The sequence below is a fragment of the Rhizobium sp. CF142 genome (genome assembly GCF_000281145.1).
Lineage (GTDB): Bacteria > Pseudomonadota > Alphaproteobacteria > Rhizobiales > Rhizobiaceae > Rhizobium.
Genome location: NZ_AJWE01000061.1, coordinates 1 through 57,671 on the forward strand (window position 1 = coordinate 1; position 57,671 = coordinate 57,671).

Genomic DNA, 57,671 nt, shown 5'->3' on the forward strand with positions numbered 1-57,671 from the left:
GGCAGGCACGGTGGCCGCCATATTGGTGTGGATGCCAAGAAGGCCGGCAGGCTCCTGCACCGCCATCAACTCGGTCACGGCATTGCCCCAGTCGCCGCCCTGGGCGACATATTTCGTATAGCCGAGGCGCTGCATCAGTACGGCCCAGGCCTTGGCGATGCGCGGCGGGTTCCAGCCAGCCTCCTTCGGCTTGCCCGAGAAGCCGTAGCCCGGCAGCGAGGGAATGACGACATGGAAGGCATCGGCCTCGGTGCCGCCATAAGCAGTCGGGTCGGTCAGCGGCTTGATGATCTTCAGCTGCTCGATGATCGAGCCTGGCCAGCCATGGGTGATGATGATGGGAAGTGCGTCGTCGTGCTTGGACTTCACATGGATGAAATGGATGTCGAGGCCGTCGATCTCGGTGATGAACTGCGGGAAGGAATTGAGCCGGGCTTCCACCTTGCGCCAGTCATGGGCGCGCCAATATTTGGCGACCTTCTGGATGGTGTCGAGCCGCACACCCTGCGTATCGTCGGATACCGTCTCGCGGTCCGGCCAGCGGGTGGCGACGACGCGCCGGTGCAGGTCCTTCAGTTGCTCGTCCTTGAACTTGACGTGGAACGGGCGGATCGCATCGGGATCAGCGGCTGCCGCGAGCGCCGACGGCATCAGCGCCATCGTTCCGGTCGCTGCAAGTCCAAGCGTTGCTGCCTCCAGAAGCATACGGCGGTCCTGATCGATTTCTTCCCTGTCGGTAGGCATGGCGATCTCCTCAGTTCGCAATGTTTCAACTGCACCGCAGCGCCGGCAGGAACTTGCGAGAGAAGGCCGCGCACGGCCCGTCAGGGCCTGTGAGGCGCTGTCAGCTCCCGCAAGCCGCAATCGGTCATCCACTGAATGGGATCGAATGATTGCAGGCATACCAGGGGCCGCAAAAGCCTGTCTCCTCCCAAATCCTCACCCCGGCACCCTGCCCCGGCACGCCCAGGCGACCGAGGCAAACGACCGCGGCCCGTCCGGCTCTCCAGCCTCATAGGCATCCCTCACCGCGATATCGACCCTCGTACGCGTATACGCATCCAGTCCGGCTACATACTTGCCGAGAGGGCCTTCGCCTGATGCAATCGGGTCCCAGTAGTCGGCAAACGAGCCGTAATCCATGCGGATCGTGAGCGAGGTCTCCTCCACATCGGCAAGGCCGCTGCTGATAAAGCTCGCCTTCATCTCCCCGGGCTGCGTCATCGGCTGGAAAGAATAGCGATGGCGCATCGCCCGCGAATTCGCGTCGATCATGGCAACCGTATCCCACATCATGCGCATGCCCGACATGCCGCCATAATGATCCCAGACGGCGGCGGCAACGACACCGCCCGGGCGCACGACGCGCCGCATCTCGGCCACCGCCCTGCCGGCCTCCGGCACGAAATGCAGCATGAGCATCGAGATCGCCCGGTCGAAGCTGCTATCCTCGAACGGCAGCGCGCAGGCATCCGCTTCTCGAATGCTGATGCGGGGATCGGTATTGCGCCGGTTCGCGGCCTCCACGAAGACGGGCGAAAAATCGATGGCCGAGATCGCCTTCAGGTCGGGATTTTCCGCCAGCGTGAAGGTGAGGCTTCCCGTGCCGCAGCCGACATCGAGAATGCTCTCCCCATCCGCAAGCCCGGCAAAATCGATGAGCCCGGGCGCGAGCCTTCTGCTCCAGCGCCCCATCAGTTGCTCGTAACCATCGGCGCTTTCGACATTGAAACTCGACGGCATCGCAGTCTCCCTCAAAACGGGATAATGTCCACTTCGACATTAGGACTGCGCGAGCCAGGCCGCAAGTAAATCGGCTCTCTTTGTTTCATGCAATCGCCCATACAAAATCGCGGTGCAAGTTTGCCGAAGTCGCTACTCAGTTTTGGGCGCTCGCTTTGCCAGGAAACTCAATATTTTCCCGGAAATTCTTCCAGTTGCCACCCGTAACGGAAGTCCATTTACCCAGATGACATCAGGAACGTCAGTTTACGCCCTATAATCGAGGGCGATATTCTAACTCACACTGGCGAGCAGGCGTCCGAATGCGGCGTCGAAATCCTCCAGGCTGAAATTCTGCGGGTCGTCATGCCCGTCGCTCAGACCTTGATCGATTGCCGCATGAAATGCTGGAACGAGGCCGGTTTGGGCGCGCATGCTCGCCATGAGGTAAAGGAGCGCGAGCCGGTCGTACTGGGCCACCGAGAAACCGGGCGTTGGCGCGTTGCCATCAGGCTGGCTCGGGTGCTTCCGGCGCGGCTGCACATTCTCGATATGCAGGAACATGCCGCGCGACAAAGTGCCGATCTGCTGTTCCAGCTTGGTTGCGCGCCAAGGCACGCCAAAATCATGACCGACATAGATCTCGCCCCGGCGGTTGAGGAATATGTGCGCCTTGGCGTTCGACGGGCTCTTGAAGCCGTCGAGCCGATTGACCTGGTTGCTCGTATCGATGTCGGCGGGAAACTGCGCCACGTTCCCGAAATTCGGCGAACTCGTATCGTGAATGACGAAGTAGCGCGCCATCGGTGCCTGCGGATTGTTCGTGTTGCCGCGGGACAAGGGCGCGTCGAGACTGCCTCCCAGCCCGGCCTCGGTCAGTCCCTGGCCGGAAATTGCCTGTCGCAGCTTCGGCTTGGAGACGGTAACCGGCTGGCCGATGAAGCCGGCGAGATTGGACGGCAGCTGCGCGGGTGTGGCGTCGACATTTCCCAGTATTTTCACCTTGCGCAGCAGACAGGATGCCTGTTCGCCAGGGGTTCCCGCAAAGGCCATGGTCTCTGTGTTGAACTTGCATTTTCCAAAGGTCGCCGCGCTGAGCTGGCCGGTCGCACCGGCAAGTATCAGAATGCTCAATGGCAAAAGGTAACGCATCGCAAACTCCTCTCCTGCTTGCGTGGAAACATCACGGGCACATTGCGCCGCCCGTCAGGTTGAGCTTCTCCTTGGCAAAGGCGCACAATTTCGAGATGGCGTTCTCCGGCTTCAGACTGGTGTCCCGGCTGCCTGGGTAGACGATGAAGATCACGTCATGGCCGAGCCCGAAATTCTTGTAGGGATAAACATGTCCCGGTCCGACGCAGGCCGTCCCATCGCTGTTCCACTTCTTGCAACGGCTCTCGCCGATTGCCTCGAAGACCCTGCTCGATCCCTCGCCGAGCCGCATGAAAGGACCACCATCAGCGATCAGAACCGGCGTCCACCGGTCCTTGTAGACGACGACGCCCATATCGCCGAGCCGCAGCCCGGTCTTCTCAGCGAACATCCGGCCCATTTCACCGCTCTTGGCGCCGGTTATCTTGGAAAGGCCGGCCGTCGGCATCACGATGAAGGGAATGCGGTCCGGATCGATCTGTGCGGACTGCGCGGAAGGATTGGAGGACCCGGGCCACTTGTACGAGGTTTCCTTCAGATCGGTCGCACCGGGCAGACCGTTCCATGCCGCCCAGGATCCGTCGACGTCGAGCGCCATCTTGCTGCGCCAGTAGATCGCTCCGTCCTTGAGGCGTAGCAACGCCTTCACATTGCTGGGGTCGCGACTGCACAGATAGTACTGTTTCGATTCCGCGACACCAGGAAGCCTCAGGTTGAAACCGAGAAACTTGTCCTTCCTGCTCTGTCCGGCCGCGCCGTCGCAACCGACGAACTCTCCCCGGTAAGACTCGTCCAGCGGCGTTGCCGCGGAGAATTCGACGGCTTTGAGGGTGTCGGCCGAACTCGCCGGCGGTTCGGCGGCGCGAACGTGATTGGCGAGCAACGCGACGCCAAGCGTCACTAAAACGCGGGATAGTTGAAGCATGTAGAGAGACATGGTCTGCGGCTCCTCTGCTCGGCTTCGGTGCAACGTGAGCGACCCAAGTGACTATTCCATTTAATCTTGGATTGTGCAATATTAACGACAATAAAAACTACATTGTCTCCTCAGGTTGAAAGTATTTCCTCCAAAGATCTCGCAAGGACGGTGAAAATGCAGCGGCTGCTTCTTATGACCTTGAGAAACGTCGGGCTTGCCATTCTGCTCGTTGCGTGCGCCACGCGCGTCGCGCAGGCGGCAGAAACCGACCTGGCGTCGCTGACGGCTGAAATGCAACACCGCTTCGAGACGCGTATCAGCGGCGGCCAGTATATGAGGTCATCTTGCTCGCCGACGACTGATAACGACTGGCCGGGCGTCGAACTCCTGCGCTGCACCTACAGGGAACTGAACACCGAGGCGACGGTGACGCTCGCCTTGCCGAGCGCCGCACAGCTGGCACGCTGGACAGTCTCCGCCTGCCGCGACGCCGCAGCGACCGACATGAGGGCCTGCGCGCGCCACATCGAGAAGCGTATCTGGTCGGCTTCGAATGCCCAGTTTCCGGTGCGCGGCTATGTGATCGAGCCGCAGTCCGTCATCGGTGGGCCGGCGGACAGGGCCTACTGTTTTCTGTTCCGCGACGGCGTGACGGTAAGGACGGCCACGGTGACGTCACGCCCGCCGCAAGGCGGCAAATGCGCTCCGCAAACTGCGGAAAATGATCCGATCACCCGCGCCTTCACCTATGCGCGGATCGCGTCGACCACCCGGGCCGAGCTGGCACTTGCACCCGGCGCCCCGAGCGAGTCCGCTCTGGCCGGTACGGCTTTTCCCGATGCGGTGCGCAAGGAATTCGTCGCCGCATGGACCTCAGACCGCAACCGCCTGATCTCGGGTGCTGCTATCGCCGACAAGGCGAACGGGAAATTCCACTGACCGCGCTTTCCGGTTTTCCATTTAGTTCATCGAGGCGATGGCGGCATTGAGCGCCGTCGCATAGGCCACCCAAACGGCATAGGGCATGAACAAAACCGACGATATCCGGTCCCGCTTCCAAGACAGGCCGATGAAGGCAAGGATCAGCAAAAGCAGCGGGATGATGATCATCAACCCCAGGCTCGGCGATCTGAGGCCGAAGAAAGCCGGCGACCAGGCGAAATTCAGGACGAGCTGGGCGATCCAGCAGGTCATGACGGGTGACCGCCTGCTGCGCGCATAGGTGCGCGCGCCTGCAATGCCGATGAGGATGTAGAGGATCGTCCAGGCCGGGCCGAACAGCCAGTTCGGCGGCGTGAACCAGGGCTTGGCGAGTGACTGGTACCATTCATCCGGCAGATTGATGAGACCGATGAGAAGCCCGCCGCCGAGCGTGAGCAGAATGAAGACGAGATAATGATCGAACCGGTGCAACGGAACCCCCGCGTGAGTGACGATGGAAGTGGCGCCCAGCGGCCTGCCGTCAAGAGCGCGCACCGCAAACGCGCTCGACGCTCATGCTGAAGGCGCTTTCGCACGGCCGCTGATGCTGGCGGCAAGACCGCTACCGCCTCTCATCCGGTCGCATGGCCGGCCGGAGCAACGTACCAAACTCGCATACTAACGCAGGGATTTGTTCACCCTGATCGCGCTGGACATGCCATGAGCGCCTACGCAAGGCCGGTGAGTTAGGCTACAATTCGCCAATCTGCTTCCAGATGCAATGTGAGCAACCCCGGCCAAAGATCGGGGCGCGCAGAAATTTCTCGCCATATCTCGTGCCGACACCACTGCGAATTTCATTCACCAGCGGAGGCGAATATGCCGTCAAACAAGACTTTGCAGGAACTCATCGACTACACGACCGTGCGACCCTATGCCAGCGAACTGTTCGGCATCTACCAGCCGCTGCTCGGCTGGAAGTCGAAGCGGCTGGAACACCGGTTCAACGACGGCTTCAAGCAGGATAAACAGTCGCTGCTGAACCGGCTGAGGACCCAGTTCAACCCGCAGGTCAGCATCAACTACCGCGAGGGCTGCCAGGTCGCCATCATCATGAAGCCTGGCGCGCTGCAGCTCGGAGAGCCGCGTTCCTTCGACAGCATCGTGCTCGAAACGGTGGCCAAGAAGCTGCCACCGCACGAAGAGTACAAGCCGGACCTCTGGCGCGACATCATCACCCGCGACACCATTGAATCGATCTTCAAGCAGGTGGTGATCCCGCAATACAGCGCGCTCTATACCGAGCACTGCCGCAGCAACACGACGCCGGTGCGTCTCGCCATGAAGGCGGACAGGGGCGAAGCGGACAATCAACGGGTGCTCTACATGAAGGCATTCGAGAGCCAGCTGCGCAACGAGTCCTCGCATGCAGGCGCGCTGCTCTACCTGACTGAGCATAATCACCACGCGCAACTCGAACAGATCTTCTACAGCCTGAAGGACAACGCGCTGCAAGTCGCCAACCTCTCCGCTATCCTCGGCGCGCTGCAACTCGTCGACGGTTATCTCAGCATCGACAACCTGAACCCGCAGGACCAGGAGGACATCCGCCGGGTGGCGCTCTCGCCGATCAGCGTCGTGCACCTGTTCCGCCAGTATTTCTTCGAGCTGGATTCCTTTCTCGGCTCGCCGGTCAGTCACGTCTGGATGAGTCCGGGTTCCACCGTCGAGCTGATCGAGGTGCAGACGCGGCGCGTGCTCGTCGAGAAGACCCTGGAGACCTTTTCCGAAACCACCACCAAGACGGAAACCGAAACGACCGAGCAGGACGAAATCAGCGAGGCGGTCAAGGAGGACAACAAGCAGGACATCAAGTTCGGCGCGAGCGTGACCGCGTCATACGCTTCCGTCACGGCCACATCCAGTTTCGACTACGCGACCTCGCAGCAGACCGCACGCGAGGAGTCCCACAAGCGCATGCGCCAACAGACGGAGAAGCTGTCCACCGAGATACGCAAGAACTACAAGACGACGTTCCGCACCGTAACCGAGACGACCGACACGTCCAGCAAGCGTTACCTGCTCACAAACTCGACGCAGGCGCTCATCAATTACGAGCTGCGCCGGAAGATGCGCCAGGTGGCCGTCCAGGTGCAGGACGTCGGCACGTATCTTTGCTGGCAGACCTACGTCGATCGACCCGGTGAATCGCTCGGCATCGCCGACCTAATGCACATCGCCAAGCCGGCGGAACTGGACGGGTTGCACGCGCCGGACGAGATCCCGATGCTGCAACCGTTCAGCGAAGGCAAGATGGTCACGATTCCGTTCATCTCGGTCGAGGACACCGACGCGGACAATGAGGGCGAGGTCTACAAGGACGGCGTCGAGGTCGACGATTCCGAGGTATTCGGCAACCTGGAGAAGATACAGGCCGACTTCCCGATCGAGTGTATCTGCCCGAAGGGCAATTACGTGCTGACCGGCGTCGAGTTCGACGGCCAGGGCAAGCCGGTGGCCGCCTCGCGCAAGGGCGACATCGTCAATGCCGGCGACAAGGCGAAATTCACGCTGCACCTCGACAGCGCAGATTTCCAGGGCCAGAACAGCGTGCAGGTGAAGCTCACGCTCCACTGGACACCGGCAGATGGCGCCAACGACGAAGCGGTCAAGAAGAACAAGGAGAACGTCGAGGCTTTCAAGGCGAAGGAGCAGGCGGAATATCAGAAAGCCTTCGTTCAGAATGCTAAGGACCGCATCAAGCTCACGCACCAGATCAAGCCGCGGCCGAGCGAGGACCTGCGTGAGGAAGAGCGCATCGTCGTCTACCGCAAGCTCATTCAGGACATGCTGATGCACGGCATAACCATGCCTGATGACCGGACCCGGCATGTCGTGGCCGAGCTGATCAACTCAATCTTCGACATCGACAAGATGCTGTACTTCGTCGCGCCCGAGTGGTGGCGGCCAAGGCTTCGCGTGTACACGCAGCAGCTCGGTGAAACCAAGGCGGCGCCGAGCAATTTTCTCACCGCTGTCGCGGCGAGCACGGTGACCAAGGGGATCGCCAAGACGATGTATTCCTTCAGCGCCAGCCAGCAGGCCGCAAAACTCGCCCCCAGCACCATCGGCTGGGGCGGCATCGACGATCCGCGCCGCGACAATTACTACATCACCGAGGATTCCGAGGCCGCGCGGTTCGGCAGCTCGCTCGGCTGGCTGCTGCAGCTTGATGGTGACGACATGCGAAACGCCTTCCTCAACGCGCCCTGGGTCAAGGCGGTGATCCCGATACGTCCGGGAAAGGAGGAAGCGGCAATCAACTGGCTCAAAGGCGTCGAGGGGTTCAACGGCATCGGCGACGCCGACATCTATCAGACCAACAATCCCGACGAGAAGGACATCAACGGCAATCCGCTTGATGGCCAGAAGGTGATCGACGTGATCATGGACCTGGCGAAGAAGATCCGCCGCAAGCATGCCGAGGGTGTCGAGAACGGCCAATATCCGAAGGAGAGCGAGATCGCCGATCCGACGCTGGTCGACGAGGATAATGTGGTGACCTCGACGCCGATCGACCGCGTCTACGAGCACGGCTTCTATCCCCTCAAGGATGGCTTCCGCGCCAATGTCACCGCCAATTACGAAGTATTCGACCAGTGGTTGGAAATCCTGCCGACCGATCAGGTCGTGCCGGTGGAAGTGAAGTACGATCCGAAAACAGGACGGCAGGTGTGACGACACGCTACGTCAACGCGACGAAGGGCAAGACGAGCGGCAAGTTCGACACGGCTCTGACACCGGCGCGCAGCATCGCAGCTGCGCTCAAGGTTGCGGTTGCCGGCGACACGATCGTCATCCAGGACGCCGAGAGCTACAAGGAAGGCGAGCTGGTGATCGACAAGCCGCTCACCCTCGTCAGCAGCTTCCTTGTGGCCAATCCGTCGGCCGATCCGACCGCGGCCGGGTTCGATGCAAAGAAGCTGCCCGAACTCACGATCAAATCGGGCGCGCGCGCCCGTGTCCTGCGCATCACCGGCACGCCTGCGACCCGCGCGAGCGCCGGACCGGTCGTGATCAAGGGGCTGCGCATTCGCGGCGGTCGTTCCCTGCATACGGGCACCGAACCTGCGCAGGGAGCCGGCGGTGGCATCGCGGTCGTCGATATCGACAATGTCACGATCGAGCGCTGCGTCTTCACCGACAATCAGACCGAGACTGCGCCGATCGGCTCCTGGCCCGAAGCCGATCGCAAAGCCTTTCGCGATGCGGTGGTCGATCTGGTGGGCGCGATCTTCACGCCGACGGTCGAGTCCTACATCAATACGCTCATCGACACGGCCAACGTCGCCCTCGCCCTTGCCGGACATCCGAATCTCGCGCCGATAAGCCGTGCCAATATCCTGACGGATATGGGCAAAGCGTTCGATTCGGGGCTCGGACCTGGCCGGCCGAACCACTGGCTGGCCGGACAGGCCTTTGGCGGTGGCGCGGCGGCGGTGTGGGCCAGCCCCACCTTCCGCCGCTGCCTGTTTCGCGGCAACACGGCCGAGGGCCGCGGCGCAGGCATCGCCGTGGTCGGATACGGATGGCCGACGGTCGACACATGCCTGATCGACGGCAACCGTTCGGGGAGCGAGGGACGCCGTGATGGCGGCGGCATCGGCTGCGAGGTGGCGCTGCCGGGCAAGCTCTCGCGCAACCTGTCTGAAGTCGACATGGTGAAGTTCCTGACCTCGAAACTGGGGGCGGTGAAGGCAACTATCGGCTCGCCCCTTGCCTACATCAGTGTGTGGGACATCGTCCGCTACGCCATGTGGCTGGCGAACCCCGTCACGCCGAGCCCACCTGTGCGCGGCATCAAGGCTGTGATTTTGGACCTGATCAATAACCGCAAGAATGAAGCAAAGGGCCACCTGCTCTATTTCCTCAGCAGCTCGGCCTTGAGCCTCAACAAGTGGGACGCATGGAATGCTGACGAGATAGCCCGCGCGCAGACTACAGCGGTCAGCATTTCCGACAGCACGCTGTCGAAGAACTGGTGTGCGGATGACGGCGGCGGGCTCTATGCTTCGGTCCTGTCGCACGTCAACCTCTCCAGGAGCAAGGTGCTGCAGAACACGGCCCACAGCAGCGGCGGCGGCCTGCGCTTCTCCATGGGCTCGGCGGCAAATGTCAGCAGCTGCGAGCTATTGGGCAACACGGCGGAGGTCAACGATCCCAAAGGCAAGCTGATCGCAGGCGGCGGCGGTATGTCGGCGCGCAATGTCGATTTGGTGCTGAAGGACACGCGCATCGGGCCGACCGCGTCGACGATCGGCACGGATTCGAACGTGTGCAGCGATCATGCAGGCGGCGGATTGGCGTTTCAGGCGGACACTGAAGGTGAACTCGCCGGCATCCCGGACCTGTGGACCGTCATCATGGTCGAAGTCTTCGGTGTTCGCGCCGTCAACGTGCTGATCAACGCAGGTTGCACGATCGTCCACAACGGCGCTGGCTATACGTCGCGCCGCGCGGCAATTGGCAGCCCGACGAAATCCAAGGGAGGCGGGGTCTGGTTTTTGCAGGGGGCATTCCCCGACGCGCCGAGGCTGACGCTGAAGATCGATGCCGTGGCGACGGTCGTCAGCGGCAACCTCGCGCAAAACAAGGCGTATCTGTCGAAAGTGCAGCCCGGCACGACCATCGCAACCGCCAACGACGTCTGCATCCAGAACATGATCGCGCGGCAGGAATGGACGGAGGCGAACTATCGTGCGCTGGTGACGGCGGGAGCATTGGATTTCAAGGCATGAGAGTGTCGCAGGTCGGCCCCCTCAGGCATCCTGCCAGTAGCGTTTCGGCGCACGGCCGAAGACGCGTTTGAAGGCATTGCCGAAGGCGCTCTCGGAGGAATAGCCGAGGCTGGCGGCAAGGCCTGCCACCGTCGCTTGCCTGCGGCGCAGTGCCTCGCGGGCGCGGTGCATGCGCCAGCGGGTGACGTAATCGAGGGGCGCAATGCCGACCAGATCGCGGAAACGCTGCGCAAAGGCGGAGCGCGACATGCCGGTGCGGCTTGCGAGCTCGCCCACGGTCCAGCGGTATCCGGGGTCGTTGTGAACAAGGCTGATCGCCTTGCCGATGACGGGATTGCCGAGCGCGCCGATCCAGCCGGCATTTTCAGGCCCGACGCGGGCGACATGGGCGCGCAGCGCCTGCACCAGCAGGATATCGCCCATGCGCCGCGTCATGAGCGTGGAGCCCATCTCGCCGGCCCCGAGCTCGTCGTCAAGGGTCGCGAGTGTGCCACAGAGAACAGCCGCCGCGCGGTCACCTGCCGGTATATGGATGAAGGGCGGCAGCGCATCGAGGAGCAGCTGCGCATTGCCGCCGCCTATGACAAAGCTGCCGCCGATCAGCGCCGTCTCGTCGCCGCCATGCCGGGCAATGTTGGAATGCTCCCAATCGAAGAAGGCGATGCCGTCCTCTGGTTCGCTCTGGAGGTCGTTGGCGATCACATAATCAGGCGCATTGGCAAGCAGAAAGGTGTCGCCGGCCGCAAGTGCAAAGGGCGGCTCGCCGGGCAGGATGATCCAGCATTCACCCCTGATGACGGCGACGAATTTCAGCGCCGACTTCGGCGGAAAGCGGAAGGCCCATTGCCCGCCCACCTCGAAACGCGTGCAGCGGGCGCTCTCGATATCGACGAGCGAAAACATATCGGAGAGTGGATCGATCATGATTTTCGGACGATCTCGACGAAATGACGGAGCTTGCAGCATAGATTCTCCAGCCTGTCGCTGCAATCCTTGAAACAAGCATCAAGGAGAAAGACGATGTCACCGATCAAGGACAAGGTTATCGCGATTACCGGTGCCAGCAGCGGGATCGGCGAAGCGACTGCGCTGCTGCTGGCCGAACGCGGCGCGAAGATCGTGCTCGGCGCAAGGCGTACCGAGAAGCTGGAAGCGTTGGCGCGGCGCATCAAAGGGCACGGCGGCGAAGCGATCTACCGCACCGTCGACGTAAAGAAACGCACCGATCTGGAAGCGCTCGTCGCACTCGCCTGCGACACTTATGGAAAGCTCGACGTGCTGATCAACAATGCCGGCATCGGTCCGATCTCGCCGATGGACGAATTGCGGGTCGAGGATTGGGAGGAGATGATCGACGTCAATATCAAGGGGCCGCTCTATGGCATTGCAGCCGCCCTGCCCGTCTTCCGCCGCCAGGGTTTCGGCCATGTCGTCAACACGCTCTCGACGGCGGGCATCAGCATCAAGCCGACCATGGCGGTCTATGCCGGCACAAAGAATGCCATGCGCACCATTGCCGAGGGCCTGCGGCAGGAGGCCGGCCCGCATTTGCGCGTCACCAGCATTTCGCCGGGCTTCATCAGGACCAATTTCGCAGACTCCCTGACCAGCCCGGCCGTGAAAGCCGGCATCACCAAAAGCATGGAGGAGATGGCGATCACGCCCGACGCGATCGGCCGCGCCATCGCCTTTGCCATCGAGCAGCCTGACGATGTCGATGTCGGCGATATCGTCATCCGTCCGACGGCGCAGGCGTGAGGATACGGTCCAGGCGTGAGGATGGCGCCACTCGCAAGCGCCAACCATATGAGAAGGAGTGCCGTACCCTCCGCATGCTCGGGCCTGTCCCGAGCATCTGCAACGTCACAACGGGGTCGACAGCTCAGATCGTCGGGACAAGCCCGAGGATGACGGAAACTGCGGTCGTCGCGCTACGGAATGTGAAACCTCACGCCTTGTCGAGCACACTCCAGTCAAAGACCTTCGCCCAGTCGGCATAGCTGTGCCAGCCAACATCAGGGAAATCCCGGCGGAGTGCCGCGATATCGGCGGAATAGCCCGTGCGGTCGAACCATTCGAACATCAGCGCCGCATCTTCGCTCTGCTGGCGCATGGCCGCAATCGGCAGCTCCTGGAAACGGATCGGCCGGCCGAGCGCCTCGGTGAGAATCTTCGCCTGCTCCTCGCCGGAGAGCTCGTCGCCGGCAATATCGAAACGTTTGCCGAAGACCTGCTCGCGCCGCTCGGCAAGGGCGGCGACAAAATGGCCGATATCGTCGATGGCGATCTGCTGCAGCTTGCGGGCCGGCGGCATCGCCGCGGCGTAGACGCCCTGCTTCAGGCCGCCTATCGACCAAGGGGCTACGGTATTTTCCATGAAGGCGACGGGCGCGCTGATCGTATAGGGAATGCCGAGCCCGGCCACATGCTGCTCGACCAGATATTTGCTGTCGAAATGCGGAATGCCGGTCTTCCTGTCGGCATCGCCGACCGAGCCGTAGATGAGATGGCCGATACCGGCCTCCCTGGCCGCGTCGGCTGCGGCAATGCCCTGGCGCGTCTCCGCCTCGATGCCGGCCTCATAGCTGTTGCCCATCAGGTACATCGTATCGACGCCCTTGGCCGCCGCAACGACGGAGGCCTTGTCGTCGAGATCGCCGGCGACGACCTCGATACCCGCAGCGGCAAGCCTCTTTGCGCCGTCGCTGTCCGGCCGGCGCGTCAGCCCCTTGACGCGGTGGCCGCGCGAAGCAAGCGCACGGGCAACGGCGCCGCCCTGCTGGCCGGTCGCGCCCGATACGAGAATGGTTCTGGTGTTGCTCATGGTCTCTGCTCCTTGTCGATGGCAGTTGCTGATGGTGCAGATTTAGGATTGTTGCATTAGGTCATAATGGCCTACAAATGCAAAACATCGTCCCATTAAAAGCAACAATGATAGATCTCAACGACATCGTGATCTTCTCCCGCGTCATCGAAACCGGCAGCTTCACCGCAGCCGCCCGGCTGCTCGGCATGCCCAAGACGACTGTCAGTCGCCGGGTTGCAGCCCTCGAACGCGATCTCGGCGTGCGGCTGCTGCAGCGCACGACCCGCAGCCTCGGCATGACGGAGGCCGGGCGGCTCTACTACGAGGAGGCAAGCGAGGCGCTCAGGAAGATCGAAGGCGCCAACAACAGGCTTGCCGAAGCGAAAGCCGAGCCCTCGGGCACCATCCGCATATCGGCTCCCGTCGGCTTTAGCGGCCATTTCCTGCAGGCGGCGACCTTCGAATTCATGGCGACCTACCCGAAAGCGAAGGTCGAGCTGCGGCTGACCGATGAGCGGCTGAACCTCGTCGACAATGGCATCGACCTCGCCTTCCGCACCGGATCGCTGGAGGATTCCACCCTGATTGCCCGCAAGCTCGGCCCCACCTATCGCCTGCTCTGCGCCAGCCCCGCCTATCTCGCCCGCGCCGGCACGCCGTCCGCACCTGATGATCTCGCAGGCCATGACTGCGTCATCGCCGGGCCATCGGCCACCCAGGCGCAATGGGTGCTGGAGGGACCGCATGGGCAGGAAACGGTGTCAGTCTCAGGGCGCTTTGCCGCCAATGAAATGCAGGCGGTCATGGAGGCCGCGATCGCCGGCTACGGCATCGCGCAACTGCCCTATGGGATAGCCTTCGCCTGCATCGCAGACGGCCGGCTGCAGCGCGTGCTCGACGGTTACACGACGGCGTCAGGCGGCCTGCATGTCGTCTATCCCAGCAGCAAACACCTCTCGCCGCTGGTGCGCGCCTTCATCGAACTCGCGGAAAAGCGGCTGCATCAGGCAGACGCACGACACGTTCTGCCTGATGACGTCTAAAGCACCGTGCGTCTATTAGGCCGCAAGGCCTGTCTCATTTGCTTCCCGGGCCTGACAACTGCTCCATCACCTGATCGAGATTGAAGGTCGCCGGCTTCTGACGGATCGGATAGTCCTTGAAGCTTTCCAGCCATTTCGCGACGATCACCTGCGACGGGACGAGCAGGAAGGCACGCGCGAAGAGCCAGGTATCGTATTCGATCGACGTGTCGCCCCGCTCAAAAGGGTCGGCACGCAGGTTGAAGATCTTCGGCACACGCAGATTGGTAAATTCGCGCTGCCACACGCCGAAACCCTCGGCTTCCTGTTCCTTGAATACTACCTTCCAGTCCTGCACCCGAAGGGAGACCAGTTCGCCATCGTCGTTCCAGTAGAGGAATTCCCGGCGCGGCCCCTCGTTCACCTCGCCCCGGAAATAGGGCATCAGGTTATAGCCGTCGAGAAACACCTTGAAGGTCTTGCCGCCGGCCTGGTAGCCCGCTTTGCACTTCGCGACGATATCGGACTCGCCAGCCGCCGCGCAGAAGGTCGGGATCAGGTCGTAATGGGCGAACATGTCATTGTAGACTGTGCCGGGCTTGATGACGCCGGGCCAGCGCATGACCATCGGCACGCGGTAGCCGCCCTCCCAGTTGGTCGCCTTCTCGCCGCGAAACGGCGTGCTGCCGCCATCCGGCCAGGTCATCACCTCTGCGCCGTTATCCGTCGTGTAGACGACGATGGTGTTTTCGGTGACGCCAAGATCGTCGAGCTTCTTGAGGAGCAGGCCGACCATGCCGTCATGCTCCACCATGCCATCAGGATAAAGTCCCTTTCCGGTGACACCTTCGGATGACGCCTTCAGATGCGTATTCACATGCATGCGCGTGGAATTGAAATAGCAGAACCACGGCTTGCCGCTCTTGTTCTGCCGGTCCATGAAATCGAGCGCTGCATCGCAGAATTCCTGGTCCACCGTTTCCATGCGCTTCTTCGTCAGCGCGCCGGTATCCTCGATGCGGCCATCGGCAAAGGAATGGATGACGCCGCGCGGGCCGAAGCGCTTGCGGAATTCCGGGTTCTTCGGATAGTCGGGATTTTCGGGCTCCTCCTCGGCATTGAGGTGATAGAGGTTGCCGAAGAACTCGTCGAAACCGTGGTTGGTCGGCAGGAATTCGTCCTTGTCGCCAAGATGGTTCTTGCCGAACTGGCCGGTATTGTAACCCAGCGATTTCAGAAGTTCGGCAACGCTCGGATCCTCCGGCCGCAGCCCGAGATCGGCGCCCGGCAGGCCGACTTTGGTCAGCCCGGTACGGATCGGCGACTGGCCGGTGATGAAGGCGGCGCGCCCGGCCGTGCAGCTCTGCTCGCCGTACCAGTCGGTAAACAGCGCACCCTCATTGCCGATGCGGTCGATATTCGGCGTCCTGTAGCCCATCATGCCGCGATGATAGATGCTCGGATTGTACCAGCCGATATCGTCGCCCATGATCATGAGGATATTCGGCTTGGCCGCTGCCGCGCCGCTTCCCGCCGTACCGGTCGCGGCCTGCTGCGCCCTTGCGCCGGGTGCAGCCGCCGAAACGGCCAGTGCGGCAAGCGCCAGCGAACTGCCGCCGAGCAGGATATCGCGGCGGCGGACTGAAATTCCCTCATCACTGCTGTCGTGCTTGATTGCGTCTGTGCTGTCTTCGCTCATGGCGGTTCCTCCCTCGCCTGATCCGGCCCATGGGCCGAGACCTGAAGATGCAACTTGCGCTGCAAGGAAAGGCAGATCATGGGCGCCGGGGGAAGTACGTTACGGTAAACGGCGCCCGTAAACGGCTGTTGCCAAACGCGCCGGACTGACGGAAGCTGAGGTCACCAGGAGGTGATTGCGCTGATGGCAACGACGACAGCGATCAGGCATCCGGCAAAAGCCGGCAACGCAGGCATCTGCCGCGGCTGCTGGGACCAGATGCATATGCCGATCCCGATCGGCGGCCCGCTCTCGCTGCCGCTGCGCGCCTTCGGCATCACCAGAAGCAAGATGAACCCCGATATCTGCACGATCTGCGAGCGCTCGTTCCAATATGTGAAGAAGCAGCGCCACATCACCTCGGGCGCCACCATCCTGTTTGCCGATATCAGGGGCTATACGGGCCTGTCGGAACGCATCGGCGCCGTCGAACTCAGCCAGATCGTCAGCCTGTTCCAGACTCGTGCGGCAGAGGCGATCTGGGCAAACGACGGCATCGTCAACAAACAGATGGGCGATGGGCTGATGGCGATCTTCAACTTTCCCATCAAGCGCGAAGACCATGCTGCAGCCGCAATCCGTGCCGGCAGGGATATCCAGCGCTTCTGCGGCGAAGCGCTTGCCGGCATCGATGTCAGCGAGCCGCTCGGCATCGGCGTCGGCATCCATACGGGCGATGTCCAGATCGGCGAGTTCTCAAGCTTCCACAGCGATTTCACGGCGATCGGCGGCGTGGTCAACCAGGCCGCAAGACTGGAATCGCAAGCACAGCCGGGCGAGATCGTGGTCTCGGCCGATGCGGCCCGTCAGGCGCCGGCGCTTACGGTCGGGAGCGAAGTGCGGATGTTATCGCTGAAGGGCTTCGAGCAGCCGGTGGAGGCGCGGGTTTTGCGGGCGGAGTGAGCGCGGATGCCTCCTGGCATGCCCTGCCCGTCTCCCCGGGAACGCGAAACAATGCCTGCCTCCCGCAACAGGACTGCCCGGCCGCACCCGCAAGCGGGGTGGCCGGGCGCCGACGGCGGCTTTGGGTCGCCGCCGGCCCGGATTATGACTGGATCTGTGGTCTTGCGGATTTCGCAAGCGCCGCGCTCAGAACCGCCGCGACGAGGATGTTCGCCGCAAGGGCCAGAAGCCCGGTATAGACGGTGAAACTCGCGCCGCCGATGGTCACCGCGTGCAGCGGCTTCCAGCCCGCGTCCCAAACGAGGTATGTGCCGCCGAAGAAGCCGACGAACCAGCCGGCGAGCAGGCCCGGTGCCCGGAACCAGCCGGTATAGAGGCCGAAGACTAGGGCCGGCAACGTCTGCAGGATCCAGATGCCGCCGAGCAGCTGCAGGTCGAGGGCAAACTGCGTCGGCAGGAAGAGGATGACGAGCAGCGCGCCGACCTTGACGATGAGCGACGTGATCTTTGCGACCTTCGCCTCGCCTGCAGGCGAGACTGCCGGATCGACATAGGCCTTCCAGAAATTGCGGGTGAAGAGGTTGGCCGCACCGATGCTCATCACGGCCGCCGGCACCAGCGCGCCGATGGCGATCGCCGCGAAGGCGAAGCCGGAGAACCAACCCGAGAACAGTGTCTTGAACAGGACCGGCACGACGTCATTGGCGCTGTCGAGCTTCAAGCCGGCCGCATGGCCCATATAGCCGAGCAGCGCCAACAGGCCGAGCAGCAGTGTATAGGCCGGCAGCAGTACCGCATTCTTGCGGATCGTGTTGCCGCTGTTGGAGGCGAAGATGCCGGTCAGCGTATGCGGATACATGAAGGCGGCGAGCGCCGAACCCAGCGCCAGTGTCGCATAGGCGACATACTGGTGGGGGCCGAGAAGCAGGCTTCCCGAGCCCTTGGCCTGGAAGGCGGCGTCAGCGGCATTGAAGACATTGGCGTAGCCGCCGAGCTTCGAGGGGATCAGTGCCACGGCGGCAATCACCACGATATAGATCATGATGTCCTTGACGAAGGCGATCAGCGCCGGTGCGCGCAGGCCGGCGGAATAGGTGTAGAGCGCCAGCACGATGAAGGCGATGGCAAGCGGCAATTCGCCATGCAGGCCGAGCGCCTTCAAGACCGCCGTCATGCCGACGAGCTGCAGGGCGATATAGGGCATGGTGGCGATGACGCCGGTGGCCGCTACGGCAAGTTCCAGCCCGCGTGAACCGTACTGGCCGTGCACGACGTCAGCAGCAGTGACATAACCGAACTCCTTCGCCCGCTTCCAGAGCACCGGCATGACCATGAAGACGAAGGGATAGACGATGATCGTATAGGGCAGCGCGAAGAAACCGTAGGCGCCGACCGTATAGACGAGCGCCGGCACGGCGATGACCGTGTAGGCGGTGTAGAAATCGCCGCCAACGAGGAACCAGGTGATCCAGGTGCCGAACGAGCGGCCGCCGAGACCCCACTCGTCGATATGGGCGAGCGTTTCGGGCTTGCGCCAGCGGGCGGCCACGAAGCCCATGATCGTGACCAGAACGAAGAAGAAGATGAAGACGGAAAGCGCCGCCACGTTGATGTCACTCCCCATCGCGCACGCTCCTGTAGGCGATCCAGATCAGCACTGCGGTGATCGGCACCCAGAGCAGTTGATACCAGTAGAAGAAGGGAAAGCCGAAAATGACCGGCTCGTGGAAGTTATAGAACGGCACCCAAAGGAGGCCGATATAGGGAATGAGCAGCAGCCAAAGCGCCGCCTTCCCGGTCGATTTGTGATTCACGATGATATCCTCTCGTCCTGAGCGCCCGGGCGCCTGCCCGGCCAGACGGAGAAAGATCTTGGGCCGATCCGGCGGCAAAAGCCGCGGCGGGTCGCATGGCTGGCGGATTTTTCTCCCTTGGGCACAGATCCTCCGCTGTGCGCAAGCCCTTGCTAGAACAGGCAGCGCGCGCGCCTCAAGACGCGCGGCGGGGATGTTGGCGCCGGACTACCCACTGGTGGGTAGCTCCGCCAGCGCATCGGGATGCTCCAGCACGAAGCGCACGAGATCAGCGGTCGTGGAGACGCCGAGCTTGCGCTTGAGATGTTTGCGATGCGTTTCGACGGTCGCCTCGCTGATTCCGAGTTCGTCGCCGATCTCGCGATTGCTCTTGCCCGCAGCCACCAGCCATGCCACCTCGTGCTCGCGCCGGGTCAGGCGTTCGCCTGTTGGCAGCGGGCCGGCGTTGAGCAGCAGATCCCTCACGCCGCTGGAAAAATAGGTCTGCCCGCCCGCCACCGTCGCGATCGCCTCCACGACCTCGGACGTTGGCACCTCCTTGAGCACGTAGCCCGCAGCACCGCGCATGATCGAAGACGAAATATACTCGCGGCTGTCGTGCATCGACAGCATGACGATGCGGCTTTCCGGGCTCTCGGCCTTGATCAGCGCTATGGCGTCGATGCCGCTGGTCTTCGGCATGTTGATATCGAGGAGCACGACGCGGGGGCGCAGCGCCCGCACGAGCGGCAGCGCCTCGGCCACGTCGTTCGCGCCGCCAACGACGCTGACGCTATCGTAGGTGTCGAGAACCTTCCTCAGCCCGTCGACCACGACAGGATGGTTGTCGACCAGAAATACGGTGATCGGTGTCATCGTCCGCCCCTTTTATACGGCCGTTTCACGCGGCCATCTCATGCGGCTCTTGTCGCGGCGTCCGCCAGCGCAGCCGATCGCGGCAGCATCACCTGCAGCCTCGTGCCTTCTTCCGTTCCGCCGATAATCACGATCCCGCCGAAATGCGCAACACGCTCGCGGATGTTCTGCAGGCCGAGACCTTCGTTCTGCTTGACGAAGCCGGACGGCAGGCCGAGGCCGTTATCGGCGATCTGCATCCTGGCGCGCCCGTTCTCGCTCCATAGCCTGATTTCCAGCGCCGTGGCCTTCGAATGCCGCTCTACATTGTTCAGCGCCTCCTGGGTGACACGAAAAAGAGCGGTGCGCGCGTCGGGCGAAAGATCGTCCACGAAGGTCTCCATGTCCGTCGTCAGCGCCAGCCCGGTGCGCAGCGAAAATTTCTCCGCAAGGTTCTTGATGGCGGCAGCCAACCCCATATCGTCAAGGACGCGCGGCCGCAGGTCATGCGAGATTTCGCGGATCTCGCGGATCGTGGCATTGAGCCCCCTGACGCTTTCATCAATGGCCTCCTTCAGCTCCTCCGTTTCCGCACGTCGCCCCGCAAGCTCCATCGCGAAGCGCACGCCGAGCATGTCCTGCGAGATGCCGTCGTGCAGCTCCCGCGCCAGCCTGGTCCGCTCGGATTCCTGCGTGTCGATGACGCGCTGCGTCAGCTGCTTCAGCGCCCCGTCGGCCATTCGGCGCTCGTCGAGCGTGAGATAGAGGCAGGTCGAAAAGACGATCACCACCGCCGGTACGGCAAACAGCGCGACGATGATGAAGCTCTGCCGCGTGCGCTCGCGCAGCGCCGCGTTGGCCGCCGAGGTCTGGACCGCGACATCGTCCAGATAGGCGCCCGTGCCCAGCACCCAGCCCCATTTGGGAAGCGCCACAACGTAGGAGATCTTGTCGGCGACGGCGTCGGTGGAGGGTTTCTGCCACTTGTAGCGGTGATAGCCGCCACCGCTTCTGGCGGCGGCGATAAGCTCGCGGATGACCCGGTCGCCGTCAGGGTCCACCAGCGTCATCCAGTTCCGGCCGTTGCGGAACGCCTGCCGGGGATGGACGACGTTGTTGCCCGCGTAGTCGTAAACGAAGAAATATCCGTCCTTGCCGTAGTCGAGCGAATTCAGGATCGCGGCGACGCGCTCCTTGGCGGCGTCGTCATCCACCCCCGCACCATCGTAGGCAGACTGGATGGATGACATGGCCACACCGACGAGATTGGCGATCTCCCCTTCTTTCGAGCGCAGCATCGCTTCCTCGAACGCGGCCGAATTGCTGCGCGCAAGCTTGGCCGACTGCCAGGTGAGCAGCATGGTGACCGCCAGCGTGACCACGATCAGGGGACCGACAGCGAGGACCAGGATTTTCGATCTGAACGTCATTGACACCCTTCCCGTCATTCGACCGGTGGCACAGCGGCCCTTGGTTCTTGTGACGAAGTTTTGCCTCCACCACAAGATCGCCGGCCGGCCGCTCGACATCGGCGCCGGCATCCATACCGGCGATGTCCAGATCGCCGGCGTGGTCAACCAGGCGGCAAAGGTGCAATCGCAGGCGCGGCCGGGCAAAAAACAAAACCGCTTGCATTTAAATCCGAACGTTCGTATTTTTATCCGTGAAAACCGGGAACCCTATCTGTGACGCGAACGCGCAAGATCACCACTGACGATATTCTCGACGCTGCCGAGCGCGTCGTCGTACGATCAGGTGCGGCAGGGCTTTCGATCGATGCCGTCGCCAGGGAGGCGGGCGTCAGCAAGTCGCGCGTGGTCTACGACCATAAGACCAAGAGCGCGCTCTTGGAAGCGCTGGTCGACCGCCGCGTCGGGGCCGATGTCGCCCATATGCAGGAATGCGTGAAGGCGGCTGCCGATACCCCTCACCCGGAGCTTTACGGCCGCATTGCTTCGGCCGACAAGACGCTCGACGATACCGACCGCGCCGTGGCGATGGCGATCAGCGCTTCCATGTCGAGCGAAGAAAATCTTCAGCAGATCATCCGCAGATGGGTGGTCGACGATCTGGCGGCCATGGCCGCCGGGCCGAAACCGCGGGCGGCGCTGATGGCCTATCTGACGCTGACCGGCTTCTACTGTACCGAACTCTTCGATTTCCACCGCTGGAGCGGCCCGGAACGGCAGGAACTGCTCGAGGATATCCGCAAGGTCTACACGACCTTCACCGAGCCTCCACAAACGAAGACTTGAAAAGCTCTAAACGACAATAACTTAAGCAATAACCTAGCAAGCCGCCCGGGGGCGGCCACAAAGGGATACGACCGATGTTGCGCAATACCAGACTGCCGCGCCTGAAGGCGATCATGGCAGCCACAACCCTTCTCGCACTCACCGCCGGGCAGACATTCGCCCAGGAAGGGGGCATGCAGATGCCGCCGGCAGCCGTCGGTGTCGTCGAGATGAAGGCCCATGCTGTGCCTGTGATCAACGAATTGCCGGGCCGCATTGCCGCGACCCGCGTTTCGGAAGTGCGCGCCCGCGTTTCCGGCATCCTGCAGGAGCGCGTTTTCGAACAGGGCACGCTCGTCAAACAGGGCGACGTGCTCTACCGCATCGATCCGCGCCTCTTCCGCGTCCGGGTTGCCTCTGCCGAAGCCACGCTCCAGCGCGCCAACGCGACACAGCAGAATGCCCGCCTGCAGCTGGAGCGCCAGCAGAACCTGAAGGAGCGCAATATCGCGACCGGTATCGATTACGATACCGCCGCTGTTGCCGTGGCCCAGGCCGATGCAGACGTGGCAAGCGCCGAAGCCGGCCTCGATGAAGCCAGGATCAATCTCGATTACACCGAAGTCCGTGCGCCCATTACCGGCATCATCGGCGGCGCGCTGGTGACCGAAGGTGCGCTCGTCACCGCCGACGGCACATCCAATCTGGCACTGATCCAGCAGATCGACCCTGTTTATGCCGACTTCACTCAATCCGCCCAGGATCTCCTGAGCCTCAAGCGGGCGGTGGCCGAAGGCAAGCTGGAGAGTGCCGCACCCGGCGAAGCGCGCGTAGAACTCGTCTTCGACGATGGCAGCCTCTATGCCGAGCCCGGCCGGCTGCTCTTTGCCAGTGCCAATGTCGACCCCAATACCGGCCAGGTGACGCTGCGCGCCGAATTCCCCAACAAGCATGGCGATCTCCTGCCCGGCATGTATGTGCGCGTGCGCATCGAACAGGCCGTGCGCCAGGATGCGTTGACCGTGCCGCAGCGCGCGGTGACCCGCAACGAGGCCGGCCAGGCGCAGGTCTATGTGCTCGCCGAAGGCAACAAGGCGGAGCTTCGCCCCGTCACGCTCGGCCAGGTTCTCGGCTCCGAATGGGTCGTGGAGCAGGGCCTGAAGCCCGGCGAAACCGTGATCGCCGATGGCGTGCAGAAGGTGCAGCCCGGCGCGACCGTTGCGCCTGAACCCTGGAAGCCGGATGCAACGGCGGATGCGGGCGCAAACGCCCCGGCAGCCGCCCCCACGAAGGCTGCGGAGTAAAGTCTCATGGCACAATTCTTCATTCGCAGGCCGATCCTGGCCTGGGTCTTCGCTCTGTTCATTTCGATTGCCGGCATCATCGCGATCCCCTTCCTGCCGGTCTCCCAATACCCGAAGGTCGCCCCGCCGCAGCTTTCGATCTCCACCTCCTATCCGGGCGCTTCCCCGCAGGAAATCTATCAGGGCGTCACCCGCCAGATCGAGGATGAGCTGAACGGCGTCGAAGGCCTGATGTATTTCGAATCGACCTCGGATAATTCCGGCTCGGTCAGCATCAACGCAACCTTCCGCGCCGGCAGCGATATCGACCAGGCCTCTGTCGACGTGCAGAACGCTATCCGCCGCGTCGAGGCCCGCCTGCCCGCCACCGTGCGTTCCCAGGGCATCACCGTCGAGGAGGCAAGCTCCGGCTTCCTGATGTTCATCGCGCTCACGTCTACGGACGGCACGCGCGATGAAGTGGCGCTCGGCGACTACATCACCCGCAACATCATCGGCGAACTGCGCCGCATCGATGGCGTCGGCCGCGCCCAGCTTTTCGCCGCCCAGCGCGCACTGCGCGTCTGGATCGACCCGGACAAGATGGTCGGCCTGAACCTGACCACCGACGATATCAACGCCGCCATCACCGCCCAGAATGCCCAGGTCGCTGCCGGCCAGATCGGCGCCGCGCCGAACCCGGTCACCCAGGACCTGACGGCAACCGTGCTCGTGCAGGGCCAGTTGCAGACACCGCAGCAATTCGGCGAGATCATCCTGCGCGCCAATGCCGATGGCTCGACCGTGCGCCTGAAGGATGTCGCTCGCGTCGAACAGGGTGCCGAATCCTACAATTTCACCAGCCGACTGAACGGCCAGCCGAGTGCGGCAATCGCCATCCAGCTCTCGTCCACCGGTAATGCCGTGGCGGTTTCCAACGCCGTCAACGCGAAGATGAAGGAGCTCTCCCGCTTCTTCCCTTCAGGCATCGAATATTCCGTTCCCTACGATACCAGCCCCTTCGTCTCGGCTTCTATCGAGAAGGTCATCCACACGCTGGTCGAGGCCGTCGCCCTCGTCTTCGTGGTCATGTTCATCTTCCTGCAGAATTTCCGCTACACGGTCATCCCGACGCTCGTGGTGCCGGTGGCGCTGCTTGGAACCTGCGCGGTCATGTATGCGACCGGCTTTTCCATCAACGTCTTGACCATGTTCGCAATGGTGCTGGCGATCGGCATCCTCGTCGATGACGCGATCGTCGTCGTCGAAAATGTCGAGCGCATCATGGCCGAGGAAGGGCTCTCGCCCAAGGCGGCCGCCCAGAAGGCGATGAGCCAGATCACCGGCGCCATCATGGGCATCACGCTGGTTCTCTCCTGCGTCTTCATTCCCATGGCCTTCTTCCCCGGCTCGACCGGTATCATCTACCGCCAGTTCTCGCTGACCATGGTCGTCTCGATCCTGTTCTCGGCCTTCCTGGCGCTGTCGCTGACACCGGCGCTCTGCGCCACATTCCTGAAGCCGATCAAGGGCCATCACGAAAAGCGCGGCATCGGCGGCTGGTTCAACCGCGGTTTCGAGCGCATCACGGCGGGCTATTCGACCACGGTGACAGGCATGGCGCGCCGCGCCGGGCGCATGATGATCGTCTATCTCGCCCTCGTCATCGGCCTCGGCTATCTCTTCATCAACCTGCCGACGGCCTTCGTGCCTGACGAAGACCAGGGCTTCATGATCGTCGATATCCAGGGGCCGCCGGAAGCGAGTGCCAACCGCACGATCGAATCCATCAAGCAGGTGGAAAAGATCTTCCGCACCGAGTCCGCCGTCGAGAATATCGTCGCGATCCAGGGCTTCTCCTTCTCGGGCAACGGCGCCAATGCGGCGCTTGCCTTCGTGACGCTGAAGGACTGGGCGGACCGCGGCCCCGGCAACACCGTGCAGGAAATCGCCAACCGCGTGAACGGCCAGCTCTTTGCCCTGAAGGACGCCACCACCTTCGCGCTCTCGCCGCCGCCGATCGAAGGCTTCGGCGCCACCGGCGGCTTCTCCTTCCGCCTGCAGGACCGCGGCGGCAAGGGCCAGACGGCACTTGTCGAGGCGGCCGGCCAGCTGATGCAGATGGCGGGCAAGAGCCCGGTGCTGACGGGCATGCGCGTCGAAGGCATGCCGGACGCCGCCCAGGTGCTGATGGTGATCGACCGCGAAAAGGCCAACACCTTCGGCATCTCCTTTGCCGATATCAACAACGCCATCACCGCCAATCTCGGCTCGTCCTATATCAACGACTATCCGAATACCGGCCGCATGCAGCGCGTCATCGTCCAGGCGGATGACCGCGCCCGCCTGCAGATCGACGACGTGATGAAGATCAACGTGCGCAATGCGAGCGGCGGCATGGTGCCGCTGTCCTCCTTCGCCATTGCCCAATGGCAGAAGGGCGCGCCGCAGATCGTCGGCTATAACGGCTATCCGACCGTGCGCATCTCCGGCGCCCCGGCGCCCGGCCAATCCTCGGGCGCGGCAATTGCCGAAATGGAGCGTCTGGCCTCCCAGCTGCCCGAAGGCTTCGGCTTCGAATGGTCCGGCCAGTCGGCGGAAGAAATCACCTCCGGCAGCCAGGCACCCTTCCTCTTCGGCCTGTCGATCCTCTTCGTCTTCCTGCTTCTGGCAGGTCTCTACGAAAGCTGGTCGATCCCGCTCTCGGTCATGCTCGTGGTGCCCTTGGGCGTCATCGGTTCGGTCGCGGCGGTGATGTTGCGCGATATGCCCAACGACATCTACTTCAAGGTGGGCCTCATCGCGATCATCGGCCTCTCGGCCAAGAACGCCATCCTGATCGTGGAATTCGCCAAGGATTATTACGCTCAAGGCAAATCCCTCCTGGATTCGGCGATAGAAGCCGCCCGCGTCCGCTTCCGCCCGATCATCATGACCTCCCTCGCCTTCACCCTCGGCGTCGTGCCGCTGGCAATCGCGACCGGCCCGAGTGCCGCCAGCCAGAACGCTATCGGCACCGGCGTCCTCGGCGGCATGATCTCCGCCACCGTGCTCGCCATCTTCTTCGTCCCGGCGTTTTTCGTCTTCGTGCTGAAGCTGATGCGCACGAGGCGGCCGGTGACTGAGGAGAAGACGGCGACACAGGAAACCCCGCCAACCGCATCGGCCATCCACTCCTGACCGCTGCGCGAATGCCTCCCGGGCTTCGAAAGGAGCCCGGGAGTTTTTACTTCTGAGCGTAAGGTGAAGCCAATCAAGGCACTGTACCGCGGCCCCTTTGCCCTGCGGGCATCTCCCTCACAAAGGTGGAGATGGCCAGAGGCACCGGCTTCCTCAAAAGACAGGGGTGGCAAACTGTGCAAGGTCCAGGAGGCAAGCCTGCGCGCTAAGCTTATCCACTCGCGCGATCTTCACCTGTTGACCCAATCCTCAATCACTGGCGCCGCTTCGCCGCGCTTCGGCCTGAAGACGCCTAGGCAGAGCCTAAATACGACGACAATGAACGCGCCAAGCCCAAATACACCGAGAAGAACGCCGAAATAAATCTCCAGCGGAAGATCATGAAGTCCCCAGAAATTCTCCTGAGCCCGACATTTTCCCCCGCTATAATCGCTGGTCAGTCTGCCACAATAGCCCGACGTTATGGGAAAAAGGTAGAAAAGCACGTCAATGACAAGCGGAAATGCAAGGCTAGCCAATAGTCCCTTGATTGGCGCCATGTTCGATACCAACTTTTGAGGTTTCCCTTCCGGCTTCCGAGCAACCCACGATAGCCAGCACAACAGGAAGACGACGCCGGTGCAAACCACTTGCGCTGTCAGCAAAATCGTCATGTGGTCGACTGACGGTCGCCAAAGATGGACGGCGAAGGCCGCAACGCCCGACACTAGACCCACGGCGGAAGCAAATAAGTTAAAGGAAAAGCCTTTACGTGTGACAAAAGAGAAAAACACACCATAAGCCGCAGCCATCGTAAGGCCCAAAGGAACCGGCCCGATCGCCCAGGGCAAGGAAAGATCAATCATCGCGCCCCATTTGTATGCTTCTCAATCGCCAAATAAAAACGACAGCTTGAAGTAAATAAACTCTTGCCTGGAAACTTTAAACCGCTGCCACAGTAAATTGCCCCACAAAACGGGCGCGGCGCCTCTCTTGTCAGTACGTCATCGTCAGCAGTTCAGGAAAATTGTAGTAACGCAACCGCTTGTCGTGGCAGCGGTAGTCGTCCTTTGTGGAGTCGATGATCCTATCATTTTTCAGGGCGATCCCGAGATACGACCAGCCGGGGACAGCTCGCTCCATCGTGCGCACGCAATAGGCATAGATCTTCTCGTTCGGTCTGAGGAGAACCACGCTTGAAATCTCGGCCTTGAGGAAATCCCCCGCCTTGATCCGTCCGCGCAGAATATCAATGTTCATGTGCCGCAATGCGCTCGACGGAGGACGCTGAGAATCCGCAACGGATTGCGGTGCCGGAGTTTTTTGGCAGCCCGCCAGTGTCATTACCGCGGTACAGAGAAGTACGGTCGTCCTCATTCAGCTTAGTCCCCCAAACACGCAATGCACGAAACAGACAATACTTCATGCAAACTTTACGAGAACAATATCCAGAACACACGTCATTGCAACATTCCCCTTGTGTTGAGCCAGATCCGCGATCTCCGAAAGCAGAGGCCCATCTTCGGCTCTGATCCGCGCATCCAGCCTTGCGATCTGCTGGGCGCCGTTGCCGTCGTCAAACCGTTGAAGCGCAGATGTTAGCTGTGCCGAATTCATGGCGAATGTAGCGGCCGGCAACGCAACGACCGCACAGAAAGCGGCCAGGAATTTATAGAGAGACATTCAAAATACCTGCTGATGCATTTTGATATCGGCGCTATCGACTGTCTCCTCGCGCTAAAATTCAGCGGCCGTCGGTCAATCGATCATCGTGGAAAGCTCCAGTCCCTGTCGGTTACTATCCGCATCGACCTGACTTGTGCCGGAGATAGAGAAAAGCACGATGACATCTTCCCTTGCAGACGGCCGCACGGCTCTTACGCTCCCATATATCGGACCATCTGAAGTTTGCGTCTGACCAGTTGCAACGGCGGAAGCTTCTCCGCGAAACTTCATTGAAACCACCGACGGCGCAGATATTCCCGCGCCTGTCAGTGTGCCACGGGCAATTTGCGCCAACCCGGCGTCACTATCGACTTTTACGGCACCCTTGATGCTCGCAAGGGTCAGGAAATTCTGACCATCCAGATTCACGGAATAGGACGCCACTTTAGCTGCAGCCCCATTGTCAGCGGCCAGATCCTGCTGCTCATAGACGAATGGCAACAATGACATCACGCGCAACCCGGCTTCCTTGAGCTGCCATTCTTGCGGTTTGCCGCTCCATGTCGGATTTGCCAGCAATTGTATCCGGAAAAACGATGCATCGATGCCGGTCTTGACCTGCTGGATCAACTCCGGGGTGATAAACACATTCGTATCCCCCGATGAATAGGACGTTCTCTCGGCAGCGGCCTGAAGAATCGTATCTGCATTTTGCAGACGGGGGATGCTGGCGGCCCGCACGGCCGGGTTCGGGTTATTTTCAATCTTCTTTCTAGCCGAGACAAACCCATCGGTTTTCACGACTGCCCGCGCCGCATAGCTCCGTTCAACGGATGCCCAAGCCTCCCTCTGGAAATCGAGACCATCCAGTATCATCGGGCCAATCGTGGCGGAAATATCCTGCTCCATGCCGGGATAGTAATCCGGGCTCGCTTTCACCGCCCCCCAAAATTCCGCGTGCAACTTCTCGGTCAGATAGCCATCTACGGCCGCCGCCGTCTTGAATATGGCCTGCTGACGTTGCGAAAAATCCTCCGCATCGACCGGCGCGGTGAACAGGCTAAAGCCAACAAACACAAGTGCAAAAATTCTAAACATCAAATCCCCCAAATGCTGATCTGGTGCTTAGCACCAGAGAGGAATAGGTCAAGCTTTTCCACAGCGCTGGGTTGCGCAGTTCAGACGAGAAATAGAGGCGCCGTGCCGTTGGCGATCGCGACCGGCCCGAGTGCGGCAAGCCAGAACGCCATCGCCACCGGCCTGCTGGGCGACATGATCTCCGCGACAGTGCTCGCCATCTTCGTACCGGCCTTCTTCGTCTGCGTGCTGAAGCTGATGCGCACGAAACGCCCTGTCCTCGACGAGGAAACCCCGCAGCAAGAAACCCCGCCAACCGCCCCGGCCACCCACCCCTGACCCGGTGACCGGTGCGCTACCTCCCGGCCTTCGAAAGAGCCCGGGAGTTTTTGTTTTTTGGTGGGTGAAAACGAGCACGACACAACAGCGATGCCCCAGCAATAGACGCCCCCGCCACCCGGTCCTATATCTGCTGTCAGCCTCTCACCGCCCGAAACCGCAGCAACCAGGGAAGCCGATGCCATCCACCTTCATCGCCAAGGGCGCCGACGCCTATGAAGCCAGCATGGGCCGTTGGAGCCGCAAGCTCGCAGACCCCTTCCTCGCCTTCGCCGGCGTGCCCTCGCACGGCCGCGTCCTCGACGCCGGCTGCGGCACCGGCAGCCTGACGCTGGCGCTCGCAGCCCATCCTGACCTGACCACCATCGAAGCCCTGGATTTCGAGGAAAACTTCGTCGCGGCCCTCAGCGCCCGGACGGATGACCCGAGGATATCGGCCCGCCAGGGCGACGTCTGCGCCCTGCCCTATGACGACAAGAGCTTCGACGCCGCCTATTCCCTGCTCGTCCTGCACTTCGTCTCCGACGCCGACAGGGCCATCACCGAAATGCGCCGCGTCCTCAAGCCGGGCGCCACCGCTGCCGCCGCCGTCTGGTCCCACGACGGCATGCCGAGCTGGCGCCTCTTCTGGAACACGATCCGCGCCATCGAACCTGAAGCCGAAGGCAACGGCATTCCATCAGGCCCGCGGCCGATGACCTCCGAGGGTGAGTTGCGGGCGCTGTTTGCCGGCGCTGGTTTTGCCGATGTCACCGAGGCAAGGCTGACGATCACGATGAACTACGCCGATTTCGACGATTTCTACCTGCCGAAGGTATACGGCCAGGGACGGTTTTCTGCGTTTTTCGAGGCGTTGCCGGAGGCGAGACGGAAGCAGCTGCGGGAGGCGCTGAAGGCGGCCTATCTGGATGGAAGGTCAGAGGATGGGCCACGTGGGTTCGAGAGCGTGGCCTGGGCGGTGCGGGGTGTGGTTTGAGGTTGCGTTGTTCCGTCAGTCTCATGTGGAAAATTGTGCCGTGCGATACCCCCCTCTGGCCTGCCGGCCATCTCCCCCACAAGGGTGGAGATTGGCTGGGAGAACCGGCTTCCCCACACAACCACCGTTGCAAACTGCTCAACGCTAGCGATGTACGAAGGTCGTGCCACGAGTCGATCTCCCCACCTGTGGGGGAGATGGCCGGCAGGCCAGAGGGGGGTGCCACACGGCAAAACGGAATAGCCGACACCGTGCGCTCCTACGAGGCGGTACCCCGCCCATACGGATGGAACACGGCCAGCCCAAACCTCACCAAGCCTGCTGCGTCGGCATCACAAACACCTCGGCAATATCCATATGCCGCGGCGACTGCAGCGCAAACAGCACCGTCTCGGCAATATCCTCGGCCTTCAGAAACTCCATCTGCGTCTTCAGCTCCTCCATCTGCTGGCGCGCCGCTGGATCGGAAATCTGGTCATAGAGTTCGGTCTCGACAGCACCCGGCTGCACGCAGGTCACGCGGATATTATGCTTCTTGCCGAGCTCGATGCGCATGCCATCCGACAGCGCGGTGATCGCATGTTTCGTCGCGCAATAGACCGTCAGGCCGGCAAAGACCTTGCGGCCAGCAATCGATGAGGTGTTGACGATATGGCCGGATTTCTGGCCGATCATATGCGGCAGTACGGCGGCGGTCGTGTTCAGCACGCCCTTGATATTGACGTCCACCATCCGGTGCCATTCCTCCGTCTTCAGCGCCTCGATATCCGAGAGCGGCATCAGCCCGGCATTGTTGAAGAGGATATCGATGCTGCCGAACGCCTGCGCCAGTTTCGCCACACCCGCCTCGACGGAGGCGGCATCAACGACATCCATCTCCAGCGCGATGGCCTGACCGCCCGCTCGGGCGATCTGCGAGACGAGCTCTTCCAGCCGCTCGCTGCGGCGCGCCGCAAGCCCGACCTTGGCGCCATTGGCTGCAAGCTTGAGCGCCGTGGCAGCGCCGATCCCGCTCGACGCGCCGGTAATGAGAGCAGTTTTTCCTTGGATTGACATGTTCATTCCCTTTCGTTGCCGTCCCTGAGGCGGCTGGTTTCGACGGGAACAAACTAGAAAAATCAGACCGGCTCTTCGCGCGGCCGCTTGCTGAGACTGTCGCGGATTTGCTGCAAACAGGAGCAATTCCAGCAAAACTGCGCAGCGACCTTGCGCCCGGAATGCGCAGGACAAAAGGCGCTAGCCGCGATAGTCGCGCGGGCTGACGCCCACCTGCCGCCGGAACACCTGCGCGAAATGGCTGGGGCTGGAATAGCCGAGATCGAGCGCGATCGAGACGATGCTCCGATCCGTCTCCCGCAGCAGCCTGCGGGCCTCGGCCATCTTGAGCTGGATGAAATAATCCGATGGCGACGAGCCGGTCGACTGCTTGAAGACGCGGGAGAAATGAAAGGCGCTAAGCTCGGCCTCCGCAGCCAGGCTTTCGAGATTGAAGGCCTGATCGAGCCCCGCCTCCATCAAGCGAACCACCCGCTGCAGCTTGAACGCCGGCAACGCCCCGCGCCGGACGGGGGCCGATGCATCTTGGCTGCCGTAGTGCCGCACGAGATGGACGGCGAGCGCCTGCGCAATGCCCTGCACATACATTTCGCTCGGCCCGGCCGATCCCCTCAACTCCCCAAGGATCATCCCCATCAACCCCGAAATCGTCTCGTCCCGCTCCCCCGAAATATCCGCCAGCCGAAACCCTTCGCCGCCCTCGGCCCCGAAGACCTCTGCAACCGCCCGCTGATAGATCGGCAGCCCGAGATAGAGATGCATGACACAAAGCGGCTCCCCGCCGCGCGTCTCCCACCGCAGCTCATAGGGCGTCTCACTGTGCGTCAGATAAAAATCGCCGGCGGAGACCTCCACCGGCATCCATTCGCCGCCGATATCCCGCTCCTCGATGCGAGCCGAGCCCGAGACGATCCAGACCAGCAGAGGCTCGGCAACGGCGGGGACGAGGAGGTTGGTTTCGAGCGGTTGGTGGGAGAGAAGGTGGACGGAAATGGTGCTCCATGCCGGGCCGTGGCTCCGGGCGAGAAGGCGGGCGTGGATACGCTGGCTCAAGGCTTCGGGAGTGGATTTTTCGGGCATGCAGGTTTTTAGAGCCATTATCGCTGGATTGATGTTGAAGCACACAGGCGACCGCGTCTGTCGATCCGCGCAACAAGCAACTGACAACAGCAGTACCGTGGACTCCTCGCGCCACATCGATGCTATACTGAAATTTATGGTAGCATATTACGCCGAAGCACAATGAATCTGACATTCGAGATTGACTTCCAAGGCAAACGTCGAAGTGAAATATGCTCCAGACATTTATAACAAATGAGTCCTGAATTGAGTCGCGGTGATAACGACTTCAAGGCACAAACCAAACTGCAACTCGCCCAGAGGGTAGGATGGCTTTGTTCGAACCCCGACTGCCCAAAGCTGACCGTCGGCCCTCAAAAAGGAGCTGACGGCTTCGTCAAGCTTGGAGAAGCAGCCCATATAACGGCCGCCTCACCTGGTGGTGCCAGATATGACGCTTTACTCACGGCGGAAGAACGCCGTGACTTCTCAAACGGGATTTGGCTATGCCGCGACCACGCGCACCAGATTGATCACGATGAGACGCATTTTACGGTTGAGATGCTCCGCCGCTGGAAGAGAGATGCGGAAGCTCGAGCCTTTGAACAACTAGCGACGGGTGGTATCGCGAAAACGATTAGTCTCGGACCGGAGCTGATTGAGGAACTCCGCGGACTTGCAGCATCTCTCAATCTACCGGCGGAAGAAGACCTCCCAAATATTCAGCAACGCTTGAGAGAATCGGCATCTAGACATCTCAATGCATTTGAGGGGCTTCCTGAGTGGCCAGTGCATGCGGTCAAACTACGCATGGAAGTCCAGTTCTCCTCGAGAAACCACAGCGTTCTTGATGTCGATCGACTAGGGCCAGCGCTACAGGCTGTAGGAGAAATCTCCATCGTTGCGGCGCCGGGGACCGGTAAAAGCACCACGCTCGTCCAGCTCGGTCGGCGACTTGTTGACCAAGGTCCCATCCCAATACTGATACCTCTGGCAGAGTGGGCGTCGGATGCCGGCGACTTGTTCGCTTGGACCGTAAACAGAAATGCCTTTTTAGGTACACGGTCAGAGCATTTGAAGTTCCTCGCTCATCACGGAGAACTTGCCCTTTTGCTCGATGGGTGGAACGAATTGGAAGGCGATGGGCGTAAGCGGCTACTTAGTCAGCTAAAGGGACTCAGACGCGATTACCCGCTTCTACTTATATGTATGAGTACGAGGCAACAGACGATCCAGGCTCCTGTTAACGGACCTCAGATTCAAATTCGTCCATTGTCGCAGCAGCAGCAACTAGTCGTGGCAAGAGCGCTCAAAGGAGATGCGGGCGAGCAAGTACTAGATCACGCGTGGCGTACTGCCGGTTTACGCGACCTTACAGCCATTCCGCTATATTTAAGTGTTCTACTTGATGTTTCAGGCATCAATGGGTTGCCTAAAACTAAAGAGGAGATCCTTCGCAGATTTGTTGAGAAACATGAAAGCGTACCGGAGCGAGCTGAGATCCTGGATCAGGAATTGCACGGACAGCATTCGAAAATTCTCGAAGGATTGGCGATCGCTGCTATGGTTGCCGCCAACACCACAATCTCCCAAGATAAGGCCTTTAGCGTCATAAAAGAAATTCAAGAGCGCCTTATAGCAGAGGGGCAGCTTGCGTCAGCAATACAACCAAAGATTGTCTTGGAGATTTTGGTCAATACGCACATTTTAGAGCGCACGGCCTCAGCAAGCTTTTCCTTTCAGCACCAGCAATTTCAGGAGTGGTACGCCTCACATCACGTCGAGCAACAGATGCTGGCAGTTCGTAAGCCGAAACCTATTTTAACTGACGAGTTCTCTGTCACTGTACTTGATAACCGCTCCTGGGAGGAGGCAATTCTCTTTGCTGCAGAACGGTTGGGCCGCCGTGATAGTCAAGGTGTCGAAGCAATAGCGGCAATCATTGCGGTCTGCCTTCAACTCGATCCAATGCTTTCCGCCGAAATCCTTGTGCGTAGTCCGCCGGCCGTTTGGGGCAAGGTTGGGGATGAAATCCAAAAATTTGCAAGACAGTGGCATCAACTAGGCAAGGTGGATCGTGCAGTAGCTTTCATGATAGCGACCGCCCGACCGGAGTTTGCCGATGTCATTTGGCCACTGATAGCAAGTAGCGACTCCCAAATCCAATTGCCCGTCCTCCATTCTGGCAGACGTTTTAGAGCAACTGTACTCGGCAGCCACCTGGAGAACGACATCGCATCTCTAGACGAGAACATCCGAGAAAGACTTTTGTCTGGACTTATCCATGAAGGTGATGCGGATACACTGAATTTGGCAGCAGAGCTTGCAAAGCGGGATACCAGCGCTAAGGTCAAAAGCGAGGTTTTTGGCGCGTTGATGTTTCGCCTTGCGGAAAAGCAAGCAAGAGAACTGCTATCCTCCTCCGACGATGAAGTCTGGAAGCGAGTTGCCGCCCAAGGTTATGCTGAAGATGTCTCCAATAAGGAGATAGCGGATCGCCTTCAGGCATTGCAGGATTCACTTCTTGAAAAAGAGGGCAGCTTAGCACCCTTACTTGAGGTGTTGATCGAACAAGAACCGATTCCGCATCAGCGAATAGTCGAAATAATTGCGAATTCCAAATTTGATATCGACGCTAACAAATCTGGATGGGCTCTTGGCCGCGCTCAAAAGCGAGCCCCTGCGGCTGTCGCGGAAGCGATGCTGCTGCGTCTGAAGGAAGGCTTACCATTGCCTTGGCGACCCGAGGAGTATCTTACAGGCGTTCCAATTCAAGACGAAGGGCCGATATCCGAAACCGTGTTAGGTGACCAATTTTCGCACGAGCAAAAATTGAGTGCTGCGCGTGTTGTAGGCCCCCTCACCGTTAAGGCAATGATCGACAAGCATTCGGCTCAGTGGACGGACAAAAATGCACCGAACGGGCATCTCTCCGAGGAAAACTACAAAATACGGCGATTGGAGGAGAACCTAATTTTAGCTACAAGACCGCTGGCATTCTTCGACGCAATTTGTACCTTCGATGAAGCGGCTCAGCCGGAAACTATAAGCGCACTCGCTCGCCTAATATCCAGACATGGCGACGATCCCAACCAAAGCGAACTATCTTTGGATGCCAACCAGCATGCGCAGGTGGCTACAGTTTTAAGTAAATGGGCTAAGAAGCTGCTCGCCTCGACAACCGCCACTCGCCATGACCTAGCCGAGGTCGTAGCGGCAATGAAGCGACTGCCAGATCCTCGTTATGTTCCTTTGATTGCCAGGATGTTAGACGAGGATTTGTTGCAACGACGCGCGGCGCGAGAAGCATGGCGGGCACACAGATCTAGGGGTAGCATTCCGTCCGATGTCTCAACCTCCTATTCCTGGACCTACCGCGATGCCCTAGTCGCAATTGGTACAGACCAAGTCAAAGAATTGCTAATAAAGTATTTACGTGATCCTGACTTCTCTGAGGATGCAGCGATAGGGCTTAAACTAATCCTAGAAAAGGTAGTGGTTAGGCGAGAAAAGGATAAAAGTCCCTTTCGTTCTTGGCCGGATTTCAGTCTCGCAAAATTAAATCGGGCGAGAAGAACAGCAAACAAATTAGAGTCTACAGATATCGCCGAAGCTATATTTACGGTGGTAGCTAATATGGTCTCAGACAATGCTGACACACAAAGGCTGATTAAGGCCTCTAGATTGGCGGGGATCGCAGCTACCATGCCTCACGGTGATAGGCAAATATTGTTGCAAACTTTGCTCACAGCCCCAATTTCCGCGCCAGCAAAGTTATATCTGACAACTAGCATGGTCATCGGAGGCATTACCATCGAAGCCAACGTATTGCACGGTGGCCTACAGCAGCTTTTTGCAGAAGCCAAAACTCAATCATGGTTATTGGGCACTGACAACTCCGAAGTATTCAAATGGATCGAACTATTCCCCTTCTCTGACGACCCGCTAGCAATTCTGCTAGCACTGGACATAGCCAGAGAGCAATTACGCTCGGTAGCACCTTGGCAACTGAGAGGTCTCCTTGTGGCCATCGGTAAAATGCCTGGGCCGGCTGCCAATCAAATGCTGTCATTGTTGGTGGAGTGGCAACCCGGTCTATTAAAGGAGTACGAATGGTATCGCTCGCTGCTCGCAACGTGGACCCCAAACTCTCTTGAATTGTTGGAGAATATCTCCGCGGGCAGATATGGAACTGAGAATGATGTTAGTTTCGGCGGCTATCAATTGCCTAGCGAAGTGGCAAATCTGATAAAAACAATGACAGACGGCGAAGAAGTATTGATTGAAAGATTCGAGAGAGCAAACGTCGCCACACAAAAGCAGTTTCTGGCGAGTGTTATTTCCGAATTTTCCAGCACCGGTTCATTTCTGACGTTAGTGAAGGATTCCGTCGGAAGACACGTTCTAAATCAACGACTTGATATGACATTGCGAGAACACGCATATCGACACAATGCTCTCACGCCCGACGGCAACAGCTACGAATTGATCCCAGCGGACGCCAGCTCGCTTCGCAGAGATTTGTTCGAGTTGTTTATATCAAGTGACGCAGATATCGCTTCTTTCGCATTAGCGTGCCTTGAAACGATAGAGGATCTTCGAGATCACTTCGGTGGCATTGATTCCGAGCCGCGTCATCCTCACATCTTAAGCGGCCGTCCTTGGCCAGAGATTGCTGCCACGGGATAGCACATCAATTTACGCCCCCACCACCCCTCCAGCCTTCTTCCAAGCATCAATCCCACCCTCAATATGGCACGCACTCCCCACCCCCGCATCCTGCGCCGCCTGCACCGCCATCGCCGACCTCTCCCCGAACGCACAGTAAAACACCACCCTCTTCCCCGTCGCCACTGCCAGCTCATGCAGCATCCCGCCCTCTGACAGGTTCTCCTGCAGATCCGCATAGGGCGCATGCAGCGCGCCCGGGATCACCCCGTGCCGCTCCCGCTCGTTCTTCTCGCGCAGGTCCACGATCACCACATCCGCCCGCCCGCGTAGTCCCAGCGCCTCCTTCGCGCTCACCGCCCAGCCCTTGCGGGCGATCTCGTCCTGGTGGAGGCCGATGTGGATGTTGGCGGGGACGGCGACGTCCATCATTTTCGGGTTGGGCAGGTGCAGGTTGTTCATGAGGTCGACATATTCGTCGATCGATTTGACCTGCAGGCGGGGGTTGAAGCGTTTTTCCTCGCCGATGGTGGAGACCGTGTCGCCCTTGTAGTCATGGGCGGGGAAGAGCAGCGTTTCCTCCGGCAGGCGGAGCAGCTTGTTGAAGATCGAGTCATATTGGGCGCGGGGATCGCCGTTCTGGAAATCGGTGCGGCCGGTGCCGCGGATGAGCAGCGTGTCGCCGGTGAAGATGCGGTCGCCCATCAGGTAGGAATAGGAATCGTCCGTATGACCCGGCGTATAGAGCACGTCGAGGCTGAGGCCCTCGATGCCGACGCGGTCGCCCTCGGCAACGCGCATGGCGACGACATCCGCCTTGGTCTGCTCGCCCATCACGGTGATGCAATGCGTCTGGTCGCGCAGCGCCCCGAGCCCGGTAATGTGGTCGGCATGCAGATGCGTATCGACCGCCTTGACCAGATGCAGGTCCAGCTCGCGGATGAGCTGCATGTAGCGATCCACCTTTTCGAGCACCGGATCGATGATCAGCGCCTCGCCGCCGCGCCTGGAGGCGATGAGATAGGTATAGGTGCCGGAAACACTGTCGAAAAGCTGTCGGAAAATCATGGTCGCCTCCGTAATGTACTCATCTTGACGCCGATGCGAACGGATACTGGCTCTGCAGCCGATGATATCCTTGCAGGGAAAAAAGCGGAAGAAGCGGGCGGGGACGGATGGCAGATCCGCCCTCGCCTAATCTTGGTAGCTGACGTAAGGCGATGTAGCCTTGCCGTTACGTCATGGCCCGTAATCAGGTCAGGATCGGCTGCGGCACGATGCGGATATAGGGCTTCGGCTCCTTCCAGCCCTGCGGGTAGAGCTGCTTTGCCTCATCATTGGAAACCGAGCCGGCGATGATCACCTCGTCGCCCGGCTTCCAGTTGACCGGCGTTGCCAGGCGATGCTTGGCGGTGAGCTGCAGGCTGTCGATCACCCGCAGGATCTCGTCGAAATTGCGCCCCGTCGTCATCGGGTAGGAAATGACGAGCTTGATCTTCTTGTCCGGGCCGATGACATAGACATTGCGCACCGTCTGGTTATCGACGGCCGTGCGCCCTTCGGATGTCTCGCCGGAAGCGGCCGGCAGCATGTCATAGAGCTTGGAGACGGCAAGCGAGGGATCGCCGATCATCGGGAAGTTCGGCGCCATCCCTTGCGTCTCGGCAATATCCATCGCCCAGCCGGAATGCCTGTCGACCGGATCGACCGAGAGGCCGATGATCTTGACGCCGCGCTTGTCGAATTCCGGCTTCAGCCGCGCCATATAGCCGAGCTCCGTGGTGCAGACGGGGGTGAAATCCTTCGGGTGGGAAAACAGGATGCCCCAGTCCTTGCCCAGCCATTCGTGGAAGCTGATCATGCCGTCGGTGGTCTCGGCGGTGAAATCGGGGGCGATGTCGTTGATACGCAGTGACATGGTCTTGGTCCTCTCTTGTTTTGCCGGCGCTTCGGCCGGGGTCGCGAAATCTGGGTTGATCCTCTCTGCGCTGCTTTGGGTGTGTTGCCATCGCCAGCGCCGGATGTACGATGACGACATTACGCTTGAGCCCGTTCCTCCAGCGTTCCCCGAGGCAGCTTTCGCTGCGGCGGGCGGGAACGCTGCCACGGGCACCCATTTCGGCATGGCATTTTTCAATCATTCCGGGCCGCGATCGGGCCTGATCTGACAGGGGCGCAAGGTGAAAATCTCCATAGATCTGCTCGGCCGCTTTGCCGTCCGCATCGATGATGCCGAAATTCCTTCCGCCGCCTGGAAGCGCGATCGCGCCGCCGCCATCATCAAGCTGCTGGCGCTCTCGCCGGAACATCGCATCCACCGCGAACAGGCAATGGAGGCCTTCTGGCCCGATCTCGATGCGGAAGCCGCCGGCGCCAACCTGCGCAAGGCGCTGCATTTCGCCCGCAAGGCGATGGGCGCGCCAGAAGCGATCGGTATAACAAGGGAAATCGTCGCCTTCTTGCCCGAAGTCGATGTCGAAACCGATGTCATCAGGTTCGAGTCTGCCGCAAAGGCTGCGCTGCGCAGCAGGGATGCGGGCGAATGCGAGGCGGCGGCCGATCTCTATGGCGGCGCGCTCCTGCCGGACGATCGCTTCCTCGAATGGCTGGATGCGCCCCGCCAGCGCCTGCAGCAGCTCTATGTGGAGACGCTGCGCACTGGCAAGCTATGGCGCCGGCTGATCGCGCTCGACCCGACCGACGAGGAGGCGCAATGCGCCCTCATGCAGGCAGCCCTTGACGCCGGCAACCGCACGGAGGCGATCCGCCAGTTCGACCAGCTGCGCGAAAAGCTGCGCGCCGAGCTCGGCGTCGGCCCCAGCCGCCCGGCGATCGAGCTTTACGAGCGAGCGCTGGCTCTATCGGGCGCGCAGCCGACAGCACCGGTGGAGCGCATCCGCGCCGCCCTCGCCTGGGCGCTCGTGCATCTGCAAAGCGGAGAGTTCGGCAAGGCGGCCGATCTCGCCCGCCAGACCCGCGCCGAGGCGCTGGATGCGGGGCTCGGCCGCGAAGTCGGCGAAGCAGCGGCGATCCTCGGGCTCACGGCCCATATGCAGGGCCAGTGGCGGGAGCTTTTCCGCAGCGAATTCACCGAATGGGTGAGGAAGCGCAGCGCCTTCGTGCCCGCCGTTTTCGATGGCCATCTCTGCCTTGCGGAGTTCTGCCTGTGCGATGCGCGCGGCCACGGGCTGATCCATGAAAGCGCCGAGGAGCTGCTCGGTGTCGCCGACGAGGCGAAATCCGCCGCCGGCCGTGGGCTCGCCTGCCTCATCCTCGGCGAGATCGCCCGCTGCGCCGGCAATCTCGATGAGGCCGAACGGCTGCTGACGGAGGCCGAGCGCCTGCATGTGGAAGCCAATGCCATTTCCGGCCGGGTGCTGGTGCTGGAGCGGCTGGCGGAAATCGCGCTCGCCCGGGGCCAGAAATGGCGCGCCGCCCGCTTCATCCAGAAGGCATTTGCCGATGCGCAGGCCTCCTGGCTCTCCGGCCACCTGCTGCTCCGCCTGCAGGCCCTCGCCGTGCGCTCCGCCACCAGCAAGGAGAAGCTGGCGGATGCCATCCTCACCGGCGACCGGCTGCTGACCTCAGGCAGCTGCCAGCCCTGCTCCATGGGCCTGCGCACGGCCTCCGCCATCGCCCTCGCCCAATCAGGCGATCTCGACCAGGTGGACCGCCGCCTGAACGAGGCCGAACGCATCGCCGGCATGTGGCAGGGCGGCCCCTGGGCGGCCGCTCTGTGGGAAGCGCGCGGTGTCCAGCGCCAGGCCCAGGCCAACAGGATTCGCGCCGTCGCCGCCTTCGCCGAGGCCGCCGCCCGCTATGAGGAGCTCGGCCGGCCGCTCGATCAGGCGCGTTGCCTCACCCAGATGAACGAATCGCAGATCGGCGTTGCGGTTTGAGCAGTCAAAAAGTCACACAAATCGCCGTTTTTACTGTGCAAAGATTGCGTAAATGCCCGGCGGAAAGTACCGCCGGGCATTTATTAAGCAATAGCTGAAATAATTTCCCCGAGATTTAAAAAGTGAAATTGCGGTTCCATTATTCCAGCCTACAATGCTCCACGCTGGATGCTGCAAACCCAGTGGAGAAGGGTTGCCCACAGCTCTAAATCGGGCCTCCCTTCTCCTTCCATACCGCAAGCGCCGATATGTTGCTATTACGTGCGTAACATCGTGAACAGGCATTGAAGAAATCCCCAGGACGGACCGGGGGCTGCACGATGACGTGATCTCCTTTTTATTGAAGAACACAATCTGCGCCCTAGAACGTTCCCGGGGGACGTTTGAGGGAATGTCTATGATCAGAGATAAAATGTCGGCGAGCCAGACGCCGATGCAGGAAGAGGACGTCGCCCTTTGCCAGCGCGTCTTTGAGCATATCTGCATGGCAAGGCATATCGCCAGCGACGGCGAGCGCGAGGAGCTGGCTGTTCAGATCCTGCATTTTTATCAGCATGGGGTGAAAGACCAGGGCAGCTTGGAGCGGCTGCTGATGTAGATGGGGAAACGGCCGCGGAGGGCGTGTGCCGCGTGACACCCTCTCTGCCTGCCAGCGGAGCAGACTGCCTTTCGCGCCTATGCTACACTCCGGCTCGAGAGCATGCTCATCGAGGGGACCGGCATGGAACGCAAGCTCGCAGCCATTCTCGCCGCCGATGTCGCCGGCTATTCGGCGCTGATGGAGCAGGATGAGGCCGGCACGTTCCAGCGACTGAGGGCCGATCACCGGGAGTTGCTGGAGCCGGAAATCTGCAAACATAACGGCCACATCTTCAAGCTGATGGGCGATGGATTGCTGGCCGAATTCGGCAGTGTCGTCGATGCGGTGGAATGCGCCGCCGCCCTGCAGCGCGGCATGATCAGGCGCAATGCCGGCGCTTCGGAAAGCACCCCGCCAGAATTCCACCCCTTGCAAATTCGGATTGGTATCAACCTCGGCGAAGTGATCGTCGAAGGTGAGGATCGTTATGGCGAGGGCGTGAACATCGCCGCCCGCCTGCAGGCCCTTGCCGAGCCCGGCGGCATCTGCGTGTCGGGCAAGGTTTCGAAGGAGGTCTCCGGCAAGCTCGCCTTTGCCTTCGAGCCGATGGGCGAGCAACGCGTCAAGAACATCGCCGAACCGATCGCCTGCTACCGCGTGAATTTCGATCGGGGCATGTCTTCCCGCACCGAGCCGCGAGCGCCGAAGAAAATATCGATCGCCGTCCTGCCCTTCAGCAACATGAGCGGCGACCCGGAGCAGGAATATTTCTCCGACGGCATCACCGAGGACATCATCACCGACCTCGCGAAAATCTCCGACCTGCATGTCGTCGCCCGCAACACGACCTTCACCTACAAGGGGCGTGCCGTGAAGATCGAGCACGTGGCCCGCGAACTCGGCGTCGCCTTCCTGCTCGAAGGCAGCGTGCGCAAGGCCGGTGCCCGCGTCCGCATCACCGGGCAGCTCGTCGACGGCAGGGATGGCAGCCATCTCTGGGCGGAGCGCTACGACCGCGAACTGACCGATATCTTCGCCATACAGGACGAGATCGCCCACGCCATCATCGAACAGCTGAAGGTGAGATTGCTGCCGGCCGAGAAGGCGGCGATCAATACCGCGCCGACGGAAGATGTCGAGGCTTACACCTATTACCTCCGGGGCCGGCAATTCCTGCACATGTGCTCGAGATCCTACATGCTGCTGGCGCGGCGCATGTTCGTGAAGGCAGCCGAGATCGACCCCGACTATGCGCGGGCCTATGCCGGCATCGCAATCTGCGATTCCGTTCTCCATTCCTGGCAATATGCCGACATCTCGATCGAGGGCATCGTCGCCACGAGCGCCAGGGCGCTGGAACTCGATCCCGACCTCGCCGACGCCCATGCCGCGCGCGGCCTCGCCCTGCAATATGGCGGGCAGCGCGAACAGGCCGCCGCCGAATTCGAGCTGGCGCTGACGCTCGATCCCGATCTGCATGAGGCTAACTATTTCTTCGGGCGCTTCTTCTTCGAGAATGCCGATTTCGAAAGGGCCGCCGTCCTGTTCGAACGGGCCACCAAGCTTCGCTACGACGACTACCGCTCCGCCGTTCTCCTGGCCTGCGTCTATCTCAAGCTTGGCCGCCACGCCGACATGGAACGGGCCGGCCGGCTGGGCCTGGAGCGAGCCGAACGCGAGCTCAGCCTGCATCCGGAGAATTCCAGCCCCGCCCAACTGGGAGCACTGGTGCTGGCCTATCTCGGCGAGTACGACCGCGCCAGGGAATGGGCAGCACGCACGCTCGCCATCGACCCCGAAGATCTCAACGCCATGTACAATATCGCCTGCGCCTATCTGAACATGGGAGACCATGAAGCGGCGCTCGATCTCTTGGAAAAAGTCATCCCCCGCGCCTCCGCGCATCGCTATTGGTGGAGCAGCGATCCGGACCTAGACCCGATCCGCGATCACCCACGGTACAAGAGGCTGGTTGAGAGGCTGACGGCGGGCGGGTGATCAACGCAGTTGACCTCCGCATACGAGCCCTACCTAAAGCCCGGCAGATATGTTCAGGAGGCTATGGTGACGGTACCTATCGAGGATTACGCCCTTATCGGAGATTGTGAAACCGCAGCACTCGTATCCAGAAACGGCTCGATCGACTGGCTGTGCTTTCCGCGTTTCGACTCTCCCGCCTGCTTCGCCGCCCTGCTCGGCACCGAGGATAATGGCTTCTGGTCGCTCTCGCCCTCGGGCGGCAAATACAGCGTCTCGCGCCGCTACCGCGAAGACACGCTCATTCTCGAAACCGAGTTTCAGACCGAGACCGGCACCGCCGTCCTCACCGATTTCATGCCGCTGCGTGATGGAGCGAGCGATCTGATGCGCATCGTCGAGGGCAAGAGCGGCACCGTCGCCTTCGATATGGAGCTCAACCTTCGCTTCGATTACGGGCGAACCGTTCCCTGGGTCACGCATGGCGAGGATGGCGGCATCATCGCCATTGCCGGCCCTGATAGACTGACGCTGAACTGCGCCGTGCCGCTCGAAGGCCGCGGCATGAGCACGATCGGCAGCTTCGAGGTTGCGGCGGGCGAGAGCCAGATCTTCACGCTCACCTGGTCCCCCTCGCATCTGCCGCCGCCGGCGCTGCGCCAGGTGGAATATGCGCTGCCGGACACCGAGGAATTCTGGTTATCCTTTGCCGCGAAATGCCCCAAGGTGGGCAAGTGGACGGATCAGGTGAAGCGCTCCCTCATTACCCTGAAGGCGCTGACCTACATGCCCACAGGCGGCATCGTCGCGGCCGCCACGACCTCCCTGCCCGAAAAGATCGGCGGCCCGCGCAACTGGGACTATCGCTATTGCTGGCTGCGCGACGCGACGCTGACCCTGCTCGCCCTGATGAAGCTCGGCTATTACGAGGAGGCCCAGGCCTGGCGCAGATGGCTGCTGCGGGCGGTTGCCGGCGCACCGGCACAGATGCAGATCATGTATGGCGTAGCCGGCGAGCGCAACCTCTTGGAATGGCAGGTGCCCTGGCTGAAGGGCTACGAGGGCTCGGCGCCAGTGCGCATCGGCAATGCCGCCGCCGAACAGGTGCAGCTCGATGTCTATGGCGAAGTGGCGGATGCCATGCTGCAGGCCCGCAAGGGTGGGTTGCCGGCGCATCCGCGCGAGCGCGAACTGGCAAAGGCCATTCTGCCTTTTCTGAAAAAGGTCTGGGTCGAGCCCGACGAGGGCATATGGGAGGTGCGCGGCCAGCGCCAGCATTTCACCTATTCCAAGGTCATGGCCTGGGTGGCCTTCGACCGCGCCGTCCAGATTGCCGAGGCCGACGGCGAGCCCGAAGGCGCCGCCCGCTGGCGCGCGCTCGCCGATCGCATCCATGCCGAGGTCTGCGAAAAGGCGTTCAATGCCGAGCTCGGCTGCTTTACCCAGGCATACGGCTCCAGGGCGATGGATGCCAGCCTCCTGCATCTCGGCATGGTCGGCTTCATTGCGCCTGACGATCCACGCTATGTCGCGACCGTCGAGGCGGTGGAGCGCAAACTGCTGCGCGATGGCCTGCTGCTGCGCTACGAGACACAGGAAGTGGATGACGGCCTGCCGCCAGGCGAAGGCGCCTTCCTCGCCTGCAGCTTCTGGCTCGTCGACGCCCTCAACATGATCGGGCGGCGCGACGATGCGCTGAAGCTGTTCGAACGGCTGCTTGATATCTGCAACGATGTCGGGCTGCTGGCGGAGGAATATGATCCCGCTGCGAAGCGAATGCTGGGGAATTTTCCGCAGGCGTTCAGCCATATCGGGTTGATCAATAGCGCCCTGAACCTGGCGCGGGCGGAAGGGCCGGCGGATCAGCGTTCGGCGTGATGGGTGTGCGGGCCTGGTTGGTGGAAGAGCAGCGGAAGGACGGCTAGCGTAATGGGTGAGTTGGGCGGCGGCGGTTCCTCCTCTCCCTCATTCCTGTGCTTGTCACAGGAATCCAGCCGGCTTGCGTCTGCAAGCCGAGAGGACTCTTTGAAAACGTGTCCGGCATCGGGCATTTTCAAAAGCCTGAGGGTCGTAAGATTCCTCCGCCGCGTGGACACGCGGCTGCTGGATTCCTGTGACAAGCACAGGAATGAGGGAAGTTGGAGTTGCCGTGGGTGCCCAAAGCCAAGTCGACGCTTAAAAGCAAGGTTTGCGCCCGAAGAAGACACCCCCACTATTCCAAAATCCGAACGATTCATTCGTTTCCCTTTTGTACTCTCAACCCCTTCCATTTCACGATGACAACAGCCATATTCCGCGCATGGCAAAATCTCCGAAGAAATCCCCCGCCTCGACCGGTTTCGAGGAAGCCCCCCAATCGTCATTCGAAGGCGCCCCGCTCAGCGGCAGCGTCTCCGATTGGGTGAAGCAGCTCGAGGCGGATGCCGAGCAAGCTGGCGTCGAGAGCCAGCGTGAAATCGCCTCCAAGGCGGGCAAGCACCGCAAGAAGGTGGAGAACGAGGCGCGCAAGCATACGGAAGCCGTCAGCGTCAACAAGAAGGCCACCGTCAGCAAGACGGCGCGTGGCGTTTCCATCGGTGGGTCAAGCGATCCGAAGACGCGTGCGGCGGCCGGTCTCAACCCCGTTGCCGGCCTGGATATTTCCCTTGAAGATGCCGGCAGTCTCGCCAACGGCGGCGTCACGGCTACGGTCGAAGCGCTGTCGGCGCTGATCGAGAGCGGCAATCCGCTGCACAAGAACGGCAAGATCTGGACGCCGCACCGCCCTGCCCGGCCGGACAAGTCCGAAGGCGGCATCGCCATCCGCATGTCCTCCGAATACAGCCCTGCCGGCGACCAGCCGACGGCGATCCGCGATCTCGTGGGCGGGCTGGAAACCGGCGAGCGCAGCCAGGTCCTGCTCGGCGTCACCGGCTCGGGCAAGACCTTCACCATGGCCAAGGTGATCGAGGAAACGCAGCGCCCGGCGCTGATCCTCGCGCCGAACAAGACGCTGGCCGCCCAGCTCTATTCCGAGTTCAAGAATTTCTTCCCCGACAACGCGGTGGAATATTTCGTTTCCTACTACGATTATTACCAGCCGGAAGCCTATGTGCCGCGCTCCGACACCTATATCGAGAAGGAAAGCTCCATCAACGAGCAGATCGACCGCATGCGCCACTCGGCGACGCGCTCGCTGCTCGAACGCGACGATTGCATCATCGTCGCCTCCGTTTCCTGCATCTACGGTATCGGCTCGGTCGAAACCTATACGGCCATGACCTTCCAGATGAATGTCGGCGATAGGCTGGATCAGCGCCAGCTGCTGGCCGATCTCGTGGCCCAGCAATACAAGCGCCGCGACATGGATTTCCAGCGCGGTTCCTTCCGCGTGCGCGGCGACACCATCGAAATCTTCCCGGCCCACCTTGAGGATGCCGCCTGGCGCATCTCCATGTTCGGCGACGAGATCGACGCCATCACCGAATTCGACCCGCTGACGGGACAGAAGACCGGCGACCTGAAATCGGTCAAGATCTACGCCAACTCGCACTATGTAACACCGCGCCCGACGCTCAATGCCGCGATCAAATCCATCAAGGAAGAGCTGAAGGGCCGCCTGGTGGAGCTGGAAAAGGCCGGCCGCCTGCTGGAGGCCCAGCGCCTGGAGCAGCGCACCCGCTACGATGTGGAAATGCTGGAGGCCACCGGCTCCTGCCAGGGCATCGAGAACTATTCGCGCTATCTCACCGGCCGCGACCCCGGCGACCCGCCGCCGACGCTGTTCGAATATGTCCCCGATAATGCCATCGTCTTCATCGACGAAAGCCATGTCACCGTGCCGCAGATCGGCGGCATGTACCGGGGCGACTTCAGGCGCAAGGCGACGCTGGCCGAATATGGCTTCCGCCTGCCCTCCTGCATGGATAACCGCCCGCTGCGCTTCGAGGAATGGGACGCCATGCGCCCGGATACGATCGCCGTGTCGGCAACGCCGGGCAGCTGGGAAATGGAACAGGCCGGCGGCGTCTTCGCCGAACAGGTCATTCGCCCGACCGGCCTCATCGATCCGCCCGTCGAGGTGCGCTCTGCCCGCAGCCAGGTGGATGACGTGCTCGGCGAAATCCGCGAGACCGCCGCCAAGGGCTATCGCACGCTGTGCACCGTGCTGACCAAGCGCATGGCCGAGGACCTGACCGAATATCTGCATGAACAGGGCGTGCGCGTGCGCTACATGCACTCCGACATCGACACGCTGGAGCGCATCGAGATCATCCGCGACCTGCGCCTCGGCGCATTCGACGTGCTCGTCGGCATCAACCTGCTGCGCGAGGGCCTGGATATTCCGGAATGCGGCTTCGTCGCCATTCTCGATGCCGACAAGGAAGGCTTCCTGCGCTCCGAGACCTCGCTGGTCCAGACGATCGGCCGCGCCGCGCGTAACGTCGACGGCAAGGTCATCCTCTACGCCGATAACATCACCGGCTCCATGCAGCGCGCCATGGACGAGACCACCCGCCGCCGCGAAAAGCAGATGGCCTATAACGAGGCGCACGGCATCACGCCCGAAAGCGTCAAGGCCAAGATCTCCGATATCCTCGACTCGGTCTACGAGCGTGACCACGTGCGCGCCGATATCTCCGGCGCCTCCGGCAAAGGCTTCGCCGATGGCGGCAACCTCGTGGGCAACAACCTGCAGACCCATCTCAACGCGCTGGAAAAGAGCATGCGCGACGCCGCCGCCGACCTCGACTTCGAAAAGGCCGCCCGCCTGCGCGACGAAATCAAACGCCTCAAGGCCGTCGAACTCGCCGCCATGGACGACCCGCTGGCCCGCGAAGAAGCCAAGTCGATGGAAGGCATCCGCCGCAACGCCAAGGCCACCAGCGAGTCCCTCCCCTCAAAGGGAGGGAAATCGAACGGCAAGGCGGATGAGAGCGCCACGCCCTCCTACTTCGCCAAGCCGGAACTGGACGACATGGGCGGCCGCAACGCCAACGGCAAGACCCTTTTCCGCCGCAACACGCTGGATGAGATGACCGTGGGCCGGACGGAAAAGCCGGTGACGGGACACGTGCCGGAGAAGCCGGATGCGGCGAAAGGCACGCAACGGTTTTCACCGCTGCTGGAGGGCCAGCCGGAGCGCGATGATGTGCGGCCGCTGGTGCGCGGGAAGACGGGTGTTGGGAGCTATGAGGATCCGGGCGAGCAGAAGCGCAAGAGCCGGACGAAGGGGAAGACTGGGCGGCCGGGGCGGTGAAGCGGTGAAGCGGTGAAGCGGTGAAGCGGTGAACACACCTCGCCTATTTTTGAAATTCTAGAAGATGCTCATAACGCATTCTTCTCGATAATGAATTCGGGCTCTGCGCCGACATTGGAAGATAACGCCGATTATCTGGTATCTCTCTCATGGCTTCGGAGCAAAGAGACATTCCCGAATGCTCTGCTGCGCGCTTCAGAATCTCACTGTTCTTTATGTATTGACCACGTAAAGAGGAATTCCCAACGACGTAAAGCGCTTTCCCACCGTCGCGCAAAACTCTGCGCGCCTCGAAAACTTGAGCGAGAATGTCGAATATGTAACGACGTACAAAACCCAGCTCTCTCTGCGCAAGACCAACCGGTACGATATCCTCGAGAACGGTCTCGACAAATTCTGCCGCATGACCACTGAGCATTTTTTCACTGCCGATCGCCATAGAACGGATGTCTCGAAGCTCTGAAATCTTGTAGCCGAACCAAATCAACGAGAACTTGTGTCCGCGCATATAGTCGATTGCATTCAAGTAAGGAGGAGAGGTTATGATTTGGTCAAAAAAGCCGGCTTCGATCTCGGTCAACTTCCGCGCATCGGCTTCTCTAACAACCGCACTCCGCTTTAGGTTCTTCTTCTTGAGAATTTTAAGCACATAAGCGACTGAAGCCGAAAAATGCTTCAGGATTTCAAAGTCACTGTCCTGAATCACCTTGTGAGGTCGACTGTGTGCAGTGTCGCGCGCCAAAGATGCCTTGGGTTCTTTTGTGACAATAAGCCTGCTCAGCGCGATCTTAAATACATTCAGGAGTTCGGCATCAGCGGCAAAAGGCTTCTCAACCAGTAAATATGAAAAGGCTCGCAGCTCACGTGCCTGCCTCTCTCCAAACCAATACTTGATGAAATCTTCAGTTTCTTTATCGGAGTCAATCCATGGCAATGCCGGATGTTCGTCAACCAATCCCGCTACAGCTGCCACAAAGTCAGGAAGCAATCGTTCGCATGCCGCAAAATCTACGACCGTGGCCGACACCTTGGAAATCAAGCGCGCCAACGGATCAATGTCGAACCCCCAGGCCGCTAAACCACTTTCCGAAGCCTGAGACACAACCATCCCAGAGCCGGACATAGGATCCAAAATCCGGAAATGAGCGGGCAGATCGCGTAAATTCGCAAGCGCGATTTCTGGTGCCATTCTGGCGGGAAAAGGATGGACGTGCATTAGCTGTTGTTATCCGAAATATTGAGTGATCGAGTCAGGACCGCCAGCGAATCCCTGCTGATTTTGGATGAAAGAACTCCATCTTTTCCGGAAATGGAATACATTTCCTTCAGCTTCCTCCGAATAGAGACAGCTTCTTGCTCGTGAAAATTATCGTCCAACACATCGGAAAGCTGAGCATAATTAACCGTGGGAATCCCATCCGAGTCACATACGAAAGCCACTAGGCAATCGCCGTACTGCCCTCTAAGACCAAGGATATACTCTTGATGTTCTCGGTGAAAATTAAATGTCCAAGGCCCCTTCCGGGATCGGCTATACTTAATATATATGGGTACCCGATCGTTCAGAAGATAAAATCCCTGCATTTCCAAGTTTTTTATCTTAATTCCATCCAAAACCTCAGCTGACAACCTTGAAAATACGCTCCCATAGTAGAATTCATAATCCCTGATCATCGTCTATTCTGCATAAATTTGACAGATTTTCCGTTTATTTTATAGAACAAGCGGGCTTTTCCATGCTTATTGTAGAACATCTTCAGATGATGGCGTGCGCCGGGCACCGGGCCTCTGGCAAACTCATTGGTTGAGAAGATTCCCTTGCTTCGCCTTATGTTTTCAATTTCTTCATCGGTATAATTTGATTTAGCACCGCCGAACTCACCGGCGTTATGGAAGCAGACACTACCGTCATCTAAACTTGCGTCCGAACTGATATACTCGAAGACATAGCTCGGGAACAAATCTCCTGGTAAAGCCTCCCGAAGTTCAATTAGCTTTTCTTCGTCACTGATACCCTGTTTAGCCATAAGACGGTTGAAGCGCTCAATATCAAAATCAAAGGGGGCGAACGACATTTCGCCACCTTCAAAGTCAACGGAAGAACGATCAATTGAAGCTGCTGAGGTCGGTGCAGTCTTGTGGTCAGAAAGCCAAACCGGGGCACCTTTTCCCGACCTGATTGCCTCAACCGCGAGCTTGTGAAAAGCGAAACATTTGCTCCAGTTCTCAATCAGGTCATATGGGATCCAGAGTTGAAAGAATTCCTTATAGCGATTTCGAGCGCCGAACATTCTCGCGCGTTGGATGTATGTGTCTTGCGTAAATTTTCCCTTTACGCTCCTGGTGAAGTACATAGATAGCAAATTTTCGAATGTAACGCCTCTTGATATAATATTTCCGCCAGCACCAAAACAAAACAAACTGCTTGGCTTGAGCAAATCAACAATATCACTCTTCTTATCACGCGAATTCACGACAAAAACCTGATTCTTATTGATATTTCTAAGAACAAACTCGACGACAGACTCTGGATTATCGGGATTATATTCTTTTGAAATGCTCAATAATTTTGCACAATGACCATCGAAATTTGCATTGGCCGGATCAGAAAGAACATCAATAGTTTCATGTATAACTTTTACATCCTCGCTGTGTTCGTCCATCTTTCCGCTCGTGTGAACAAGCATTGAAAAATTCTCAGTAACACCTCGCTGATGTTGCTCAGCAACACCACAAAGAAAGTGGAATATCGCGTTACGCAGCTGCACTCTCTCGCTTCCCTCTCCCGCAGGAAAGGTAAAAAGTCGATACGACACTTGCCCATTTTTTGGGAAAAAGAAATCTTGTCCGACATAAGCTGCGTGTGGCTTGAAATTGATCCATTTCTCAGTGTTATTGTCAAACGTATTATTTAAATCCAACCGAGCCGGGGTTGCGGTAACGCCGACATAGACGCCATTTTCACCAAGTAAGCCGTAAATAAGAGAGTTGATTTTAGTTCGATCCTGTATATTAACCTTAGAATTTGGTGTGGCATAATCTGCTTCATCATCGATAATTATTACTTTCTTCATGAAGCGAAGAGATTCTTTAAGCTTTTCCAGGTCTCTTGCGTTCTTCTTAGAAAAGATGATCCACTGCTTGCCCTTAAGTTTCCGCGCTTCTACCGGGAGTTCCGAAAATTGCTTTGGTGATGGACTAAGGCCGGCTTGTCGGAAGCGGGAGAGGCTTTGCATTAAAAGATCGACGCTATCAGTCAAAAGATTGACAATAACATCACAGCCTTCATCTAATAAACGAGCATTAAGCGCTATCATCATTTCAGTCTTTCCGCTCTGCGGTTCACCAAAAATGACGAAGGCTTTAGTATTGCTCTCTTTAATATTTTTTACAGCACCTTCAACTGTAAACTCTATGTCGTTTGTGGTTATGCCCCTTGCGTTCAAAGTACGAATTCGATCTATGTATTGTGTGTTACCAACGTTTCCGACGAAATTTTTCCAGTCCATTTATAGCCTCCCGTGCTGGAGTTATTTTATACGTGTTACAACCTGATTCTACAACCGATCCTGTGGCCGGCTTTTTTGCGAAGGTCCCGAACTTCGCCGCCCCGAGGTCGACCCCGTCCACTCTTTACTGATCCAGAACCTCGCTCGCCTAGCCGCTACTTGTGACCGACTATGTTGAGGAATAAAGCGCACGTCCCACCCCCAAAAATCCCCCTCCACCCAAACCCGCGACTCCTGCTACACATCCACCGCCCACCAGAAGGAACCCGCATGCGCCTGCCTACCTTCATCCTCGTTCTCGCGCTTTCGGCCCTGATCGCCTCTCCCGCTTTCGCCGCAACCTACAAAACCCCAAAAGCCCTCCTCCAAGCGCTCTACACCTTCAACACCGACACCGCCTCTGACAACGCCCCTCGCCTTACTCAGCCTTCTTCTCCGACCACCTGAACGAAATGCTCCAATCCGATCTCGACAACACGCCTGATGGCGAAGTCGGGGCCATCGATTTCGATCCCGTCATTGCCGGGCAGGATGGCGAGGCGAGCGGCCTGAACATCGGCCAGCCGATCCTGCTGGATGACCGGGCGGAGCTGGAGGTGCAGTTCCGCAATGGCGAAGAGGTGACGCTCTATTACACGCTGGTAAAGGAGCATGGCGGCTGGAAGGTGGAGGATATTGCCGACCAGCACGGCGAAGAGCCGTGGAGCCTCAGTGCGCTGCTAGGCGACGCGCAATAGGCGACCTTTAGCGCGCGGCATGTCATTGCCGCCAAACCTGCCTTTGGGCAGCAGTACCCTCTGAAACGAGCCGGGTTTATTAGCGCCCGGTCATTGTAATGGCCGGCCCGCGCCCCATATCCCCAGTATGGCGGCATATGGAATAAAACCGCCTTTTGCATCGGTTTACCCGATGCCCTCAAGGGAAGACGCGCTGTCTTCCGACACTCTGCAGAACAGCTTTTTCGCAGCATCCTGAGCAGCATGGCCGCGCCCGCAAGGGCCGGCAGAGAGCGACGTCTCTCATACGCCCAGACACTTAGGAGACTGCGCCGAAAAAGACCTCTGACGCATTCGATGATGAGCCGTGCATATCCCCGCCTGGTATCAGGCGTGGCCGCTTATGAGTCCCCGGCAGGAGCCGGAGGCGCCAATTTCTGGAGAAACTTCGATGTCCCTGATCTTCCCCAATAGAAGCCGCAGTTTCGACGAGGGCCGCGATGGGGTTCGTTTCTCCGGCTATGACGGCATGTTCGAGGTGCGGTTTCTGATCGAGGCGAGCGCGCTGCGCTCCATCGCCCAGACGGGCCGCACGGAGGCCGAATGCCTGAACGCCTTCGATGCGGCGCGCCCCGCCATTCTGGAGGCGGCATCCGGTGTCTACGGCCGCGGCGGCAAGGACCGGTATACGCTGACGGAGAAGGATATCCGCCGCTAAAGCATATCGCGCAAAAGTGTACAGCGGTTTGCGACGACGACATGCGTAAAACGAAGACTTAAAGCGTGGAAAACGAATCCTGGAGATCGCGACACGCTTCAATTTCACGCCCGGGATAAACCGGGCACGGAGATGAGACATGTCAGTCGACAGGAAACATCTGAGCGTGGTGGGCAGACGCCCGCGTGCTCAACCCGAAGACGTCGATCTCGAAACGGCTGTCTACGATGCGCTTGCCCATACGGGCGATCTCGACCCCAGCTATATTTTCGTGACGGCGCACGGCAGCGACGTCACGCTCGCCGGCTGGGTTTCCGTCAGCGAGGAAATCTCGCTCGCCGAGCAGGTGACCCTGCGGACACGCGGCGTGCGCAGCGTTCACAACGAGCTGTCGCGGGATCTCTAGCGCACCCATTCGTCTCGGCGCGGCTGCGCGCCGACCTCCGGCATCGCTCGAACGCAGGCCGGAGGCGAGGAGCCCGGCCCCGCGCCGGGTTCCACGTTGCCGGGCGCGAGCCGCCCGTAAGCCAAAACCCGTTCCCCACACCTGACCGATCGCGATCGGCCCCACATGATCGATGGATAAGCATGCGCAAGAAAATAGACGAGACCACCGGACCGGCCCCTTCCGCCACAGGCCGGCATGCGACTGCCAATGAGAACCGCCCTGCCCGAAGCCCCTCCGCAGGCGAGATGATCGCCGAAGCCGAAACCGCCCGCGCCACGCTGGATGCGGACGGCGATGAGGCGGCTGCAGTGGAAAAGCCCGGTGAAGGCCAGGCGGACAACAAGGCGCCGGCGGGCGGCCCGCTTCCGACTATGGAAGAGCTGGAACTGGCCCGTGACGACCACAGCAGAAAGATCGCCGGAAGAGAGGCGGATGGGGAGGATTGAGCTGTGCGGGCACGGCGGTTTCGTCGCGCCGAGTAGGCTCGGAAAGCCCGAACCCGCGCGCCGGCATGGCCGAGCGGCTGCATTTTCTGTAGCGTGAATCGACAGAAACGCCACCGACCGGACTCGGACAACAAGCAATGCCAGACATCCGCATCGACCCATTCCCCTCGCCCGATGAATTCGGCGCTCTCTGGGTCGCCGCCTGGGATGGCGCGCAGGCACCGGATTTCGCCCGCATCCTGCCGCGCAGCCTTGCCCATCTCGGCGCCTATGACGACGGGCGGCTGATCGGCTTCGTCAATGTCGCCTGGGATGGCGGCATCCACGCCTTCATCCTCGATACTTCAGTTCATCCGGATCTGCGCCGGCAGGGCATTGCGACTGCGCTGGTGACGGAGGCGGTGCGGATTGCCCGGGAGCGCGGGGCCGAATGGCTGCATGTCGATTTCGAGCCGCATCTGACCGGCTTTTACCGCGCCTGCGGCTTCCGGCCGACGGAGGCCGGGCTGATCCGGCTTTAAGACAGCAGAGGCCGGTAGCCGCCGCCGGGCTCGCGCCGGGTCAGGAAGAAATGCAGCAGGTTGGCATAGCCGCGCGCATCGTCGATGGCGCGATGCGTGTGGGGCACATTGCCCAGCCATTCGCGCGGATAATGGGCGATATCGCATTCCCACGGCTTGCGGCCCGTCGCACCCGCCACCAGCGACAGGATGCAGAGCGGCGGATGGCGAAACAGGCGATCGGCAATCCACGGCCCCTGGAACAGCGGCCGGCCGCTGAACCGCTTCAGGTAGTGATCGAGCCAGGGACCATCGAGCGCCACGGGATGGGCGGCAAAGATCGGCTCGGCCTTGAAGGTTTTCACCCAGGTGATGAAGCGGGCCATGACGTCGGCAGCCGGCTCAGGGTTTTCAGTCGCGGCCGCGAAGGCTTGCGGATGGGTCTGCCAGAAGGCCGTGGTCACAGGGTCGCGCCCGGCACCCTCGAGCGGCTGCAGCACGGCTTCGAATTCCCCCAGAATCTGACCGGTCTCGGAAACGGCGACGGAAGCGAAGGACAGCATCGAATGCGTACCCGGTATCGGGCCGTCGAATTCGCAATCGGTGACGATGTAGATATGCGGCACGCGGATTCTGCTCCCAGGTCTGCTTCGGTGTCGGGGGCAGCATAGCTGGATATTTTCGGGTTGCCACTGTCCCGGATTGTTGTGGCGAGGTTGGTTGCGTCTTTTGCGCGGCGGTTCGATTGAGCCGGAAACGAAGCGCCGTGGGACACCCCCCTCTGTCCTGCCGGACATCTCCCCCACAGGTGGGGAGATTGGTTAGAGGCGCCGGTTTCCCCAAACAATTGACGTCACAAGCTGCACGACGTCAATGATGTGCGAAGGTCAAGACTCTGGCCGATCTCCACCCTTGTGGGGGAGATGCCCGGCAGGGCAGAGGGGGGTGTGCCACGGCATAGCCTCGCCTTCCCCTCCCGTGACCGAGAGCGAACGGCAAACCACCCAACAGGAAAACGCCCGGCCACCTATGATGACCGGGCATCCTCGACCCGCGCCGTGTCGGGCTTCGGGAGATCAATTATTATGCGCCGCGCAGGCTTCGTCCGTAGGGGTGGCGTTGCTGGTGCCGCCCTGGGTCTGCAACTTGCCGGGGCCGGTGCCGCTGCTGCTGGCGGCTCCGCCGGGGCAGTCGGGTCTCTTCATCTTCATGGCGCTGCCGGCCTTCGTGCTGCCGGTGGTCGTCTTGTCCATCACCGGCTTCTTGGTATGCGTCGTGCCGGCGCCGCCGCCGGAATCGACGGTGCTCTTGTCCATCGTGTGGGCCGTCGGGGCCGGGTTGGACTGGGCGAAGGCGGATGTGGCCATGCCGAGGGCAAGCAGCGACGCTGCGACAATTTTCATGCGCATTGGTCTTCTCCTGAGAGCATTCGGTTGCTGATCTCTAGGGAACCGCCCGTGGCCGAGATTGTTCCCGGCAATTTTCACTTGCCGCGCTCCCTTCCCCTTTTCAATCTCCGAGCGTGCGCCATCTTAAGCTTCAATCGGTTCGGCCGGTGACCGCTTCATTCGAAACGGCCAGAGGGGCAAGGCCGAATAAAGAGGCGCAGCGGAAACGATTCGCCACGCCCACATTCGACCTCAGGCCCGGAAAACCCCGCCGGGCTTTTTTCCTGCGCCGTCGGCGGGTTTGCGGGAGAAATAGTTGGCGCCCTGGCTTCAGTTCGCGAGATATTTCTGCAGGAAGCCGCGAATGCTGGCGATCGATTGTTCCGCCGCAGCCGCGTTATATTCCTCCACATGCCCGAACACCGTCTTCGGCTTGATCATGGCCTCATCATCGAAATCGTGACTCGCTCCCGGATAGATATGCAGCTCGACCGGTGGCCCCTTGCCGCTGAGCCGCGACACCCGCTGCCGGCAGCGCTCCGCCGGGCTCCAGTCATCGAGATCGCCATTCAGGATCAGCGTCGGCACCGTCGCATCGCTCTCAAGCGGCGCACAGACCGGATAATAGGCAACCGCCGCCCTGAATTTCTCGTCCATCAGCTGCTCATTGCCCTCGATCTTCGTCGCCTCCAGCGTCGCAATCCCACCCGCCGAAAAGCCCATCAGCGCGACGCGCCTGGTATCGACGAAGCCGCTCTTCGTCAGGAAGTCCAGCGCCCCATAGGCATCGGACACCCGATCGGGAAGATAGGTCTTGCAGCTATTCTCGATGTTGCGGGTGGTGAAACTGTCGACCACGAGGGTGACATAACCCCAGGAGACCAGCCGCTCCGGCCAGACCTCTTTCACATGGGCATGGATACCGCCGCATCCGTGCATCAACACCACAGCCGGGAACGGCCCATTGCCCGGCGGACGGGTGAGATATCCGATGAGTGGGGTCGCCTGCGGTGATGGCAGCGCTACGCCCTGTTCTTTCGCCTTGCGCTCAAGAAACGGACTTGGATTGACCGAGGCACTGTCGAAGTGAACCAGCTCGTCGGCTT

Annotated in this window: 46 protein-coding genes and 2 pseudogenes (1 of these 48 running past the window's edge); 23 read left to right on the forward strand and 25 right to left on the reverse strand. The window is 60.4% G+C overall.

Features of this window, described 5'->3' with window-relative positions; genetic code table 11:
• The 4 genes from PMI11_RS14920 to PMI11_RS14935 form a co-directional block, all read right to left on the reverse strand.
• A partial coding sequence (locus PMI11_RS14920) for an epoxide hydrolase family protein (protein WP_007818401.1) occupies positions 1-744 on the reverse strand: 744 nt, incomplete at its 3' end.
• Positions 745-939: 195 nt separating this feature from the next.
• Positions 940-1,743 (reverse strand): class I SAM-dependent methyltransferase, encoded by an 804-nt coding sequence (locus PMI11_RS14925; RefSeq protein ID WP_007818403.1) that lies wholly within the window; start codon positions 1,741-1,743, stop codon positions 940-942.
• A gap of 273 nt (positions 1,744-2,016) precedes the next feature.
• Entirely contained in the window at positions 2,017-2,874 is an 858-nt protein-coding gene (locus PMI11_RS14930; RefSeq protein WP_007818405.1) for a peptidoglycan recognition protein family protein, read from the reverse strand.
• Between the two features lie 31 nt (positions 2,875-2,905).
• Positions 2,906-3,811, reverse strand: coding sequence for a Fungal chitosanase (locus tag PMI11_RS14935; protein ID WP_007818407.1), 906 nt, complete (start codon positions 3,809-3,811; stop codon positions 2,906-2,908).
• A gap of 156 nt (positions 3,812-3,967) precedes the next feature.
• Here PMI11_RS14935 and PMI11_RS14940 point away from each other — a divergent pair, with 156 nt between their 5' ends.
• Entirely contained in the window at positions 3,968-4,732 is a 765-nt protein-coding gene (locus PMI11_RS14940; RefSeq protein ID WP_007818410.1) for a hypothetical protein, read from the forward strand.
• Between the two features lie 21 nt (positions 4,733-4,753).
• Here PMI11_RS14940 and PMI11_RS14945 read toward each other — a convergent pair whose 3' ends face one another.
• On the reverse strand, positions 4,754-5,206 hold the full coding sequence (locus tag PMI11_RS14945) for a TspO/MBR family protein (protein WP_037071423.1): 453 nt from the start codon (positions 5,204-5,206) through the stop codon (positions 4,754-4,756).
• A gap of 387 nt (positions 5,207-5,593) precedes the next feature.
• Here PMI11_RS14945 and PMI11_RS14950 point away from each other — a divergent pair, with 387 nt between their 5' ends.
• Together PMI11_RS14950 and PMI11_RS14955 are read left to right on the forward strand one after the other, a co-directional pair.
• On the forward strand, positions 5,594-8,452 hold the full coding sequence (locus PMI11_RS14950; RefSeq protein WP_007818414.1) for a hypothetical protein: 2,859 nt from the start codon (positions 5,594-5,596) through the stop codon (positions 8,450-8,452).
• On the forward strand, positions 8,449-10,512 hold the full coding sequence (locus PMI11_RS14955; RefSeq protein ID WP_007818416.1) for a hypothetical protein: 2,064 nt from the start codon (positions 8,449-8,451) through the stop codon (positions 10,510-10,512). The genes PMI11_RS14950 and PMI11_RS14955 overlap by 4 nt, the downstream gene beginning before the upstream one ends.
• 21 nt (positions 10,513-10,533) lie before the next feature.
• Here PMI11_RS14955 and PMI11_RS14960 read toward each other — a convergent pair whose 3' ends face one another.
• Positions 10,534-11,436 (reverse strand): AraC family transcriptional regulator, encoded by a 903-nt coding sequence (locus PMI11_RS14960; protein WP_037071408.1) that lies wholly within the window; start codon positions 11,434-11,436, stop codon positions 10,534-10,536.
• 96 nt (positions 11,437-11,532) lie between these two features.
• Between PMI11_RS14960 and PMI11_RS14965 the strand changes: the two genes are divergently transcribed.
• Complete coding sequence (locus PMI11_RS14965) at positions 11,533-12,270, forward strand: SDR family oxidoreductase (protein ID WP_007818420.1); 738 nt, start codon at positions 11,533-11,535, stop codon at positions 12,268-12,270.
• 190 nt (positions 12,271-12,460) lie between these two features.
• On the opposite strand, the gene PMI11_RS14970 is transcribed toward PMI11_RS14965, so the two are convergent.
• Positions 12,461-13,336, reverse strand: coding sequence for an NmrA/HSCARG family protein (locus tag PMI11_RS14970; protein ID WP_007818422.1), 876 nt, complete (start codon positions 13,334-13,336; stop codon positions 12,461-12,463).
• 107 nt (positions 13,337-13,443) lie between these two features.
• On the opposite strand from PMI11_RS14970, the gene PMI11_RS14975 reads away from it, so the two are divergent.
• Entirely contained in the window at positions 13,444-14,361 is a 918-nt protein-coding gene (locus PMI11_RS14975; RefSeq protein WP_007818424.1) for a LysR family transcriptional regulator, read from the forward strand.
• Between the two features lie 34 nt (positions 14,362-14,395).
• Here the strand turns inward: PMI11_RS14975 and PMI11_RS14980 are convergent, their stop codons facing one another.
• Complete coding sequence (locus tag PMI11_RS14980; RefSeq protein ID WP_007818425.1) at positions 14,396-16,039, reverse strand: arylsulfatase; 1,644 nt, start codon at positions 16,037-16,039, stop codon at positions 14,396-14,398.
• Between the two features lie 183 nt (positions 16,040-16,222).
• On the opposite strand from PMI11_RS14980, the gene PMI11_RS14985 reads away from it, so the two are divergent.
• Positions 16,223-16,981, forward strand: a complete 759-nt coding sequence (locus tag PMI11_RS14985; RefSeq protein ID WP_007818427.1) for an adenylate/guanylate cyclase domain-containing protein — start codon at positions 16,223-16,225, stop codon at positions 16,979-16,981.
• A 142-nt stretch (positions 16,982-17,123) separates the two neighbouring features.
• On the opposite strand, the gene PMI11_RS14990 is transcribed toward PMI11_RS14985, so the two are convergent.
• The 4 genes from PMI11_RS14990 to PMI11_RS15005 form a co-directional block, all read right to left on the reverse strand.
• Entirely contained in the window at positions 17,124-18,605 is a 1,482-nt protein-coding gene (locus PMI11_RS14990; RefSeq protein WP_007818429.1) for a monocarboxylate uptake permease MctP, read from the reverse strand.
• Positions 18,595-18,795: a DUF3311 domain-containing protein gene (locus tag PMI11_RS14995; RefSeq protein WP_007818431.1), complete on the reverse strand. Its 201-nt coding sequence runs from the start codon at positions 18,793-18,795 to the stop codon at positions 18,595-18,597. The genes PMI11_RS14990 and PMI11_RS14995 overlap by 11 nt, the downstream gene beginning before the upstream one ends.
• Before the next feature lie 207 nt (positions 18,796-19,002).
• Positions 19,003-19,650 (reverse strand): response regulator, encoded by a 648-nt coding sequence (locus tag PMI11_RS15000; protein ID WP_007818432.1) that lies wholly within the window; start codon positions 19,648-19,650, stop codon positions 19,003-19,005.
• Between the two features lie 38 nt (positions 19,651-19,688).
• Positions 19,689-21,059: a cache domain-containing protein gene (locus PMI11_RS15005; RefSeq protein ID WP_007818434.1), complete on the reverse strand. Its 1,371-nt coding sequence runs from the start codon at positions 21,057-21,059 to the stop codon at positions 19,689-19,691.
• Positions 21,060-21,099: 40 nt separating this feature from the next.
• On the opposite strand from PMI11_RS15005, the gene PMI11_RS37880 reads away from it, so the two are divergent.
• The 4 genes from PMI11_RS37880 (at position 21,100) to PMI11_RS15025 (ending at position 26,326) form a co-directional block, all read left to right on the forward strand.
• Positions 21,100-21,318, forward strand: a complete 219-nt coding sequence (locus tag PMI11_RS37880; RefSeq protein WP_037071410.1) for a hypothetical protein — start codon at positions 21,100-21,102, stop codon at positions 21,316-21,318.
• Positions 21,315-21,884, forward strand: a complete 570-nt coding sequence (locus PMI11_RS15015) for a TetR/AcrR family transcriptional regulator (RefSeq protein WP_007818436.1) — start codon at positions 21,315-21,317, stop codon at positions 21,882-21,884. Before PMI11_RS37880 ends, PMI11_RS15015 begins: the two co-directional genes overlap by 4 nt.
• 113 nt (positions 21,885-21,997) lie before the next feature.
• Positions 21,998-23,167, forward strand: coding sequence for an efflux RND transporter periplasmic adaptor subunit (locus tag PMI11_RS15020; protein ID WP_244430577.1), 1,170 nt, complete (start codon positions 21,998-22,000; stop codon positions 23,165-23,167).
• A 6-nt stretch (positions 23,168-23,173) separates the two neighbouring features.
• The gene (locus tag PMI11_RS15025) at positions 23,174-26,326 is read left to right on the forward strand and encodes an efflux RND transporter permease subunit (RefSeq protein ID WP_007818440.1); all 3,153 of its coding nucleotides are present in this window, start codon (positions 23,174-23,176) and stop codon (positions 26,324-26,326) included.
• A 230-nt stretch (positions 26,327-26,556) separates the two neighbouring features.
• Here the strand turns inward: PMI11_RS15025 and PMI11_RS15030 are convergent, their stop codons facing one another.
• The 4 genes from PMI11_RS15030 to PMI11_RS15045 form a co-directional block, all read right to left on the reverse strand.
• Entirely contained in the window at positions 26,557-27,171 is a 615-nt protein-coding gene (locus PMI11_RS15030; RefSeq protein WP_007818441.1) for a hypothetical protein, read from the reverse strand.
• Between the two features lie 130 nt (positions 27,172-27,301).
• Positions 27,302-27,682, reverse strand: a complete 381-nt coding sequence (locus PMI11_RS15035; RefSeq protein WP_037071412.1) for a hypothetical protein — start codon at positions 27,680-27,682, stop codon at positions 27,302-27,304.
• 45 nt (positions 27,683-27,727) lie between these two features.
• A complete protein-coding gene (locus PMI11_RS15040) occupies positions 27,728-27,988 on the reverse strand; it encodes a hypothetical protein (RefSeq protein WP_007818443.1) in 261 nt (86 codons plus the stop codon).
• A 75-nt stretch (positions 27,989-28,063) separates the two neighbouring features.
• Positions 28,064-29,068, reverse strand: coding sequence for a hypothetical protein (locus tag PMI11_RS15045; RefSeq protein WP_007818444.1), 1,005 nt, complete (start codon positions 29,066-29,068; stop codon positions 28,064-28,066).
• A gap of 96 nt (positions 29,069-29,164) precedes the next feature.
• On the opposite strand from PMI11_RS15045, the pseudogene PMI11_RS15050 reads away from it, so the two are divergent.
• Positions 29,165-29,386 (forward strand): annotated as a pseudogene (locus tag PMI11_RS15050) (efflux RND transporter permease subunit); the annotation flags it as partial.
• Between the two features lie 178 nt (positions 29,387-29,564).
• Entirely contained in the window at positions 29,565-30,362 is a 798-nt protein-coding gene (locus PMI11_RS15055) for a class I SAM-dependent methyltransferase (RefSeq protein WP_007818446.1), read from the forward strand.
• 309 nt (positions 30,363-30,671) lie between these two features.
• Here PMI11_RS15055 and PMI11_RS15060 read toward each other — a convergent pair whose 3' ends face one another.
• Positions 30,672-31,418, reverse strand: a complete 747-nt coding sequence (locus PMI11_RS15060; RefSeq protein WP_007818447.1) for an SDR family oxidoreductase — start codon at positions 31,416-31,418, stop codon at positions 30,672-30,674.
• A gap of 180 nt (positions 31,419-31,598) precedes the next feature.
• On the reverse strand, positions 31,599-32,498 hold the full coding sequence (locus PMI11_RS15065; protein ID WP_007818449.1) for a helix-turn-helix domain-containing protein: 900 nt from the start codon (positions 32,496-32,498) through the stop codon (positions 31,599-31,601).
• A gap of 246 nt (positions 32,499-32,744) precedes the next feature.
• On the opposite strand from PMI11_RS15065, the gene PMI11_RS36005 reads away from it, so the two are divergent.
• Positions 32,745-37,166, forward strand: coding sequence for an NACHT domain-containing protein (locus PMI11_RS36005; RefSeq protein WP_157179635.1), 4,422 nt, complete (start codon positions 32,745-32,747; stop codon positions 37,164-37,166).
• 9 nt (positions 37,167-37,175) lie between these two features.
• Here PMI11_RS36005 and PMI11_RS15075 read toward each other — a convergent pair whose 3' ends face one another.
• Both PMI11_RS15075 and PMI11_RS15080 read right to left on the reverse strand, forming a co-directional pair.
• Positions 37,176-38,213 carry an MBL fold metallo-hydrolase gene (locus PMI11_RS15075; protein ID WP_007818454.1) on the reverse strand — a complete coding sequence of 346 codons (1,038 nt, stop codon included), beginning with the start codon at positions 38,211-38,213 and terminating at the stop codon, positions 37,176-37,178.
• 184 nt (positions 38,214-38,397) lie between these two features.
• Entirely contained in the window at positions 38,398-39,063 is a 666-nt protein-coding gene (locus PMI11_RS15080) for a peroxiredoxin (protein WP_007818456.1), read from the reverse strand.
• A gap of 262 nt (positions 39,064-39,325) precedes the next feature.
• Between PMI11_RS15080 and PMI11_RS15090 the strand changes: the two genes are divergently transcribed.
• The 5 genes from PMI11_RS15090 (at position 39,326) to uvrB (ending at position 48,840) form a co-directional block, all read left to right on the forward strand.
• A complete protein-coding gene (locus PMI11_RS15090) occupies positions 39,326-41,044 on the forward strand; it encodes an AfsR/SARP family transcriptional regulator (protein ID WP_007818457.1) in 1,719 nt (572 codons plus the stop codon).
• Positions 41,045-41,456: 412 nt separating this feature from the next.
• The gene (locus PMI11_RS15095) at positions 41,457-41,642 is read left to right on the forward strand and encodes a hypothetical protein (protein WP_244430576.1); all 186 of its coding nucleotides are present in this window, start codon (positions 41,457-41,459) and stop codon (positions 41,640-41,642) included.
• Positions 41,643-41,765: 123 nt separating this feature from the next.
• Positions 41,766-43,622, forward strand: a complete 1,857-nt coding sequence (locus PMI11_RS15100; RefSeq protein ID WP_007818461.1) for an adenylate/guanylate cyclase domain-containing protein — start codon at positions 41,766-41,768, stop codon at positions 43,620-43,622.
• Between the two features lie 66 nt (positions 43,623-43,688).
• Entirely contained in the window at positions 43,689-45,479 is a 1,791-nt protein-coding gene (locus PMI11_RS15105) for a glycoside hydrolase family 15 protein (protein WP_007818463.1), read from the forward strand.
• Between the two features lie 421 nt (positions 45,480-45,900).
• Positions 45,901-48,840 (forward strand): excinuclease ABC subunit UvrB, encoded by a 2,940-nt coding sequence (gene uvrB / locus PMI11_RS15110; protein ID WP_007818466.1) that lies wholly within the window; start codon positions 45,901-45,903, stop codon positions 48,838-48,840.
• Between the two features lie 43 nt (positions 48,841-48,883).
• Here the strand turns inward: uvrB and PMI11_RS15115 are convergent, their stop codons facing one another.
• Positions 48,884-50,056: a hypothetical protein gene (locus PMI11_RS15115; RefSeq protein ID WP_007818468.1), complete on the reverse strand. Its 1,173-nt coding sequence runs from the start codon at positions 50,054-50,056 to the stop codon at positions 48,884-48,886.
• Between the two features lie 454 nt (positions 50,057-50,510).
• A complete protein-coding gene (locus PMI11_RS15125) occupies positions 50,511-52,349 on the reverse strand; it encodes a Z1 domain-containing protein (RefSeq protein ID WP_007818471.1) in 1,839 nt (612 codons plus the stop codon).
• A 270-nt stretch (positions 52,350-52,619) separates the two neighbouring features.
• On the opposite strand from PMI11_RS15125, the pseudogene PMI11_RS15130 reads away from it, so the two are divergent.
• The 5 genes and pseudogenes from PMI11_RS15130 (at position 52,620) to PMI11_RS15150 (ending at position 55,198) form a co-directional block, all read left to right on the forward strand.
• A pseudogene (locus PMI11_RS15130) lies at positions 52,620-53,086 on the forward strand (DUF3828 domain-containing protein).
• Between the two features lie 430 nt (positions 53,087-53,516).
• Positions 53,517-53,783, forward strand: coding sequence for a DUF1488 family protein (locus PMI11_RS15135; protein WP_007818474.1), 267 nt, complete (start codon positions 53,517-53,519; stop codon positions 53,781-53,783).
• 139 nt (positions 53,784-53,922) lie between these two features.
• On the forward strand, positions 53,923-54,189 hold the full coding sequence (locus tag PMI11_RS15140) for a BON domain-containing protein (RefSeq protein ID WP_007818475.1): 267 nt from the start codon (positions 53,923-53,925) through the stop codon (positions 54,187-54,189).
• Positions 54,190-54,371: 182 nt separating this feature from the next.
• Positions 54,372-54,677 (forward strand): hypothetical protein, encoded by a 306-nt coding sequence (locus PMI11_RS15145; RefSeq protein ID WP_007818476.1) that lies wholly within the window; start codon positions 54,372-54,374, stop codon positions 54,675-54,677.
• 137 nt (positions 54,678-54,814) lie between these two features.
• On the forward strand, positions 54,815-55,198 hold the full coding sequence (locus tag PMI11_RS15150) for a GNAT family N-acetyltransferase (protein WP_007818477.1): 384 nt from the start codon (positions 54,815-54,817) through the stop codon (positions 55,196-55,198).
• Here PMI11_RS15150 and PMI11_RS15155 read toward each other — a convergent pair.
• The 3 genes from PMI11_RS15155 to PMI11_RS15165 form a co-directional block, all read right to left on the reverse strand.
• Positions 55,195-55,803: an exonuclease domain-containing protein gene (locus PMI11_RS15155; RefSeq protein ID WP_007818478.1), complete on the reverse strand. Its 609-nt coding sequence runs from the start codon at positions 55,801-55,803 to the stop codon at positions 55,195-55,197. The two genes, PMI11_RS15150 and PMI11_RS15155, sit on opposite strands and share 4 nt — an antisense overlap.
• A 450-nt stretch (positions 55,804-56,253) precedes the next feature.
• On the reverse strand, positions 56,254-56,586 hold the full coding sequence (locus PMI11_RS15160; RefSeq protein ID WP_007818479.1) for a hypothetical protein: 333 nt from the start codon (positions 56,584-56,586) through the stop codon (positions 56,254-56,256).
• 309 nt (positions 56,587-56,895) lie between these two features.
• Positions 56,896-57,671: the 3' portion of a dienelactone hydrolase family protein gene (locus tag PMI11_RS15165; protein WP_007818480.1), read on the reverse strand. 61 nt of this gene lie beyond the right edge of the window; the window shows 776 of its 837 coding nt (coding positions 62-837); its start codon lies off the right edge, out of view — the gene reads right to left on this strand; the stop codon is at positions 56,896-56,898.

Coding starts and splice junctions, on each gene's coding strand:
- PMI11_RS14935 (WP_007818407.1), bottom strand. CDS start 3,811: ATGTCTCTCTACATGCTTCAACTATCCCGCGTTTTAGTGACGCTTGGC.
- PMI11_RS15000 (WP_007818432.1), bottom strand. CDS start 19,650: ATGACACCGATCACCGTATTTCTGGTCGACAACCATCCTGTCGTGGTC.
- PMI11_RS15040 (WP_007818443.1), bottom strand. CDS start 27,988: ATGTCTCTCTATAAATTCCTGGCCGCTTTCTGTGCGGTCGTTGCGTTG.
- uvrB (WP_007818466.1), top strand. CDS start 45,901: ATGGCAAAATCTCCGAAGAAATCCCCCGCCTCGACCGGTTTCGAGGAA.
- PMI11_RS15095 (WP_244430576.1), top strand. CDS start 41,457: ATGTCGGCGAGCCAGACGCCGATGCAGGAAGAGGACGTCGCCCTTTGC.
- PMI11_RS14965 (WP_007818420.1), top strand. CDS start 11,533: ATGTCACCGATCAAGGACAAGGTTATCGCGATTACCGGTGCCAGCAGC.
- PMI11_RS15150 (WP_007818477.1), top strand. CDS start 54,815: ATGCCAGACATCCGCATCGACCCATTCCCCTCGCCCGATGAATTCGGC.
- PMI11_RS14990 (WP_007818429.1), bottom strand. CDS start 18,605: ATGGGGAGTGACATCAACGTGGCGGCGCTTTCCGTCTTCATCTTCTTC.
- PMI11_RS15080 (WP_007818456.1), bottom strand. CDS start 39,063: ATGTCACTGCGTATCAACGACATCGCCCCCGATTTCACCGCCGAGACC.
- PMI11_RS15005 (WP_007818434.1), bottom strand. CDS start 21,059: ATGACGTTCAGATCGAAAATCCTGGTCCTCGCTGTCGGTCCCCTGATC.
- PMI11_RS15030 (WP_007818441.1), bottom strand. CDS start 27,171: ATGATTGATCTTTCCTTGCCCTGGGCGATCGGGCCGGTTCCTTTGGGC.
- PMI11_RS15060 (WP_007818447.1), bottom strand. CDS start 31,418: ATGTCAATCCAAGGAAAAACTGCTCTCATTACCGGCGCGTCGAGCGGG.
- PMI11_RS14980 (WP_007818425.1), bottom strand. CDS start 16,039: ATGAGCGAAGACAGCACAGACGCAATCAAGCACGACAGCAGTGATGAG.
- PMI11_RS14930 (WP_007818405.1), bottom strand. CDS start 2,874: ATGCGTTACCTTTTGCCATTGAGCATTCTGATACTTGCCGGTGCGACC.
- PMI11_RS15025 (WP_007818440.1), top strand. CDS start 23,174: ATGGCACAATTCTTCATTCGCAGGCCGATCCTGGCCTGGGTCTTCGCT.
- PMI11_RS15065 (WP_007818449.1), bottom strand. CDS start 32,498: ATGCCCGAAAAATCCACTCCCGAAGCCTTGAGCCAGCGTATCCACGCC.
- PMI11_RS15055 (WP_007818446.1), top strand. CDS start 29,565: ATGCCATCCACCTTCATCGCCAAGGGCGCCGACGCCTATGAAGCCAGC.
- PMI11_RS15100 (WP_007818461.1), top strand. CDS start 41,766: ATGGAACGCAAGCTCGCAGCCATTCTCGCCGCCGATGTCGCCGGCTAT.
- PMI11_RS14925 (WP_007818403.1), bottom strand. CDS start 1,743: ATGCCGTCGAGTTTCAATGTCGAAAGCGCCGATGGTTACGAGCAACTG.
- PMI11_RS15140 (WP_007818475.1), top strand. CDS start 53,923: ATGTCAGTCGACAGGAAACATCTGAGCGTGGTGGGCAGACGCCCGCGT.
- PMI11_RS15075 (WP_007818454.1), bottom strand. CDS start 38,213: ATGATTTTCCGACAGCTTTTCGACAGTGTTTCCGGCACCTATACCTAT.
- PMI11_RS15035 (WP_037071412.1), bottom strand. CDS start 27,682: ATGAGGACGACCGTACTTCTCTGTACCGCGGTAATGACACTGGCGGGC.
- PMI11_RS14960 (WP_037071408.1), bottom strand. CDS start 11,436: ATGATCGATCCACTCTCCGATATGTTTTCGCTCGTCGATATCGAGAGC.
- PMI11_RS14950 (WP_007818414.1), top strand. CDS start 5,594: ATGCCGTCAAACAAGACTTTGCAGGAACTCATCGACTACACGACCGTG.
- PMI11_RS15135 (WP_007818474.1), top strand. CDS start 53,517: ATGTCCCTGATCTTCCCCAATAGAAGCCGCAGTTTCGACGAGGGCCGC.
- PMI11_RS15125 (WP_007818471.1), bottom strand. CDS start 52,349: ATGGACTGGAAAAATTTCGTCGGAAACGTTGGTAACACACAATACATA.
- PMI11_RS15115 (WP_007818468.1), bottom strand. CDS start 50,056: ATGCACGTCCATCCTTTTCCCGCCAGAATGGCACCAGAAATCGCGCTT.
- PMI11_RS15160 (WP_007818479.1), bottom strand. CDS start 56,586: ATGCGCATGAAAATTGTCGCAGCGTCGCTGCTTGCCCTCGGCATGGCC.
- PMI11_RS15020 (WP_244430577.1), top strand. CDS start 21,998: ATGGCAGCCACAACCCTTCTCGCACTCACCGCCGGGCAGACATTCGCC.
- PMI11_RS14975 (WP_007818424.1), top strand. CDS start 13,444: ATGATAGATCTCAACGACATCGTGATCTTCTCCCGCGTCATCGAAACC.
- PMI11_RS14940 (WP_007818410.1), top strand. CDS start 3,968: ATGCAGCGGCTGCTTCTTATGACCTTGAGAAACGTCGGGCTTGCCATT.
- PMI11_RS15145 (WP_007818476.1), top strand. CDS start 54,372: ATGCGCAAGAAAATAGACGAGACCACCGGACCGGCCCCTTCCGCCACA.
- PMI11_RS14985 (WP_007818427.1), top strand. CDS start 16,223: ATGGCAACGACGACAGCGATCAGGCATCCGGCAAAAGCCGGCAACGCA.
- PMI11_RS14970 (WP_007818422.1), bottom strand. CDS start 13,336: ATGAGCAACACCAGAACCATTCTCGTATCGGGCGCGACCGGCCAGCAG.
- PMI11_RS15045 (WP_007818444.1), bottom strand. CDS start 29,068: ATGTTTAGAATTTTTGCACTTGTGTTTGTTGGCTTTAGCCTGTTCACC.